We start from the raw sequence: 56482 nt of genomic DNA, 5'->3' as shown, positions 1-56482 counted from the left end.
TAAAAAATAAATATTTGTAACTTTGGTCTCGGTAACCAAATCAAATTTTAACACATTAAATTAAATTTATGAATTACATTCTTTTCGACGGTCCCGTCCGGAATGCTTTATTACCTTTTACTTTTACACGACCAGTTGCAGATATTTTAATCGGAATTATGACAATTCGTCAAAAGTGGGAGGCTCGTTTAGGTTCTACTATAACAACTATTACTGAAGACTATCTTTCTGCCAAATTCCCAATGGTAGAAATGGAAGAAAACGTAATGATAAACGCAGCGTATTTGCCAAATGATGCGCTTGCAGAATTAGTTTCTGATTTAAAAGAGAATCAGGCAATTTTTAAAGGCGATGATGTAATTGCTTTTTTTACAACCGAAAACCAGGAAGAAGTCGATTTTGATACGTACGAAATTATTCAGTACAATGAAGAATGTCTGACAGTTGAACATACATGGGACATTTTCTCAAAAAATGATGCTGCCATTCGTGCCGATTTTGCTTTTTTAACAGAAGACAGAAAATCACAGCCCATTCCTAAAAGTGTAAATGTTATTGCGCCAGAAAATGTATTTATTGAAGAAGGAGCAAAACTGGAGTTTGTAACTTTAAATGCATCTAATGGTCCTATATATATAGGTAAGAATACCGAAATTATGGAAGGAACCGTTATTCGCGGGCCTTTTGCTTTATGTGAAAATGCAATGGTAAAAATGTCGGCTAAGGTTTATGGAGCAACAACTGTTGGTCCAGGATCCAGAATAGGCGGTGAGGTTAAAAATTCAGTTCTTTTTGCGAATTCAAACAAAGGACACGAAGGATTTTTAGGAGATTCTGTTCTAGGCGAATGGTGTAATATTGGAGCTGATTCGAATAACTCAAACCTAAAAAACAATTACGAAGAAGTGAAATTATGGAGCTACGAAACAGAAGGTTTTGCTAAAACCGGACTTCAGTTTTGCGGTTTAATGATGGGAGATCATAGTAAATGCGGCATCAATACGATGTTTAATACAGGAACCGTAGTTGGTGTAAGCGCGAATATTTTTGGATCTGGTTTTCCTCGTAATTTTGTTCCGAGTTTTTCTTGGGGCGGTGCAGCGGGATTTACAACTTATGTAACCAAAAAAGCTTTTGAAACGGCAAGATTGGTTATGAGCCGAAGAAATATTGATTTCGACGAAACAGAAGCAGCAATCTTAGAGCATATTTTCGAAGAAACTAAAAAATGGAGAAAAGACTAATTAGATAATTAGTCAATTTGAAAATGAGATAATTTGACAACCCGACAGGTTTTTGTGACCTGTCGGGTTTTGTTATTTTAAGGTTTTAGAGAATTTTCTAATTTCCTAATTGACACATTTTCTAATTTTACTTATTTGTCAATCTTAATAAAATCCCCTTTTAAACTGAATTTTAATTCTAAACCATTCGTTAGTTTTGTTTCGTATCCCGAAGATTCAATTTCTATTTTGGTTACTTTTTCTTTCGGGAAGTTTTCTTTTATATAAGAAGCAACCTTCTTAGGGATAATAGATTTCGGAATTTTAGAATTTTTGCCGTCAACTTCTTTCCAGTTTCCTTTTTTGTCAAATTCAATTTCAATCTGGTTATCAAATTGAACTTTGTATTCTGTTGAAAGGATTTCTTTGTCTTCCAATATATAGCTCGGTTTTTTCGATCCAAAATGTGTTTTTAAAAATGTCTGCGCGTTTGCGGGTAAAGCTTCTTTTTTGATTACAGTTTTTTGCGCATTCGCAGAAAGTCCAAATAGTAATCCTGCAATTAAGGAAACAGCCAGTTTTAATTTCGTTTTCATATTTTGCTGATTTTTAAATTTATATACAAGGTAAGATTAAAATTTTAAAATTGAGAAATCTAAGTAGGTTTAACATCAATCATGCTTCTTTTTTTTGCCGCAGATTAAAAGATTAAAAAGATTTTTTAGAAGGAAGTTAAAAAAGAGAATCAGTGAAAATCCTTTTATCTGCGTCGAAAAAGATATTGTCTAATTGACACATTTTCAAAATTATCTAATTATCAAATTGGACATTGTCTAATTAAATCTATCTTTGCAGCACGAAAAAAATGGGTAGTCAGATAAACGATTAACCGATTAAACAAAATTCACAAACACAAATGATTACAGTTAACGATATTTCGGTTCAGTTTGGCGGAACTACACTTTTTAGCGATGTTTCTTTTGCTATTAATGAAAATGATAAAATTGCCCTTATGGGTAAAAATGGTGCGGGAAAATCGACACTTTTAAAAATAATTGCAGGTGTAAACAAACCTTCTACCGGAAGTATTTCTGCACCAAAAGAAGCTGTAATTGCTTACTTACCGCAGCATTTGCTTACTGAAGACGGCGCAACTGTTATGGAAGAAGCATCAAAAGCTTTCAGTGATATTTTTAAAATGAAAGCCGAAATTGATGAAATCAACGAACAGTTAACCGTTCGTACTGATTATGAAAGTGACGAATACATGAAATTAATCGAAAGAGTTTCTGACTTAAGCGAAAAATTTTATGCTATTGAAGAAATAAATTACGAAGCTGAAGTTGAGAAAATTTTAGTTGGTTTAGGATTCGAAAGAGAAGATTTTACACGTCAGACTTCAGAATTTTCAGGAGGATGGAGAATGCGTATCGAATTAGCTAAAATCCTTTTGCAAAAACCTGATTTGATTTTGCTGGATGAGCCTACTAACCACATGGATATCGAAAGTATTCAATGGTTAGAAGATTTCTTATTGAATCAGGCTAAAGCAGTTGTGGTGATTTCTCACGATAGAGCGTTTGTAGATAATATTACAAACCGTACTATCGAGGTTACAATGGGAAGAATCTACGATTACAAAGCAAAATACACCCATTATTTAGAGTTAAGAAAAGACCGTCGTATTCATCAGCAGAAAGCGTATGACGAACAGCAAAAAATGATTGCCGAAAACCGTGCTTTTATTGAGCGTTTCAAAGGAACATTCTCAAAAACAGATGCCGTTCAGTCTCGTGTAAAAATGCTTGAAAAGTTAGAAATCGTTCAGGTTGATGAAGTAGATACATCTGCATTACGTTTGAAATTCCCGCCGGCAGCACGTTCAGGTCAATATCCAGTTGTTGTAAAAGAAATGTCGAAATCGTATGGAGATCATGTGGTTTTTAAAGATGCAAACATCGTAATCGAACGCGGACAAAAAGTAGCTTTTGTTGGAAAAAATGGAGAAGGAAAATCGACCATGATTAAAGCAATTATGAAAGAAATCGGCGTTGATTCAGGAAGCGTTGAAATTGGACATAATGCACAAATTGGATATTTTGCTCAAAATCAGGCCGCTTTATTAGATGAAAATGCTACTATTTTTGAAACTATCGATAGTATTGCGGTTGGAGATATTAGAACGCAGATCAAGAATATTTTGGGAGCCTTCATGTTTCAGGGAGATGATATTACTAAAAAAGTAAAAGTGCTTTCCGGAGGAGAAAAAACGCGTTTGGCAATGATTAAATTGTTGTTAGAGCCAGTGAATTTATTAATTCTGGATGAGCCTTCGAATCACTTGGATATGAAGACAAAAGACATTATTAAAGATGCATTGCGTGATTTTGACGGAACATTAATTTTGGTTTCTCACGACCGTGATTTCCTAGACGGATTAGCAACTAAAGTTTTTGAATTCGGAAACAAAAGAGTAAAAGAACATTTTGAAGATGTTGCAGGTTTCCTTGCTCACAAGAAAATGGATTCTATGAGAGAAATAGAAAAATAGAGTCTAAATACATTATAGATCAAAAAGCACAAGTTCATTCTTGTGCTTTTTTTTATTTTAATAACATTATTTTAATGCAACTTTTTTTACAACAATTCTATTTTTTTTGTTATTTTAGTACTTCATTTCGTGTCGACTATAGATAGTTAACTTTTTGATCTTCAAAAAGAATAGTGCTGATTCTGAATTCAGTTATAAGAAACTAATATTTTTATTAATTTGAAGTCTATGAATAAAATTCTACTAGTTCCGATTATTATTCTCTTTTTTATAACTCCATTTTTTCTGCATGCTCAAGGCGATGTAAATGCTGGAGAAAAAACCGATAGCGAGATAAAATATCCTCAATATCAGCTAAAGGGACTTTTACAGGCAAGATATCTGGAAAGTTTTGGCGACAATGTTGATGTTCTAGGAGTACATCATTCTACTGGAGATGTTACCCAGCAGTCTTTTGATATTAAAAGAATGCGTGTTGGCTTGAATACCAGGTTAAGTGAAGCTACAGAAGTCGTAATTCTGGTAAACTTAGCCGATTTTAAATCAGATACCAAAGGCAAAGTTCTCGAAAACGCTTACGGAAAGTATACCTTCAATAAATATATTGCTTTGACCGGAGGACAGTTTCGTCCGGCATTTGGAATTGAAGAACTTGTTCCTGTAGATATTATCAAATCTTTTGACTTCTCAAATCAATATTATGAATTCGGAAAAAACGGCTGGACCAGTTTTCAAATTGGGGCTTCGGCAACCGGATCTTTTGATATTGGGAAAATTCCGGTTAGTTATGCTGTCTCAGTTTTGAACGGAAATGGAAAAAACGTAGAAATGGATAAAGACAACGGAAAACAATATTCTACAAGATGGGTTTTTGAATTGTCTAAAGAGCATAAAATAAATCTGGGTTTAAATGGTGGTATTGGAAAAGTATTTAAAGAAGATGTTTTTGCAGTTGGAGCTGATATAACCAGTGATTTTAAACTAACAGACCGATTTACTTTTGATCTTCAAATTGAATACAAACAAGGAACAAATCATAATTTATATTTTTCACTGCCAGCCGAAAGCAGAGTAGGTGATGTTTCCAATTATCAAATGCGCGGGATTTATTTTCTGCCAAATTTGAGGTATGTGGTAAATTATAAAAAACTAACGGCATTAGAATTATCATGTCGTTACGAAACTTTTAATCCTAGTTACAAGGTAAATTCCAATGTCAGACAAACTTATACACCTATGATTAGTCTTGAATTTGGAAAAAATTATACAGGAAGAATTGAAATGGGGTTTGAAATTGACCGATTTGATAAAAATATTCCGGATACATCAACCTATAATGATGAATTATTCCTGATTCAGTTACAACTCCGACTTTAGTTTTAATATAAATCTAAATTATTATGAAAGAAGTACAAATTCCTCAAACCCTGATTACGCTTGCTGTTGGAATTGCAATTTGGTTTATTCCTGCACCAAATGGAGTTGTTATTGAAGCCTGGCACTTGTTTGCAATTTTTGTGGCCACTATTTTGGGAATTATTCTAAAAGCGGCTCCAATGGGAACGATGTGTATGATTGCAATTGCTTTAACGGCTTTTACGCAGGTTCTGGCACCGGGCGATCCTGGAAAATCAATTACGCTGGCCTTAAAAGGATTTGGCGATAAAGTAATATGGCTTATCGGAATTTCGTTTTTTATAGCGAGAGGATTTATAAAAACTGGTTTAGGGAATAGAATTGCTTTTTTATTTATTAGAATCTTCGGAAAAAGCTCTCTTGGATTGGCTTACGGATTAGGTCTTGCTGATTTAGTTTTGGCTCCGGCTGTGCCAAGTAATACGGCAAGAGGAGGAGGAATTATTTATCCTATAATGAAATCCATGTCAATGAGTTTTGGCTCTGTGCCGGATCAGCCGGAAACACATAGAAAATTAGGTTCTTATTTAACATTGAATTGCTATAATATGAATTTAATAGCTTCATCAATGTTTCTGACCGGAACGGCAAGTAATCCAATGTGTCAGAAGTTTGCGCTTAATTTAGGGATTAAAATAACCTGGATGTCATGGGCAGCTGCAGCAATCGTTCCGGGATTGTGTGCCTTTTTTGTGATTCCCTTTGTGTTGTATAAGATATATCCGCCAGAACTAAAAAAGACTGGAGATGCACCGCAGATTGCCATGCAGAAATTAAAAGAAATGGGGCCGATTACCCGTAACGAATGGATGATGCTTTTAACGTTTTTTATTCTCTTGTTTCTTTGGATGACAGGCGATTTGTTTTCTATAGACGCTACGACAACGGCATTTATTGGTTTGGTAATTTTATTGCTTACTTCAGTTTTAACATGGGATGATGTAAAAGCCGAAAAAGGAGCGTGGGATACCATTGTGTGGTTTTCGGTTTTAGTAATGATGGCAAGTTCGCTTAACGAACTTGGATTTATCGGCTGGTTTAGTAATGTTGTAAAAGCAGAAATTGGAGGTTTGAGCTGGCAGATGGCATTTCCAATAATTATATTGGTCTACTTTTTCAGCCATTATCTTTTTGCAAGTGCAACGGCACACGTAGCGGCAATGTATGCGGCACTTTTGGGTGTTGGGGTTTCACTTGGTATTCCGGGATTGCTTTTGGCCTTTATGCTTGGTTTTATGGGATCAATCTACGGAACGTTGACGCATTACGGACATGGTCCGGCTCCCGTTTTTTTCGGAAGCGGATATGTCGATTTAAAAAGCTGGTGGGTCAAAGGTTTGGTAACCGGACTTGTAATGCTTTTTATTTATATGGGAATTGGCGGATTATGGCTTTGGGTAATAAATTATTTTTAAATTCTGATTCCCGGCGGCAATAATTCTTTGTACTTTGGATTTTTTTTGAAAAATGCTGCGATTTTTGGATGAATCGGCACAACTCTGAAATTTTTTTCTGTACTTAGTTCCATAATGTTTTTAAGTAAAGTGTCAATTACAGACTGGTTTTCGAAGTTTTCGGGTGTGTTGATTTTGGTTAAAAAGATTTTCTTTTCCTGAAAAGAATATTCAACGCTTAATAATCCCTCAGGGACTACGGTTTCAAATTGTCTGGCAAAGGTATTGTCTTTGATTTCCATAGTTTCAGCAGGTTCCATATTTGTCATGTTTTTGGGGTGGATAAAATATTAGAAAAAGAACGATAAAAAATAAACAAATAAAATCTTTGGAAAAGATATTTAAATGCGAGTAATTTGGATTGCAAAGTTAATCATTTGATTTTCAATATTGAAGTATTTTAAGTAAGATTTGGACTAGTTTTTGAAACTGCTCTGTTTTTGTAGTTTAATTTGTTTTAATATGTAAGAATGGTGTAAGATTTGCTGTGCATATCATTAAAAAAAGTAAAATTATTTTGAAATTAAAATTCGCAATTATAATCCCTTTTCATACAAATGAGTAAAATTCCAGTATATTTTATGCCCGGTTTGGCGGCAAGTCCGGCAATTTTTGAAAGAATTCAGTTAGATGAATCTGTTTTTGAAATGTGTTTATTAGAATGGGAGATTCCGCATCCAAAAGAAGCCTTGTCGGATTATGCGCTTAGAATTTCTAAAAAAATCAAACACGAAAATCCTGTTTTGGTTGGAGTTTCTTTTGGAGGGATTTTAGTTCAGGAAATCGCAAAACACATTCAGGCCCGAAAAGTTATTATTATTTCTAGTGTTAGAAGTAATATTGAATTCCCAAAAAGAATGAAAATCGGAAAAACTACAAAAGCCTACAAGCTGATTCCGATGAAGCTGATTTTAAATATCGAAAGTCTGGCAAAATATTCTTTTGGAGAAAAAGTAAATAAACGTATTAAGTTATACGAGAAGTTTTTAGCGGTTAGGGATCTTAACTATTTGCAGTGGGCTGTAGAATCAGTCATTTTATGGGATAGAAATAAGGTTGATGAAAACGTAATTCATATTCACGGCGACAAAGACGAAGTTTTTCCAATAAAATACATCAACAGCTGTATCGTGGTTAAAGGCGGTACACATATTATGATTCTCAATAAATATAAATGGCTTAATGAGAATCTGCCTTCTATTATATTAGAAGATTGAATTTTTTAAGTTTTCAGCCGCAGTTTTCAGTTTAAAGCTTTGTCAATGATGTGCAAAGATTTATGCGTAATCTTGTCATTTCGACGAAGGAGAAATCTTCGCAAGCAGCTCCTCAAAAGTATATTTTAAATCTTTGTAGAGTTTCGTGCGAAGATTTCTCCTTCGTCGAAATGACAAAACGGGACGTTTGCGGTATAAAAAAATCCCAAACTCCTTAGGAATTTGGGATTTAATATATTGAAAATTAAAAAAAAATTAGATTTTCTTCATTTGTTCTTTCATCATAGAAATCTGCTCTTTCAGCATTCCCTGCTTATCTAATTTCTTAGCTTCGTTTAATAAATTAGTTGCTTCAAGCTTTCTTCTGCGTGACATTGCAACTCCTGCAAGGTTTAATTTAGCTACTGCTAAATCCATATCCATAGATAATCCAAGCTCAATTGCTTTTTTGAAATGTTTTTCAGCCTGGTTAATGTTAGTCTGTGATAACATGATACCTTGTAAATAGTTTAAGTATCCTTGTTGTTTTCTAACTAATGCTCCTTCCGGATTTTTGATATATGATAACCATTTATTTGCACCTTCAAAGTCTTGTTTTCTTAATTTAAGGAAGGCTAAAAGGATAAATTCGTTTTTAAAATAAAGAAAAATTGGAATTGCAGTCAATAATATAAGAAAGATTCCATTTCCGATATTACTTTCTGTAAATTGCCAAATGCCCGCCACTACAAGAAGTCCGGCCAAAATAAGTTTAATATTTTTGTGAAACATAATTAATGTAAATTTGTGATTGCAAAGATAGTAAAAGGAATTAAAAATATTTTTATAAAACTGCTTGCCAGAAAAAAAAGTCTTTGTATATTTGCACTCGGTTTTTGAATAACGATATCCAAAACCAAATAACGAGTTAATAGATACCATTTTTAAAGATACAAAGCAATGAGCAAAAGAACATTTCAACCATCGAAAAGAAAAAGAAGAAATAAGCACGGATTTATGGACAGAATGGCTTCTGCGAATGGAAGAAAAGTTCTAGCGCGTAGAAGAGCAAAAGGAAGACATAAATTAACTGTTTCTAGCGAGCCTAGACACAAAAAATAATGTTTGTATAAACATACATAAGGCGATTACTTTTTTAGTATCGCCTTTTTTTATACCTTGTCGGTAAAAAATATCCCAACTTTCTAGTTTATAACGCACTAGATATGTTTTTTAAATCGTAAATAACTACACAATACATACAAAATGCCTAAAGACACATCAATAAAATCAGTTTTAATAATAGGGTCAGGACCTATTGTTATTGGCCAAGCTTGCGAATTCGATTATGCGGGATCTCAATCTGCACGCTCGATTCGTGAAGAAGGAATTGAGGTTATCTTGATTAACTCGAATCCAGCGACAATTATGACCGACCCATCTATGGCGGATCATATTTATTTGAAACCTTTAACGACAAAATCGATTATTGAAATTCTTAAGGAACATCCTCAAATTGATGCTGTTTTACCAACAATGGGAGGACAGACAGCTTTGAACTTGTGTTTAGAGGCTGAAGAAAAAGGAATCTGGCAGGATTTTGGGGTAAGATTAATTGGTGTTGATGTAAATGCAATTAATATTACAGAAGACAGAGAGCAGTTTAAACAGCTTTTAGAAAAAATTAAAGTGCCAACTGCACCTGCAAAAACAGCTACTTCTTACCTTGAAGGAAAAGAAATTGCTCAGGAATTTGGTTTCCCGCTTGTTATTCGTCCTTCGTTTACACTTGGAGGAACAGGAGCAGCAGTGGTTTACAAAAAAGAAGATTTTGATGAGCTTTTAACTAGAGGTCTTGAAGCCTCTCCAATTCACGAGGTTTTAATTGATAAAGCTTTAATGGGATGGAAAGAATACGAGTTAGAGCTTTTAAGAGATAAAAATGACAACGTTGTAATTATCTGTTCTATCGAAAACATGGATCCAATGGGAATCCATACTGGAGATTCGATTACAGTTGCGCCTGCAATGACATTATCTGATACAACTTTCCAAAAATTACGTGACTACGCTATCTTAATGATGAGAAGCATCGGAAACTTTGCGGGAGGATGTAACGTACAATTCGCAGTTTCTCCAGACGAAAAAGAAGATATCGTAGCAATCGAGATTAACCCTCGTGTGTCTCGTTCTTCTGCTTTAGCATCAAAAGCTACTGGATATCCAATTGCAAAAATTGCTTCTAAATTAGCTTTAGGATACAATTTAGATGAATTACAAAATCAAATTACAAAATCTACTTCGGCTCTTTTCGAACCAACTTTAGATTACGTAATCGTAAAAATACCACGTTGGAACTTCGATAAATTTGAAGGTTCAGACAGAACTCTAGGTCTTCAGATGAAATCTGTTGGTGAGGTTATGGGAATCGGACGTTCTTTCCAGGAAGCACTTCATAAAGCAACTCAATCTTTAGAGATTAAGAGAAACGGTTTAGGAGCAGACGGAAAAGGATATAAAGATTACGAATTAATTATCGATAAACTGACTCACGCAAGCTGGGATCGTGTTTTCGTAATTTATGATGCAATCGCAATGGGAATTCCGTTGAGCACCATTCATGAAATTACAAGAATCGATATGTGGTTCTTGAAACAATACGAAGAACTTTACACTTTAGAAAAAGAAATCTCAAACTACAAAGTTACAGATCTTCCTAAAGAGTTATTGCTTGAAGCGAAACAAAAAGGTTTTGCAGACAGACAATTAGCGCACATGATGAATTGTTTAGAAAGTGAAGTACACACTTTGCGTATGGAACAAAAAATCAACCGTGTGTTTAAACTGGTTGATACTTGTGCGGCTGAGTTTAAAGCGCTTACTCCTTATTACTACTCAACTTTTGAGGCTGAAATTGAAAAAGCAAACGGAGAGCGTTTTGTTGACAACGAAAGTATCGTAACAGATAAAAAGAAAGTAATCGTTTTAGGTTCCGGACCAAACAGAATTGGACAAGGAATTGAGTTTGATTACTCTTGTGTACACGGCGTTTTAGCAGCTAAAGAATGCGGTTACGAAACGATCATGATTAACTGTAATCCTGAAACGGTTTCTACTGACTTTGATACAGCGGATAAATTATATTTCGAACCAGTTTTCTGGGAGCATATTTATGACATCATCCAGCACGAAAAACCAGAAGGTGTAATTGTTCAGTTAGGAGGACAAACAGCTCTTAAATTAGCAGATAAACTTTCTAAATATGGTGTAAAAATTATCGGAACTAGTTTCGACGCACTAGATTTAGCAGAAGACAGAGGAAGATTCTCTGACTTATTAACTGAGTTAAATATTCCTTTCCCAAGATTTGGAATCGCTGAAACAGCTGACGAAGCTTCGAAATTAGCAGATACTTTAGATTTCCCACTTTTAATTCGTCCTTCTTATGTATTAGGAGGTCAGGGGATGAAAATTGTAATCAACAAAAAAGAGCTTGAAGAGCACGTTATCGATTTGTTGAAAGCAATTCCAGGAAACAAATTATTACTAGATCACTACTTAGCGGGAGCAATCGAAGCTGAGGCAGATGCAATTTGTGATGCTGATGGAAATGTGTATATCATCGGAATTATGGAGCACATTGAGCCTTGCGGTGTTCACTCTGGAGATAGTAATGCAACATTGCCTCCTTTTAACTTAGGAGAATTTGTAATGCAGCAAATTAAAGATCATACACATAAAATCGCCAGAGCTTTAAAAACGGTTGGTTTAATCAATATCCAGTTTGCGATTAAAGATGATACAGTTTACATTATCGAGGCAAACCCAAGAGCCTCTAGAACGGTTCCTTTTATTGCAAAAGCTTACGGAGAACCTTATGTAAATTACGCTACAAAAGTAATGTTAGGTCACAATAAAGTAACTGACTTTGATTTTAACCCGCAGTTAAACGGATATGCAATCAAACAACCAGTATTCTCTTTCAGTAAATTCCCGAATGTAAACAAAGCGTTAGGGCCAGAAATGAAATCAACAGGAGAAAGCATCTTGTTTATTGATGACTTAAAAGATGATCAATTCTATGAATTGTACTCTAGAAGAAAAATGTATTTGAGTAAATAATCTCAAATTCTATTATAAAAGAAAAGCTCCAATTTTTATTGGAGCTTTTTTATTTTAAATAGGTTTAAAACTTCTATTCGTTTTGACCAAAGCTCATATTGTCTCTGGTGTTTTTTTGCACAGAAATAGCACCAAACAATGCTAATAGAAATGCAAATGCATAAAAACCTTTTTCACTTGGTAAAATTGTTGCATTCCATAATCCAACAACTAAAAGAACGATTGATAATAAAGTTCCAAACCAGCAGATTCCGTAGTAAATATCAGTTACCGGAAGTTTTTCAAGTCGGTCTCTAACACTTTTTTGTAAAGAAACAACAGCAAAAAGTCCGAACATTAAAACAGTGAAATAATATCCTTTTTCGTTTAACAGCATTTCAGCTCTGGCAAGTCCAACAATAAAACCGATTGTTCCGGCTCCAAGAGCAACCCAAGATGCTGCGATAAAGGCATTTGATGTTTTTTGTATCATAATTTATTATTTTGGTAAGTTGCAAATATAATTAAATTGCATTCATATCAAAATAAATACTGATTGTTTTGTTCAGTAAAATCTTTCAAATATATATAAGAAAAAAGCTCCAGTTATGGAGCTTCAGTCGTTTATAAAGTAAGTAAAAGTCTATTGTTTAATTAATTGCTGCAATGGTTTTAACTGCTCCATGTCAATTTTTGATTCTTTTAAAACAGACATAAGCGTTATAATGTTATTCGGGTTCATATCTTTTCCTAATACACGAACTACAGCAAAACCATTTTCTTTTTTATTGGCAAAAACCACAAATTCTTTAATGTTTTCATCTGAGCCAACATAACTTATTGATGCTCCATCTTTTCCAGAACCAAATTTCATTAGTTCCTGGTATTTAGGATTTTTTAATATCGCCGTAACTTTTTTACGTTCCGTTTCAAATTCTGCCTGATTTTTATCTGTTGCTTTAAAAGCTAAGATGTTCATTTTATCAAATGAGTTTACAGCTTCTTTTTGCTCTGCCGAAAGTTTTGTTTTTTCTAAGTTTAAAATATCAGACGAAACATCAACAGAAATAAAATCTTTTTTATCTGTATTTTCAACAAAATATTTTTGCAGTGAAGGTTCAGAATTACAGCTTACTAAAGTTAGTAATGCTAAAATGGCTGTGGTGAAAACATTGACTTTCATGATTATTTTTTGTTTTTAGAAGCTTTCTTTAAGTCAGAACCGCCAGGAAGCTGCATTTTGTCTGTTAGTACAGAGATCTCGTTTAAATCAAAGTTTCCTGTAAGAGACAATAAAACAGTTTCGTCGTTTTTTGCTCCGTCAACAAACATTAGTAATTCTTTGATTTGAGTGTCGCTTGCTCCAGATTTTACCATTATTTTGACATTTTTACCGCTGTCGTTTACACGCATCAACTCTTCTAAACCTGCAGTTTTGATGTATTTATCTGCAGAAGCTTTCATATCGGCTTCGATTTTAGGATTTTTAGTTGTAAACACTTTTAGGTAATCTAATTTTTTAATCAGATTGATATATTGCTGTGTTTCTTTATCAGAAGCATCAACCTTTACCTTGCTCATTAAATCGAACATTTTTTTGTTTACAATTACTGATGTTACATCGTCCTGACCATCAAATTTGTCAAAAGCACCTTGTGCATAAAAAGCTTGGGTAACGAATGCGAAAACTAGTGTTATGATGAAATTTTTCATTTTTGTGTGTTTTAATTTACTGTTTAAAAATTCTGTTTTTTGATTGTTCATATTCGTTAATGTATTGTACACTTTCAATACCTACATTAACATTGCTCGATAATAGGGATAAAGCTTTTTGTGTTGCTTTTAAAGCTTCTTCCGGATCATCGTAGGTTCCTAATTCTGATTGGGCTGTAACCGAAGTTGTTTTTTCGCCAGTAAAATAATAGGTTCCAATTCCTAGTAAAACAACAATTGATGCTGCAATTGATAGCCACGCCACATTTCGTTTCTTAGTTTTTAGGGGTATTTCCTGCGTTGATTTTTGTTGTTTTACCTGAGAGAAATAACCAAAAATAGGTTTGTACTGCTCCAAATGCTGCGCAACATCTGATGAAGAAAAGTATTCTTTTAATTGATTTTCTTCGGCAATAGTAGTTTCTCCCTGAAAGTATTTTGCTAATATATTTTCTATTTTATCTAATTCCATAACTGTGTGCATTTACCATTGATTCTCTTATTTTTTTTCTTGCTCTCGAAAGTGCTACCCTGATTGCGGTTTCGTTCATGTTGACAATTTTCGCAATTTCTTCAAATTCATATTGTTCAACATCCCGCAGCTGAATTAATATTTGAAGCTGTTCCGGCAGCTGGCTTATAATTTTTCCTACCCATTCTAAACTATCTGCATCCTCCAGTTTTCGGTCTAATTGAGGCTCCCGATCTGTAAAATTGTTATGTACAATTTGAAGATTTCCTGCTCTTTTCGATTTTAACTGATCTAAACAATAATTTTTTGTCATGGTCATCGCCAAAGCTTCAACATTATTGTAAGCGTCAAGATTCTCTTTTTTGTTCCATAATTTTACCATTACTTCCTGAGTTGCGTCTTCAGCTTCTTCGGTACTGGTAAGCAATCTTTTTGCCAGACGAAACACTTTGTCTTTGAAAGGATTAACTAATTCTATAAACACATTCTGGTTCATAAATTAAAAGGTTATTCGTTAGCTTATATAGTCAAGACGAGGCACAATTATATTTGTTACAACATAAATGTAATTTTTTTTGCAAAAAAGAATAATACTTAAAACTAAAGGTAGTATTTTTACGTTAATACAATACCGAAACCTACTTTTATGAAACCAATTTTAAAATCGATACTGTTTTTGTGTCTGTTATCATTCTTTTTGCAATCTTGTGAGGATGAGGACGATGTGAGAACTCCTGCTCAATTGCAAGTGAATGATTTTGTGTGGAAAGGCTTAAACGAGCTTTATTTGTGGCAGGGTGATGTAGCTAATTTAGCAGATGATCGTTTCAGTTCTCAGGAAGAATTAAACTCTTATTTAGAAGGATATTCAAATCCTGAAGACTTATTTCAGGATTTATTAAATAAACCAGTAAGTAAATATCCAAGTAATGCGATTGATCGTTTCAGCTGGATCGTTTCAGATTATACCGTTTTAGAGCAGGAATTAGGCGGTATTACAAAAAATAACGGAGTTGATTTCAGGCTTACCAGAGTTGCAGAAGGTTCAAATGATGTTGTGGGATATGTTCGTTACATTATTCCCAATTCTGATGCATCTTCAAAAGCCATCAAAAGAGGAGATTTCTTTACGAGTGTAAACGGAACAAAATTGACGGTTTCAAATTATAAATCATTATTAGTTGACCCGGATAGTTATACTTTAGATTTTGCAGATTATAATGGAACTGCTTTTGTTTTAAATGGAAAATCAGTTGCCTTAACTAAAACTGTTTTAGAAGAAAATCCAATTTTAATAAACAAAGTAATCAATTCCGGAGGACATAAAATTGCTTATTTAATGTACAATGGATTTTATGCTGAGTATGACAGTAAATTAAATCAGGCTTTTCAGGGATTTAAAAATGAAGGGGCAACAGATTTGGTTTTAGATTTAAGATATAACGGGGGAGGTTCTGTACGTACTTCTACACGTTTGGCAAGTATGATTACAGGGCAGTTTGAAGGAAAAATATTTTCGAAAAGACAATATAATTTCAAACAAATGGCAGGCATGACTGCTGAGGATCTGGAAGTTTTAAACGAACGATTTGTAAAAGATATTGACGGCACTCCGGTAAACAGTTTAAATTTATCGACAGTTTATATTTTAACAACTTCTAGTACAGCATCGGCAAGTGAATTGATTATAAATGGACTAAAACCTTATATTAATGTAATTCAGATTGGAGAAACGACTACAGGTAAAAATGTTGGATCAGTTACACTTTATGATTCGCCAACTTTTACTAAAAGAAACGTGAATCCAAACCATAAATATGCCATGCAGCCTTTGGTATTTAAAATCTCGAATGCATCAGATTTTGGAGATTACACACAAGGTTTAGTTCCTACTTATGTTCAGTTAGAATATTTACGCAGTTATGGAGTTTTAGGAGATACCGCTGAACCGTTGTTAAATATGGCAATTTCTAAAATCACTGGAGCAGCAGCTAAAAAAGTACAGAATGATCACGGTTTAGTTTTACCTTATATAAGTGATTCTAAAAAAATCAACGGATTACGAAACGAAATGTATATAGACGGTAATGCCGGAGAGTTTATAAAAACTTTAAAATAAAAAAAAAAGGCTTTCAGAAATGAAAGCCTTTTTTTAAACCATAAATTCAAAAATGAATTAATCGTTAAAGTAAAAACCATTAGGAGATATTCCTACTGTAAATGATTTGTTTTTTGTTCCTGTAAGTGAATAAATGTATGCTTCTCCAGGATCTTGGTTATTTATAGCATCAGCCGCATAAATTTTATTGTCTTCTACTGCAAAACCGTAAAGATTTGTAACGTCAGAAGCTTTAAATAACGCTGTTGCTGGTAAAGATGTCGCATTAGCGGCCATAGAATAAATATTGTTTCCAATAGTATAATATACTTTGCTGTCTTCGATATCTAAGAATCCCGGATGTGTTATACCTGTAAAATCTAATGTTGATGATACAGTATTAGTACTTAAATTCACTTTTACAATTTTTCCCGCAGTTTCAACATCTGCATAGAATGGTTTTCCGTTACATAAAATATATAAAGTTCCGTTATCTTTTACTAAGTCGCTCGGCACATCTCCCACTACAAAATTTGTTACAACCGTATTTGTAGCAGAGTTAATAACTGTTAATGAATTTCCTTGTCCCCAGCCGCCTTTGTGTGCTACATAAAGTTTACCGTCATTTTCGATGATTTTTTCCGGACCTTCAACTACTGAAATTGAAGAAGTAACTGTATTAGTAGTAAGATCTAAAACTGCTACATAATCATCAGCAGGATCGCTTCCTTCTCCCCAGTTTGTTACATATCCTTTTCCGTTTGCAAATGCAATAAATCTTGGATTGTTTAAATTAGCTGTAACGGTAGCAATGCTTTTAAAAGTGTATCTGTTAACCACTTCAATTTTATTTGATCCGTTTACCACTATATAAGCTGCATCATCTTTAAAACCAATAAATAAAGGAGTATCTCCAGTAATTTTACCAGGATTAACTAAAGAGAAAACATTGTTTTCGATACTCAAATCATCTGATAAATAAGAAATAGTCCCATTGGTTTTTCCAAAATTACCTTCATTAACAATAAATATTCCATTCTCATAATCGCCGCGCGGCTCATCATTATTGTCATCATCGTTGCTGCAAGACACAAAAAATGCCGAGCTTATAAGGACTGTTAAAAATAGTTTGTTAAATTTTTTCATGAAATTTAAAAATTAAGGTTTATGTATATAGTATAATTTCTACCCGGCATTTGTCTACTTGTTACGGGTTGATAATTTTCGTTCCACAGGTTTAAAACCTGAAATCCAATTTTGTAACTGTTTTTTGCTCCAAAATCATAATCGACACCAATATTTCCAACATTATAATCTTTAATTTTTGATGCACGATTATTAAAAGGTGTAGTATAAACTTCTCCATTATAGAGGTATTGAAAGTAAGAAGACAGTTTTTTCCAGTTGTAAGCGACAGAGCCTGTTAATTTATGATAAGGAACATAAATTAACTGTTTATAGATTAATTCGTTTTTAATCAGCTGCTGGCTTTCTGAAACTGTATAAGCGTACGTACCGTTAATTGTGAAATTATTTTGCCCAAATTTTGGTTTCCATTCTACAAGAACTTCTGCTCCGTAGGCTCTCACTTTATCTGTGTTTTCAGGCGCCCATACATCACCGCCACCTTCACCCGGAACCCAGCGCAGTAAATCTTTAATAGAATTATAATAGGCAGTAATTGATAAAGTAAAGTTTTTTCTAAAGAATTCATTGCCAATTTCTGCCTGATAAGAAGTTTCGGGTTTTAAATTAGGGTTGCCGCTTCTTTCCCAAAACAAATCATTATAGGTAGGCATTCTAAAATTCTTTGAAGCATTGAATTTCAAACGATAAAAACTGGTGAAATCATATTTTGTTCCAAATGAAAAAAGAAAAGGATTACCGTAGTTGTCTGTAATTTCCTGACGAATACTGGCGTTATAATCCCATTTTTCAGTTAACAAATGATGCAAAAGCAGACTGGCAGTACCAACTTCTCTTTTTACATTATCAATACTCGAACCGTATCCTTTGTTTCTGCTGTAGTCTACAATTGAGTTTAATTTGATTTTATCATTTACATCAAAAGCTAAATCGTATTTTATGATAGAAGTTTCAACTTTTCCGTAAGTAAAATTATTGGAGGTAATACTTGGAAAATATTTATAAGATTCGCCAATATGTGCTGCTCGCAGTTTAGATGTAAAACGTCCCAGCTGACTTTCCCATTCTAATAAATTACGAGTATTAAAATCGTTGTATTTTGTTTTTGAAGCATTTGGCGATGTTAAAGAAAAGTGACGTTCTGAATCGTAAAACTGGCTGTAAGCTTTTAAAGTATTATTAGCATTGATTTTATAACCAAAAGTAGTATTCATACTCGTGTTATAATATTGGCCATTAATGTTTCTTTCGTCTGAATTGCCAGGATATTTAAAATCATTATCAGAACTGTTTCTTGAAATACTGACCTGTAAGCTGTATTTATCTGATGAAACTATAGTGCGGTAATTTGCGCTGTATGTATTATAACTTCCAGCGCTGAAAAAAACATGATTAGAAAATTCGTTTTTAAAACGTAAATCATTGTTCAGGTGAATGCTTCCGCCAATAGCGCTGCTTCCATACAAAACGCTTCCACCTCCGGCTTTTACAGTTATCGAATTAAAATCTCTCGTTCCAATAGTATTAAAATCGGCCTGACCTAAAAATTGTGAATTTATATTTATACCATTCCAGATAACAGCGGTCTGTGCGCCTGTTGTTCCTCTAAAAGATGGAGCAGAAGTCATTCCGAGCCCATTTTCTTTGAAATATATAACAGTATTAAAATTTAAAAGAGAGGTTAAAGAAGGCTGGTTTCTGTCGAGAATTGAATCGTTTAAAACCTGAACAGACTGCGAAGTAGAATATTTCTTAAGATTAGAATCTGAAACTACAACTTCTTTTAGTTTAATAGAATCGCTCTGCGCCCAAGTGAATTGGCACAACATCAAAAGAAAAAAAGCAAAACGTATTCTTAAAGTCATAATTTCTACACTCTTTTTCCCGAGAGCTCGATATTCGTTACAAAGGCAGGTCTCCTGGCTTGCGTCTTGTTGTTTACCTTCCCATTCGCGGGGGCGAGCAGTGGTTTTGCAGTTTACAACAAGCATTCTTTTTTAGAACTAAGCTTACAGTTGCGGGTACAGCTCAAGATTTTACTTGATTCCCTTTTTAATGTGTTAATCAAAACACAACCTTAATTTTGTGCAAATATAAAGTTAAAAATACTGATAATTCAAATATGTATTGTTTTTGTAATCAAATAATCAAACAAATAGCCAGATTATAGTTCAATTCTTATGACTTCCCCAAAATCGACTTTGTTTTGAAAAGCCTCTTTTAAAGGCAGTGAAGTTTGATGGCATAAAATGCTTCGTATAATACCCGCATGAGCTACAATGATTACAGGGTGTGTAAGGTCTGAAATCTGCTCAGCTAAAAAGCCGCCGACTCTTGAATGTAATTCTGTAAATGATTCTCCATTTGAAACGGGAATATTTACAAAATCTTCCATCCACGGATTTAACTCTTCTGGCGGAATCTCATCCCAGGGTTTTAATTCCCAGTCGCCAAAATTCATTTCTTTTAAGCGGTCATCTTCCTGATAAGAAATGGCGTTTGTATTTTTTTGAATATGTTTTGCCAGAATAGAACAACGTTTTAACGGGCTTGAAAAAATTACCGTTTGAGACGGCAATTCAGATATAATTCTGTTAAAGATTTCGTCAAAAGGCGCAGCAATATCTACATCCGATTGTCCGTAGCAAATTCCTTTTTCGCAGATCGTTTCGGTATGGCGAACTAGATAAATTTCCATATAAAAAGAATACTTAAATAATATACAACTTCACAAACCTGCTGCGTGGCGCCAAGACAATCACCCGTGTAGCCGTCAATCCATTTTTGAAAATAACGAGCCAGAAAATAGCGGGTAATAAAAATTGGAATTAAAGCCAAAAGAGTTTTATAATTGAAATAGGAGAGTGCCAATAACGGAATTAATCCGAAGAAAAATGAACCCAAAACTTCTCTCCAGCTGTGGTTTTTTGCTATTGGTTTACTTTTACTCGAAGCATCATCGCGAGAATATTCATGTGTAAAAATAATACTAATTGCAGCTAAACGACTTAAAGAATGTGCAGAAATAAATAAAAGAAAAACCAGAAAAATGCTGTGAGTAAAAAGTGAAATGGATTCTGAAAGCAGTTTAAATTTCACCAGAAAAAGCAAAACCAAACCAATTGCTCCATAAGCACCAATGGCGCTGTCTTTCATAATTGTAAGGATTTTTTCTTTAGTCCATCCTCCGCCAAATCCGTCGCAGACATCAGCAAATCCGTCTTCGTGAAAAGCACCGGTAGTTAAAACCGAAATAATAATTGAAAAAATCACTGCTGTTTCTGTTGAAAGAAATAACGAAAAAAGATAAAAAGCCAGAAATGAAATTGATCCGACAATCCAGCCAATAAAAGGAAAATATCGTGTGGCTTTATTTAAATAATCAGGATTATGATCGATGTTTTTTGGACATGGAATTCTGGTGTAGAACATTAAACAAGTAAAAAAAATATGTAGTTCTTTTTTCATTTAGATTATGATTGTTTGGCTAAAGCCTTTTTGACAGGCACTTATTTTGTTCCAACATCTAAAGATGTTGGCAATTGATTTTATTTATTGCCAATACTCTTTTTGACGGTAGAATATTCAAAAAATAAAAACTAATGTATAAAATTAATTGCCTCCAGATTTATCTGGAGGTAAAAAAGAATTAGCATTTTCTGGGCTTTAGCCAAATTTCTAAGGATGCTTAAAACCAAATTTCGTTATAAATTCATCATATTCTTCTTGAAATGTTTTCTTTTTATGATGATCCTCTTGATTTTTAATATAATTTCTAACCTTGTCAACTATAGATTCTGATACTGATACTGCAAAATATTCATCCTGCCATTCAAACTTTTCTTTAGTTAATTGATTTTTATTAATCCAATATGAAGATTCACCTTTTAATAATTGTATTGTTTTCTGAATGGTTTGATTATTTCCCAACGAAATTAAACAATGACAATGATCAGAATAACAACTAATATATTCAAGATATATTTCTTTTTTTAATGCATTTTCCTTTATATGATGCCAAACTTTTTGGCGAAGATCAGTCGAATTTAAAAATGGGAATCTATTTTTTGTACTCCAAACACAATGAATATAAACTTTAGTAAAAGGCATGTATATTTTTTAAAATAATTTCAACTTATTAATTCAAAGGTATAAACTCTGAATTAAAAATGGAGAGTTATTTCTTACTTATTCCCACGCTTTCAAAACTAGCCATTTCATTCAAAAAAGCTTCTGCCGATTTTAAAATAGGAAAAGCAACTGCACAGCCGGTTCCTTCTCCCAGGCGCAGATCTAAATTTAAAATGGGCTTTGCATCAAGATATTCCAGCAGTTTTAAATGTGCTTTTTCGGCAGAACAATGACAAAAAATGGCATTTTGTTTTATGTTGGGATTTATTTTAAAAGCAATTAAAAAAGCCACACTGCAAATAAAACCATCAACAAGAATCAGCATTTTGTTTTCAAAAGCTGTCAACATGCCGCCTGCCATCTGCATAATTTCAAAACCTCCAAAATAAGCAAGATGCTGTTTTAATTCGGTTTGACCGGAATAATTTTCCAATGCTTTTTTTAGAATATTTTGTTTGTCGAGCAGTTTTTGGTCATTAATTCCCGTTCCTTTTCCAACGCATTCTTCTATAGGCAAACCCGTTAAAAGACTCATTAAAACAGAAGCTGTAGAAGTATTTCCAATTCCCATTTCACCAAAACCAATACAGTTAGAACCCGTTTTGGCAATATTTTCTACAATAGATTTTCCTTTTTCAAAACACAATTGAAGTTCAGTTTCGCTCATTGCCGAAGCGTAAAGAAAAGATTGTGTGCCTTTGGCTATTTTGGCATTAATTAATTTAGCATTTGTTGGGAAATCATAATTTACGCCCGAATCTACAATCGATAATTCGATATTATTCTGCTTGCAGAAAACATTTATTGCAGCACCGCCATTTAGAAAATTATTCACCATTTGGCGCGTTACATCTTGCGGATAATCACTTACGCCGTGATTGGCAATTCCGTGATCAGCTGCAAAAACAACAACATTAGGGTTTATAATTTTCGGATTTAAAGTTTCAAAAACGGATGCCATTTGAAAAGCCAAAGTTTCTAATGTCCCCAGTGAACCAAGAGGTTTTGTTTTTGAATCTATTTTTTCTTGTAAAAGTGCAGCGAAATCAGTTTTAGGATCTGCTTTGGTTTCTTTTTTTAAATCGAAATCAGAAATATTGATTTGATGAATTTCATTGATTTCCTTACAATCTGCAGTTTCAGATTTTTGTTTCCAGTGTAATTGCTGTAACATGGGCTGATTGCCGTAATTTGTGGCAGGTTTTCCAATGCAGAAATAACCAAGCGGTTCTATATTTTCGGGTAAATCAAGAATTTTTTTGAATTGGAAATAATTTAAAATTGAAACCCAGCCCATTCCGTAACCTTGTTCTGTTAGTGAAAGCCAAATATTCTGGGCTGCACAAACCGAACTGAACTTCACAGCCTCATTACTGCCAATGGTTCCAATCGTAAACTGATTTAAAACTGAGCGATCGTAAGCAATTATAAGTCCAATTGGCGCTTCTTCTATTGCTTCCAGCTTTAGCGATTTGTAAAGTTCTTTCTGTTCCGGATTGTCAGTAAGTTCTTCCGCTTTTTTATTATAATCTAAAAACAGGTTTTTAATCGCACTTTTAACAGCATCCGATTTAATGATATAATAACGTGTCGCATCGGTCAGTCCAACAGATGGCGCCCAATGTCCGGCCTGTAAAGCTTTTTGAATGACTTCATCAGGAACCTCATCGGTAGTAAAATGTCGGGTATCGCGGCGTGATTTTAATATATCGTCTAAATGGCTCATAATTTTTCAATTTCAAAAATCAATATCAATGACAAAATTCAATTTCAAACTTCAATATCAATTTACTCTTTATGTAAAGATACTCCACGATATTGGAATTTGGAATTTAAAAGTTTAGAATTTGTTTTGTTGGTTCTTGAAATTGAAATTGATTTTTGCGATGGTTAACCTTTTATCTTAACTGGAATTCCGGAAACCATTAAAACTACTTCATCAGCTTTTGAAGCCAGAAACTGATTCATCCAGCCTTGCAGTTCTGTAAATTTTCTGCCAATTTCGGTAGCAGCGTGAACGCCCATTCCAATTTCGTTGGTCACAATAATCAAAGTTGCATTTTCTTGATTTGCTATTGATAGAAACTCTTTTTTTGCTTCTTCTAAACTTGATTCAACATTATTTTTATTGTCTACGAAGAAATTGGTAAGCCAAAGCGTTACACAGTCGATTAAAGTGACTTTATCTGAAAAATCAATTTCGCTTATATATTTTTCCTTTTCAATATTTGTCCAGCGTTCGTCTCTTTCCTGTTGATGACGATCGATTCGGTTTTGAAAATCTGAATCCCATTTTCTGGCCGTTGCCACATACATAGGAGAATCAGAAAGCTGTAATGCCAGATTTTGTGCATAAGTGCTTTTTCCTGATCGTTCGCCGCCGGTAATTAGGTAAATCATTTATAATGGTTAATTATTGATTGTTAATTATTAATTTATTGAAGAGGTTTCTTTTATTGATGAATTTTTAGAAGTTTTAAGAATACTCGTTATTAGTTTTAGAATTGAAATCGCATCATTGTTGATGTTTTCAAATTCTTTTTCATTCAAGTAATCGGTTGCTTTTAATAATTCTAACCAATAAACAGTTTCGTTAGCTTCCTTTTGAGCAATTGAAAATTTATGAATAAAGTCGCTTTTACTTTCTGCATGCTCAGCTTCTCTAATCATTGCACCAACGCTTGTTCCTGATCTTAAAAGTTGTTTAGAAAGTATAAATTCTTTTTTATCATTATTTAGATATTGATATAATCTGATAATTCTGACTGCAAAATCAAAACTTTTATTTTTAACAACATTGTTTTTCATAATTAACCACTAACAATTTATAATTAACAATCAATAAGGGCAATGTCTGCAATTGTTTCCACAGCAAGTACCGCGTTTTAGGTGATACCAGGTTTTAAAAACCATGTTGCCGTTTTCAATGTAATAGTCAATTCCCTCAATTAGTTTAGTTGTTTGGGGTAAAGATATGGCTTTATTTTTAAGGGCATTTTTAGGAGTAATAGTCTCGATATAAGCATCGATTTTGTCTTCACAGGCTTCTTTAAAACAAACAGGACATAAACAGTCCGCTCCCTCAGAAAGATTGAAAATAGGAGGATAGTCATTACACCAGCATTTACTTTCAACCGAAATATCTCCACAGCTGAATTCTGATTCGCAGCTTGAGCAAATTTTAATTTTTGTGGTATTCATAAATGTAAAGATACAATTTGTTGTTTTTGTAAGAATAAAGGTAAGTAAAAAAAATATAAAATGCTTTACCTTTGTTCCTTTCGAAAACGTAAAATATGAGACATTTATTCCCTAAATTGATTTTTATTTCTTCTTTTTTTATCCTCTTCGGATGTAAGAAGAACGAAACGAGCGAAGTAGCAAAAACTGATGCTGCAAAAAACAGTATCGAATATGCATCTGGACTTTCGATCGTAAAATATGACGATTATTCAGTAGTTACGGTTTCAAATCCCTGGCCTAATGCGAATAAGGATTTCAAATATGTTTTAAAAGAAAAAGAAGCAAAAGTTCCGGATAGTTTACAGGCTTATACTTCAATTCAGATTCCGTTAGAATCTGTTGTAGTAACTTCAACCACTAATATTCCTTTTTTAGAAATGCTGGAAGTAGAAAACAAGCTTGTTGGTTTTCCGCATACCGATTATATTTCGTCTGAAAAAACCAGAGCTTTAATTGATAAAGGTTCTGTGAAAAACGTTGGACAGAATGAAAAATTAAATATCGAACAGTTAATAGAATTATCACCAGATTTAATTGTGACTTTTGGTGTTGATAATAACAACCCAATGCTGGATAATTTAAAGAAAAGCGGATTGAATATTTTAATTCAGGGCGACTGGATGGAACAGTCACCGCTTGGAAAAGCAGAGTGGATAAAACTTTATGGAGCTTTGTTTGGTAAAGAAGAAAAAGCAAAAGAATTGTTTGATAAAATTGTTCAAAGTTACGAGCAGGCAAAAAAACTGGCGGCAGAAAAAGAAGTAAACTCTACCGTTTTATACGGATCTATGTATGAAGATGTTTGGTACGTTGCCAAAGGAAACAGCTGGGTTGCTGAGTTTATGAAAGATGCTCATGCCAATTATTTATGGGCAGATTTAAAAGGAACAGGAAGTGAAGGTTTATCTTTTGAAAAAGTTCTGGATAAAGCAAAAACGGCGAGTGTATGGATTGCTTCAGGTTCGTTTAAAAGTCTGGATGAACTGCAAAAGGCAAATCCGCATTATGGAGAATTTGATGCTTTTAAAAATAAAAATGTATATAGTTTTGAAGGAAAACTGGGAGCGACAGGAGGAACGGTTTATTATGAACTGGCACCAAGCCGTCCGGATTTAGTTTTAAAAGATTATATCAAAATTTTTCACCCTGATTTACTGCCAAGCTACGAATTTACTTTTGCATCAAAACTGAATTAAATTGGCTGACAAAAAACGAAATACTATTTTATTTGTCATCTTGACGTTAGGTCTTTTGCTGATGTTTTTTGCGAGCATTAGTTTAGGCTCCGTTACGATTCCGTTAAAAGATGTTTTTTCAAGTTTAACCGGGGGACACGCAGCAAAATCGACCTGGGAATATATCATTATAAATTATCGCCTGCCAAAAGCGATTACTGCAGTTTTGGTTGGAACCGGGCTGTCAATCAGCGGACTTTTAATGCAGACGCTTTTTAGAAATCCGCTTGCAGGTCCTTATGTTTTAGGATTGAGTTCCGGGGCAAGTTTAGGTGTTGCTTTTGTCATTTTAGGGGCTGGGTTTCTGCCTTCGTTTTTAAGTGTAATTGCTTTATCGTCATACGGAATTGTAATTGCATCGACATTTGGAAGCACGTTGGTTTTGTTATTGGTTTTAATAGTTTCTCAAAGACTGCGAGACACAATGGCAATTTTAATTGTGGGATTAATGTTTGGAAGTTTTACAACTGCAATTGTAAGTGTTCTAACGTATTTTAGTACGGCAGAACAATTGCAGAAGTTTACATTTTGGTCAATGGGAAGCTTGGGAAATCTTTCCTGGTCAACAATTGGAATCTTGACTTTTTGTGTTGGAATTGGTCTGCTTTTAAGTGCTAAAAGCATCAAGCCTTTAAATGCTTTGCTTTTAGGAGAAAACTATGCAAAAAGCATGGGATTAAATTTTAATCAGGCGAGATTGATTATAATATTTGCAACCAGTATTTTATCTGGAGCGATTACGGCTTTTGCAGGACCAATTGCTTTTATTGGTTTAGCAGTGCCGCATATTGCAAAACTGACTTTTCAAACGAGTAATCATACTATTTTGTTTTGGAGTACTTTATTTTTTGGATCAATTATAATGTTGTTTTGTGATATTGTTTCGCAAATGCCGGGATTTGATGTTACGCTTCCAATAAATGCCATAACGTCTATAATTGGTGCGCCGGTTGTAATTTGGCTTCTAGTACGGAAAATAAATTTTCAGTAAAAACTTACAAAATATTTATGTCTTTATTTTTTTAAACACATAGAAACATAGTTTTTATTTCAATTAAAGAATTAATGATTACTCAAAAATATTTAGATGAATTAACTTATGAAGTTTTAGGTGCTTCAATAGAAGTCCATAAAATAATTGGTAAAGGATTACTGGAAAATGTTTATCATCAATGTCTGAAAGAAGAACTCTCACAAAGAAAATTAAATTTTTTCACAGAGCTGAGAGTTCCAATAATATATAAGGATAAGGAATTAGTTACAGATTTTCGATGTGATTTGTTTGTTGAAAATTGTTTAGTAGTAGAATTAAAAACAGTTTCCGAAATAAATTCGATTCACCAAGCTCAACTGTTGACCTACATGAAACTTTTAAAAGCACCAAAAGGGATTATAATTAATTTTAATTGTTTTAATATTTTTAAAGAAGGCCAAAAAACACTTGTAAATGAATATTTCAGATTGCTGCCAAAACTTTAATCTCGGCTATGTTTGATTTACAAGTAAATCTTAGATTCCTTCTAATAAGACAAAGAAACCTATGTTTCTATGTGTTTAAATAAAAAATGCAATGAGGAATATTCTATCAGCTTCAAACTTAACTATTGGATATAAATCCAAGAAAGCAACTGTGATTATTGCTGAGAATTTGAATTTAAATTTAAAGTCAGGAAAACTAATCTCTTTAATTGGTGCAAATGGAATTGGGAAATCGACTTTACTGCGCACGATTACCGGAATTCAGCATCCGTTATCTGGAAATGTTTATTTGAATGATACAGCTGTTTCTGCTTATAAACCTTTGGATTTAGCGCAGAATTTAAGTTTGGTTTTAACTGAAAAACTGCCGCCGAGTAATCTTTCGGTTTTCGAATTAGTGGCGCTTGGCAGACAGCCTTATACCAATTGGGTTGGAACTTTGACCCAAACTGATATCGAAAAAGTTCAGGAAGCGATGGAGTTGACTCAAATAGAACATCTTTCTCATAAAAAACATTACGAAATAAGCGACGGACAATTGCAAAAGGTTTTAATCGCACGTGCTTTGGCACAAAATACACCGCTCATTATTCTGGACGAACCAACAACACATTTAGATTTACTGCACAAAGTTTCATTATTTAAATTGCTGAAGAAACTAACTCAGGAAACTCAAAAATGTATTTTATTTTCTACACACGATATTGATCTGGCAATTCAATTAAGCGATGAAATGATTGTCATGACTCCTGAAAATGTTGTACAGGACGAACCTTGTAATTTGATTTCAAACGGAAGTTTTGCAGCTTTGTTCAAAGATGAACATATAATTTTTGATGCCGAAAAAGGAAAGTTTATTGTGACTTAAATATTGTTTTCAAAACGGAGTCTGTAAACATGAAGTAAATTTTCTAATTCTTCAAATGTTATTGTCATCTCATTTATACTAATCATCTCATTATTAAATGCGAGATAATCTGTAGAGCTTCTTGCACCTGATTTTGTAAAAACACGGTCATTATATATTTCGTTCCAGGGAATTAATTTTCCGTCTTTTAATCTAATCCCTTTTTCATTAAGAGTTATCTGAGGACCATTATGTCTAAGATTTTTAATTCGATCTGCTATAATACAGATTCCTAATATTACAAAAAGTAATCCAAACCAATTTTTGTTTAAAATTAAATATAAACCTATGCCGGTAAAACCTATGGCGATTACTAAATTCAGTATTAAGGTAGATTTCGAATAAAAAATTAAGGTTTCTTTAGGGATCGAAATATCATCCTTAAAAATATCTTTTTCTAGGAATTTAGTCTCTAATCGTTTTAATTTTTGTATTTGATCATAATTTTTGAATACGCTTTTCTCAAACAAACTTCCTTTTTTCCAAATCAATTTTTGTTCAAAAGCTTTTCTTTGTAATGTGTGAACATTTCTAACATTTTCAAACGCCCATATTTTCCATTTATTGATATTATAACTCCATATTAACCATCCGGATAAAGGGCCGAGAATAAATCCTAAAGCAATAATCCAAGCGTCAAAAAACTTTAAATAAAATAGAAGAAAGCCTCCTATTATAAAGCTAAATGCAGCGATTATTGGAATGTATTTTAATTTTCGCCTTCCACTGCTTAATGCTTTTTCAACAGTTACTGTTTCTTTCATGTCAATTTAATCTTAGTAAAAAACTAACCTGCTTTTATTTTTTCAATCCAATCTGTCTTTTAGCTTCACCAACTACAAAAGCAACTGAATTTGCAATATTAAAAGAACGAATCAGCGGTGACATTGGGATTGTTAAATGATTTTCAAATCGAGCCATAAATGCTGCACTCAAACCAACGCTTTCTTTTCCAAAAACCAGCCAGTCGCCGTCCTGAAATTCATTTTCTAAATATGATTTTTCAGAATGTGAACTCATCAAAAATACTCTGGAGTGATCTGGAATTTGCTGGATCCATTCTTCAACATTCTGATATTCGGTTACATCAAGATGCACCCAATAATCCAAACCCGAACGTTTAAGGTTTTTATCATTAATTACAAATCCAAAAGGATGAATTAAATGAAGCCGGCTTTCTGTACCCACGCACAATCTTCCAATATTTCCGGTATTGTTTGGTATTTCTGGTTCTACAAGAACTACGTTTAGCATTATGTTTATTTGTTAATTCGTTTAATCGTTTATTTGGAAATCGTTTACTTCTAAAACTTCTCCTGCTTTTAAGTTTTGCAAATATACGTTTCCTATTCGAACACGAACGAGACGTAAAGTAGGAAAACCAACTGCTGCAGTCATTTTTCGAACCTGACGGAACTTTCCTTCGTTTACAGTAATAGAAGCCCAGGAAGTAGGGCCGTGACGCTCGTCTCTGATTTTTTTGGCTCTTGGTCCAAAATCAGGAATTTCGGTTACAATAAAAGCAGTGCAGGGTTTTGTTTTGTACTTACCGCCTTCAAAACCAATTTCTACTCCTTTTTGCAGTTTTTCAATGGCTTCAGGCGTAATTATACCGTCGACCTGAACGTAATATTCTTTGTCTACTTTTTTGCTTCTTATCTGTTCGCTTACTTTTCCATCAGTTGTTAATAACAATAGGCCTTCAGAATCTTCATCTAATCTTCCAATTGCCATTGTTCCTTCGGGAAAATCGTGCAGTTCGCCCAAAAGCTTTTTCTTTCTCTTCAATTCATAAATAAATTGACTTAAATAGCCGTAAGGTTTAAAAAGAATGAAGTGTCGATGCATGTTTAATTTTTTGCAAAGATAGTGTTGTTCTGCAAGTATTAAAGTAAATCAGGTAATCGATTATTCATTTTTTGTCTTCATTTTTTTCAGCCATTGAGATACAAACCAGATTGCTGTAATTGCAAATATAACCAGCAGTATGGTATAATAACTTTCGAAAAAATCATGAAAATAGCTTCCAATAAAAATATAGGCAGAAGCCATACACAATTTTATTAAAATAAATTCGGCATTAGACCAGCTGGTTTTGATTTTAAAAAAGTTCATTGGTTTTAGGGTTTAAAGGTTTGATAAAGAGAAGGGTTATAAGATTTTAATTAAAGTTATGAAATTGCTTTATAAACTAAAAGCAATGTTAAACCATTTCCTTTTAAAATTTAGAATTCGTAATATTAATATAGAAACTCAAAATAATAAGGATATGGAAACTAATAATTTAGGCTCTAAAAAGATAAATGGAGCGCAAAAAGATATAGATGAAACGAAAGGAAAAAATATTTCACATGACGGAAAAGCTGATGATGCCAATTTAAAAAAAGAGGTAGTAACAGATACTGAAGGAAATAAAGAAGTTGTGGAAAGAGCCCGAAATGAAAATGAAGATATTAAAAAAGTCAAAGATGATGTAAATCCGAATAACCCAAACGCAAACCGAGGTGTTTCATCTGATGAAGAAGCCGAAAAAACGGTAGAGAATAAAGACCGTAATTCTGACATTACACCAAATCGTTATCCAAACTCGCATCCGGATAATCATAAAGATCGGGGAAATATGAAATTAGATGAAGATAATTAAATAAGAAAAAATGAGCAGATTTATGTGATTTTAATGTGAAATAACATTTGATTGTGATAAAGTCTTAATCTTGTTTTAAACTCGGTTTTTCTCATGGTAAGCGCACGATATCTTCGTAAATTTAGAGTACAAATTTTTAAATATATAAAAAATGGCACTTTTAGAAAATAAAGTAGCTTTTGTATCTGGAGGCGGTTCAGGAATTGGACGCGCAGTAGCAGAAGCCTACGCTCGAGAAGGAGCAAAAGTTGTAGTTTCGGATATTAATGTTGAACACGGTGAAGAAACCGTAAAAGTTATAAAAGCCAGCGGCGGAGAAGCTTTTTTTGTAAAAGGAGATTCGTCGAGTGCAAGTGATAATAAACACATGGTTGAGGTGGCTGTTTCAAAATACGGCCGATTGGACATTGCCTGCAACAATGCCGGAATGGGCGGACCTGCAAAACCAACCGGAGAATACGAACCGGAAGCCTGGGATCGTGTAATTGCACTTAATTTAAGCGGTGTGTTTTATGCTTGTCGTTATCAGCTTGAGCAAATGGAAAAAAATGGCGGAGGTAGCATTGTTAACATAGCTTCTATTCACGGTCAGGTCGCGGCACCATTAAGTCCGGCTTATACGGCTTCGAAACATGGAGTAGTAGGTTTAACTAAAAATATTGCGGCAGAATATGCTCAGAAAAATATTCGATGCAACGCTGTTGGTCCGGGTTATATAGAAACGGCACTTCTAAAAGATAATTTGAATAATGATGCCATGAATGCCGTTGCAGCAAAAGCACCTATGAACCGTTTAGGAACTGCAGAAGAAATTGCCGAACTGGTAACTTTTTTAAGTTCTGAAAAATCGTCTTTCACAACAGGAAGCTATATTATTGCCGACGGTGGTTATACCGCAGTTTAATTCTTTTTGTGCTAAATAGTTTACGAAAAGCTGTCTCTTTTGAGGCAGCTTTTTTTGTTTTAGAAAATAATTTTTACACTTATAAAAAGTATTTTCTTGTTAAAATTAAATATTGTATGTAAAAAACTACTATAGCAGAAAAACTCCAGAAAACGCGTTATACTTAAGAATAATGAAATTTTAAAGCTAAAAAACTAATTTTTTCTGACAGATGTTTATAAATTACGTTACGATAACTTTATGTTTTTACAATATTCTCTTAACTTTAAACTAGATAAATTTGAATTCTAAAAACTCTATTATAAAAACGTATGAAAAACAATTACTCTTTTCGTCATTTGATGACATTTTTAGGTTTTTTTTATTGCTTTACGCTAAGTGCACAAACAATGCCGGCGGCACAGACTTTACCTGTTGAACAAAATTTTGAATCATGGCTGGCTGCAGATGCACAGTTTCCAGCTGGGTTTCAGGGTTGGACTCTTGGCGGTAATGACTCTGGAGTAACTCAATATCTAACTTCTCCAACTTTTACAGATTATAACACTATACTTACTGGTAAAGGTGCAAATACTAATTCAGGAGGATTTTATAATTATGTTGGTAAACTAGGATTTTTAAACACGGGGAGTGTTAATCTTAATATTGGTTTTGCTTTTTCAAGTGTTGGAACAACAAATGTTCAGGTTCAGTATGATGTTATGACTATTAGAAATCCTTCTGATGCGTCAAACACAAGAGTAAATGAAGTGATTTTGCAATATAGAGTTGGAACAACTGGAGATTTTATTTCGCTTTTAGGAACTGCATATCGAAATAATTCTATAACTCAAACAGGAACAAATGTCTATCTTCCACAAAATTCCCAACTAAGAAAAATCACTTTACCTGCAGAATGTGATAATCAGCCTGTAGTTCAAATCCGTTGGGCTTCAAGACAAGTTTCAGGGGGTGGAGGACGTCCATCTTTTGCAATTGATAATTTAGATATTCGAAAAGATACTTTTGCTCCAGCTAATGTTTCTGGTTACCCAAAAACAGCTAATGTTTTAGGAGAAAGTTTCGACTTTATTAATAAAATTGATGAGGTTGGAAAAACGTATTATGTTCTACTTCCAGGAGGCAGCGCAGAACCAACAGTTGCACAAATAAAAGCAGGTCAGGATTCAAATGGAACAGCAGCTTTACAAGCAGGAATTTTTGATATAACAAATCCTGCTCTGGAATATATAAAAAGTTTTACAGGATTACCGTTAAGTACAGCATATTCTATTTTTTCTATTTCAGAAGATATCCCTGGAAATATTCAGGCATCAGTTAATAAGATAGATGTAACAACACTAAGTGTGATGCCTCCTGCTATATCTACATCAGTTAGTGTATTGAATTTAGGTGGTACTGAACCAAATTTTGATGCTTTAACAAAAAGCTACCAAATAGGAGCTTCTGATCTTACTGCAAATGTAGTGCTTACTGCATCAGGAAGTTTTACTATTTCTAAAGATAATGTAACATTCACATCATCTTTAACTTTTGTTCCTGCTGATTTTGATTCTAATGCAACTCCCACTATTTATGTAAAATTTACTCCAGCTTCGGTTGGAAGTTTTACTGGTTCAATTACTCATGAAACAACAGGAGCAGTTACTAAAACAGTTTCAGTAACAGGAATAGGTATTAATCCTTATGTACAAGGATTTAATGATGCTAATGTTTTAACTAACAGCGGCTGGACACAATATAATGTTTCAGGACCAACAAACAAATGGGTATATACTAATACCGCCAGAAACGTAAATTCTGGAACTGGTGCGGTTTTAATGAATGGATACTCTGACAGCGGAGCAAGTCAAGACTGGTTGATTTCGCCAAAATTGCGTTTAAATACTTTTGGAGACTTTCCATTATTGTCTTTTTACTCTCGTAAGTTTTATGCAGGACCTGGTCTAAAATTAAAAGTTTCTACTGATTATGATGGTGTAAGTAACCCAAATACAGCAACATGGACAGATATTGATGGTAAATTTCCAACTAGCACAGGTAATTATGTACAATCGCAATATATTAAGTTAAATGCTTATAAAACAGATCATACTTATTTAGCATGGGTTTACGAAACTACTGCGGGTGGTACTAATAATGCTTCTGAATGGTCATTTGATGATTATGCTGTAACTGATGAAGCAGGTTATGTAGATTCAAATCCTGTTTTAGATTTTGGAGTTGTTGATCAGAATACCGTTTCTGCTTCACAGTCTTTCAATTTTAAAGCAGAAGGATATGGAGACATTACGATTACAGCTCCGGCTTCGTACCAAATATCTGCAGATAATATTTCATTTGGAACAACTGTAGTGGTTTCTGCTGCAGATGCTTTTGCAGGAAAAATACTTTATGCGAAATTTGCTCCAACAACAAAAGAATTAAAAATTTCTGGTACTTTAACAGTTACAGGAACTTCATTAAACAAACAAATTGGTTCTTTAACAGGTTCTTCTCTTCCAAAATCAGATACTTTTGATGTAGTTACATACAACATGGAGTTCTTTGGTGCGCCAACCTCTGCTTATGGTCCAGCTGATAAAGCTTTACAAATGCAAAATGCAGTTAAAGTAATAAACAAATTAGATGCTGATGTATATGTAGTTCAGGAAATTTCGAGCGATGCGGCTATTGATGATTTAATTACACAAATGAATGTAAATGGTAAATCATTTAATAAAGTAGTTTCTACATCTTGGTCATATTCATGGGAGACTAACCCTTCAGATCCTAACTATCCGCCTCAGAAATTAGTTGTAATTTATGATACAAAAACAACTACTCTTAAGAATACTCGTGTAATGTTTAAAGAATTCTACGATGAATTACGTGCAGGGACTAAATCGTTAACGAATTATCCGGGAACTAACAGTAATTTCTTTTCTTCGGGACGGCTGCCATATATGGTAACTTTAGAAACGAACCTTAACGGAGTGAAAAATGAAATCAAATTTGTAGACCTTCACGCGCGCGCTAACAGCGGAACAGATATCTCTAGATACAATATGCGTAAATATGATGTTGAGGTTCTTAAAGACAGTTTAGATACTCATTATGGAGATTCTAACATCATTCTTTTAGGAGATTATAATGACGATGTAAAAGCTTCAGTTATTGCTGGACAACCATCTTCTTATCAATCTTTTGTTACAGATACCAACAATTATAAAGCACTTACTTTAGAAATCAGCCAGGCAGGTGCTTACAGCTTTTTAAGTTCAGGAGGATTTTTAGATCATATTACAATTTCTAACGAGTTGTTCGATCAATACATTAATGAGTCAATTGCAGTTTACGATCCTCGTAATGATATTGCAAATTATACAACGACAACTTCAGATCACGGACCGGTAATTGCCCGTTTCAACCTGAAACAAGATGTACTTTCGACACCAGATTTTGGAACTAAAAACGGATTTTACGTAAAAGCATATCCAAACCCTACATCAGACGTAATTAATTTTACAGTTAAAACAAACGAAAGTAAAAATCTTAAATTAAGACTTTACGATTTAAACGGACGTGCTTTAGGAAACCCAATTGATATTCAAAGCAGCGAAGAAGTAAATACAACTGTAATGTCTTTACGTAATTTAAATGCAGGACTTTACATTTACACTTTATCAGAAAACAATAAAGTAGTATACAAAAACAAAATCTTAAAGAATTAATTAAGATTATATTAATTAAAAAAAGGCAGTTCAATTCGAACTGCCTTTTTTGTTTTTTTATTATTTTTTGTCAAGCAAATGTTTCGCACGATTTAAGTCTGTTTTGTCAGAAACAAACAAGAAATAGTCCAATTGCCATTGTTGTGTTTTTTGAGCCTGTTTGCTGGTTGTTTCATCCCAAGGCGGATAAACTCTCGTTGCCCTTATTCCTTCTTTAGTTTCTGAGGTAAAAACACCTTTTTTCAGTAAAATTTCTTTTGGAAAAATAAACTGTCCCAATAAATCCTCTTTTTGAACACTTACAATAACAAAATCGATTTCATCTTTATAATCAAAAGGTTCAATTATGCCGTTTATATTGCGTTTCCATAAAGTTACAAACTGACCCGTTTTTGTGGGCGTAATTTTGGCCGATCTAAATTTAATCTGGCTTTCGCCGATTTTAAAATCAAACGCATCATATTCCTGACTTTCCTTTTCGGGTTGAGGTTCAGAACATTCAAAACCGCAGATGTCATAAACTAATTCTTTGGCAGTAAGTAAATTTTTAGGAAGACTTAAGTTTTTCCAATTGTTTTTAAAAGTCATTTTAAGTGAAGTATTTTTCGAAATTACGAAAAAATAACCTCATTAAAAGTTAACATTCAAACCAAAATTTAATCCCCATTGAAACTGATTGAAAGACTGGCTGTTTAAAGGATTTGCATAATAATTTACAGCCGGCTCTACAAAGACATTTGTTTTCTTGTAAACGCGATACTGAATCGTACTGCTTAATGTAGAACCATACACGTAATCATTTGCGTTTATATTTTCGCCAATAGAAGTACCGTCTAAAGCCACATTATTCGAAATTAATTTACCAACAAAAGCCCCGGTATTTAAATTGATGCTAGTTTTCTTTCTGTTAAAAATCGAATACGAAACCTCCAAAGGCATTTCCAGATATCGTAAATTCTGGTCTAAATTACCAGTTTGAATATTACTGCTGTTTATGGCTTCTTTTGCATTATTTGAAACCAGTACATAATTAGCATCACTGGTAAATTGTGTTGGACCTGCACTTTGAGCAAAATAATCAACCGGTGTAAAAAGAGCACTGTTTTTGGCATTGTAATACGAAACATTGGCAACACTCTGCCCAAGCTCATTAATCTTAAATCCAGAAGCAACGGCCCATTTTTTATTGATTTTATACTGTGTTTTTACACCGTATGAATTACTTTGTTTAGAATCGTTTACGTTTCCTAAAGTTTTGTTTTTGCTGTAGTTTTCAGAATTTGCAACTCCGGCAAAAACTTGTAAAGCCCATTTATCAGCTTTAGAAAGCAGTTTGTCTTCTTTTTTCTTTTTCTCTTCTTCTGGAGTTACAATTCCTTTTTCCAGATTTTGAAGTTCAGCCAGCTGTGCAGAATCTTTTTTAGTTAAAACATTCACGTTTGTAAAAGCAGTATTTCCTTTCGAATTGTCTTTTTGAAGACTTGCAATGCTTTTATCAGTTGATGTTTTTTGAATGTTTTGTTTTTCTTTATTAGAATTTACAGCATTTTGATTTCCATTTAAACCAGAATTTGAACCTGTAAACGCAATAGTATTGTTGTTTTTTGAATTTGGAATATTTTCAAAAATTGAATTAGAGATTTGATTTTTCTGACCTGCATTAAATTTATTCTGTTTTCCTGCATTAAATGTTTTCTCCGCAAGAACCTTATCTGCGTTTCTTTTTTCAATGTCTGATAACTGACTTTTTGATGCCGAATTTAAACGATCAGCCTGATTAGGACTAAATGTTTTTTCGGCTAAAGCCTGATTTGTTTTCCCGGTTTTATTACCAGAAAATTGGTTGGTAGAAGCCGGATTAAATGCATTCTCTTTAGCAGGAGCGTATGTTTTTTCGGCTAAAGCCTGATTTGTTTTTCCGGTTTTATTACCAGAAAATTGGTTTGTAGAAGCCGCATTAAATACATTTTCTTTAGCAGGAACATAGGTTTTTTCTGCAACAGTCTGGTTAGACTGACCATTTTTACTGCCCGAAAACTGATTTTTAGAATCCAGATTGAATTTGTTTTCTTTTACAGGTGTTAATGATTTTTCAGCTACAGTTGCATTATTATTTAAACTATTTTTTGTCCCGTTTGATTTTGGTGCAAATGAATTGGTATTCAATTTTTTTTCAGAATCGGAGTCAACTGTTTCTGTTTGCTGTGTTTTGTTTAATTGATTTTTGGATTGATTTATTGTTTCTTCTGATGATGAAATTTGATTGTTGTTTTTTGATTGATTATTGATGTCGTTTTCTATAGAACGTTCAGTATTTTTATTTGTCTTTTCGGTATTGTTTTCTTTCTGATCAAGTACAATGTTGTTGTTTTCTAAAGTGTTATTTTGAATTGGGTTTGTCTGTTTATCACTAGAAGAAAAATGTAAAACAGACGGAAGCATTAAGCCTAATAATAAGCATGCAGCAGCCGACCACCAAAGAATAACTCTCTTCTTCTTTTTAGGCTTGTCTAGTTTTTCTTCAATCTGACTCCATAATTCAGGAGGCGGAACACTCGAAAAGTTTTCCATTGATGAAAAAATATCTTCTATTTTGTGCTTCTTCATGCCGTCTTAAAATTTTTTATGCTCAATATTTTTTTTTGCAAAATGTGCTTTGCCCGATTTAAATTTGATTTTGATGTTCCTTCTGAGATTTTTAATAAATCGGCTATTTCTTTGTGCTTCATTTTTTCAAAAACATACAGGTTAAAAACCGTTCGGTACTGATCTGGTAAATCCCGTATATATTCCAGTAATTTTTCTTGTTCTATTGGGAGTACTTCGAGTTCTTCTTCTTCAACAAAATCTGTATCCGGATCAAAAACATCCAAAAAGAAGCTTTCTTTTTTCTTCTTGTTTAAAGTCTCGATGAGTTTGTTTATAAAGATCCGTTTGAGCCATCCTTCAAAACTTCCCTCAAATTTATATTGGCTTATTTTCTGAAAAACAATCACAAAGGCTTCCTGAAAAACATCCTTTGCATCATCTTCATTCTTCATATATTTAAGGCATATACCATATAAAACAGGAGAGAACAACTGATAAATTTTCAGTTGTCCCTCTCTGTCATTTTTCATGCACAGCTTAATATATTTTTCTAAATTGTCTTTCAAGAAAATGGTTGCTTTTGGTTTTGCAAAAATAGTTTTTATAAGGTTATAAAACTACCTTTTGTAGATAGTTCGAACAGGATCAGTATTATTGCTTACAATTGTTAGGTTTTGATTATCAAGGTTTTCTATGATATATGTTTTCCCTTCAAAAGTAATTAAGTCGTGCTCTGCCTGATCTAAAAAACCAAGGCCTTTTTCTATTTGATAATTGCTTACTCTAATTTCAACATTGTTTTTATACGTAATAACTTTTCCTTCCGGAGTAAAAATTACCTTTTTTGTAAACCCAATAGTTTTAGGCGTTACCGTGTAAGGATTAGCCCCGCTTCCAATTGATTTTTCCCATATCCAGGTATTTACAATAGAACCTGCACCTTCAGTTGTAGATTCTAATGAATATGCCGAAGAAAAAAGAGTGATAACAATTAAAAATATAAAATGCTTTTTCATACTGCTGTTATTTTAAGCTTGTAATTTTATCCTGAATCGCTTTTTTAAATGCTTTTACCTCAGTGCTTTGATCTGCTGTGTCGGTATTGTCGATAAAAACTTTAGTAACATCAATTCCTTTGCGTAATTCAAAGTAGATACCTTGTGAATCAGGAGCACCATAAGTTTTAGTCTGGCCTTTTAAAGCAGTAATTTCAGCAGGAATGCTTTTTGAGAATAAAGTATATTCGCTTCTTTTTGCTTTTTGAGAATATTTATATTGGCTGAATTCATATTTACCAGTTACTACATTCTGAAAATTCAAAATATTATAATCATTGATCTGGAAGAAAGAATTAGTAGTGCCAAAACTTCCAATTATAATATTATCAGCACTTTCGTTAGTTCTGTTAAAATAAATAGGTTTACTAGTTTTTGGGATCAGGATAAAATCTGATGGATAAGTTGGAGCCTGAGTGATGTTTTCGCCTGCTAGAGGTGCTTTTTCAAAAAAGTTAATAGTAATCTGGCAGCTGTTTTCTACCATTGAAGTTATTTTTATGGCATAACCGCTGGTAGGTTTTGCACCTGCAAAAATTCCAACCAATAAATTTTTACTAAAATCAATGTTAGGATCGCTTGCTACAGAACAAGTATTTTCATGTTTTGTAAAATAAGTATCCATTTTTTCTTGTGACTCCAGTACATAAGCAGTCGGGTTATTTGGAAGTGATTTTACACTATAATTACATAAAAGGGGAAAACCTGTAAAAGATACATCCACATCGTTTCCACAGCTTACATTATAATCGTCGTTATTAAGCGAGCATCCATTCAATCCAAAAGCTATAAATAAGCTCAACATTAATTTTTTCATGATAAAATTTTAATAGGTTATATCATGTAGATGAACGTCTTATAAAAAGGTTGCGTCAAAAAATATTTTTTTAAGGATTTCCGTAAATCTTATTTAGATTGTTTGTTTAATTTCGAACTCATACTAATTCGTGAAATTTTAATTTTAAAATCACGAACTACGTATTATTGCGTACTTTTACTTAATAAAAACTTAGTTATGTTTGATTTTCTTCCATATTTAACAGCTTTTGTAGTGGCTTTGTTCTTAGGGATTTACTTAGGAAAAATATTGTTTTCGGCTAAATTTCAGTCAGAGAAAGTTTCTCTGGAAGAAAGACTCAATGCAAATGCCAATCAGTTACAGCAGCAAAAAGAGCAGTTTGATATTGAAAGAAACAATTTTCAGAAACAGTTTCAATTATCCAATTCTGAAAAAGAAAGCATCAGAACAGAAAAAGACAGCCTGGCAATTCAGCTTTCTAAAAAAGAAGTCGATTTTGAAAACTTATGGGAACGCCACAAAGAGCAAAAAGCTGAAATAAACGAACTACAGGAAAAATTTACCAAAGAGTTTGAAAATCTTGCGAATAAAATCCTTGAAGAAAAATCGGCGAAATTTACAGAGCAGAACAGCGAAAACATGAAAAATATTCTGTTACCGCTTCAGGATAAAATTCACGTATTTGAACAAAAGGTAGATCAGACTCATAAAGAAAGTATTGATTATCATGCCGCACTCCGCCAGCAGATTATTGGTTTAAGCGAGATGAACGCACAAATGAGTAAAGAAACCCTAAACTTAACCAAAGCATTAAAAGGCGACAGTAAAATGCAGGGTAATTGGGGCGAATTAGTTTTAGAACGCGTTCTCGAAAAATCAGGTTTAGAAAAAGGCCGTGAATACGAAGTACAGCAGAGTTTTGTAAATGCAGAAGGAAATCGTGTTATGCCTGATGTGATTATCAATTTGCCAGATGGAAAGAAAATGATTGTTGACTCTAAGGTTTCTCTTGTTGCGTATGAAAGATGGGTAAACGAAGAATCTGATTTATTGAAAATCGATTTGCTGAAAGAGCACGTTTTGTCTATAAAACGTCACGTAGAACAACTCGGAAACAAAAATTATCATGATTTATATAGAATGGAAAGCCCAGATTTTGTTTTGCTTTTTATTCCAATAGAACCTGCATTTGCCATTGCCTTAAACGAAGATTCGACATTATATACAAAAGCTTTCGACCGAAATATTGTAATCGTAACCCCAAGTACATTATTAGCTACTTTAAGAACAATTGACAGTATGTGGGCTAACCAGAAACAACAGGAAAACGCTTTTGAAATTGCCAGACAAGCCGGAGCTTTATACGATAAATTTGAAGGTTTTGTAACTGATTTGGTTCGAATAGGAAACAAAATAAAAGATACAAAAACAGAGTACGAAAACGCCATGAACAAATTGGTCGACGGAAAAGGAAACCTTATTACAAGCGTAGAAAAATTGAAAAAAATGGGAGCAAAAGCCAAAAAATCACTTCCTGAAAATATTATCAACAGAGCTTTAAATTCTGATGAAACCGAATTATTGAATTAAAAAACATTTAAACACATAGAAACATAGATTTTTTTATGTGAAAGAATTAATAAAGAAACTAGTTTCTAATATATAGTACCGAAGCTTCGGGATTGTTAATGCAAGTGAAACGCCTTTAACGACATTGAAAACTATGTTTATATGTGTTTAAAATAATAATTATAGAAATTTCCAAAAACAAAACAAACATGACTGCAGATTACAAACCCGTTTCATCATCAAAAATTAGTATATCAGAATTAATGCTGCCTTCGCACACCAATTTCAGCGGTAAAATACACGGAGGATATATTCTGCAATTGCTGGATCAAATTGCATTTGCTTCTGCATCAAAATTCAGCGGCAATTATTGTGTAACGGCTTCTGTAGATACGGTAAACTTTTTAAAACCAATAGAAGTTGGAGAATTAGTAACTATGAAAGCTTCTGTAAACTATGTAGGAAGAAGTTCCATGATTGTGGGTATTCGTGTAGAAGCAGAAAACATCCAGACCGGAGTCATAAAACACTGTAATTCATCTTACTTTACAATGGTAGCCAAAGATAAAGATGGAAAAAGTGTTCAGGTTCCCGGACTTATTTTATCTAATCTCGAAGAAGTACGACGTTTTAGAAAAGCAATCAAACATATTGAAGTTAGAAAGGAAATCGAAGAACACGAAAAAATTACGACCGTAAACTCAATCGAGGACTTAGCGAGTTTAGATAAATACAATGTGCTCTTAGAAATCAGCTAAATTTTCCTATCTTTATTTAAATACATTTTAAAAAATAGAAAACATGGTAAAATTTGGATATACAATTTTGTACGTTGAAGACGTAGAAAAATCAATAGAGTTTTATGAAAACGTATTTGAATTTGAGAGGAAATTTATAAGTCCCGATAATGATTACGGAGAATTAAACACAGGAGAAACCACAATTTCGTTTGCATCAAAAAAATTAGGGGCTCAAAACTTAGAAGATGGTTTTCTGGAAAGCAGTTTAGAAGACAAACCCTTTGCAATTGAGTTGGCTTTTATAACAGACGATGTTGGGCATTTGGTACAAAAAGCAACTTCATTTGGAGCCGTTTTAGTATCAGAACCAAAGAAAAAACCTTGGGGACAAGTTGTAGCGTATGTAAGAGATACGGATGGGTTTTTATTGGAAATTTGTACGCCGGTACATTCTTAAAACATAGAAAATATACATTTTATACATTATTATTTTCTGCCGATATACATATTCCGTTAGGAATTTAATATCGGTAGAAAAAATTTAAAATTACAGTCCATATTTTGTCCCGTAGGGACATTTCTTTTCACATCTCACAATAAGCATTTCACAAACAAAAACATTCACAAATATTTAGCATTAGTTCGGGAACTTTGCATATAGAAATTTCGTAACTTTAAGTGTAATCAATGTGTTACAGGATTTTTTTCACGGAGTATTGCCGTTCTGTTTTTTTAAAGGCCAGTTTTTTCTCTTCTTAAAATTAAATAGAATGACATAATTGTTTAACTGCTGACGATTATGAAAAGAACTACATTACTTATTTTACTTTTTACCGCATTTTCATTACTTGCTCAGGATAAATTTAAAACAACTGCAGCAATTGTAAATTTTGAAGCTTCTGTTCCTTTTTTTGAAGAAGTAAAAGCGGTAAATAAGCTCGGAACTATTGTTCTTGAACCTTCAACCAGTACTTTAATCTGTACGGTTGTTATCAAAGATTTTCGTTTTAAAATGGATTTAATGCAGGAACATTTTAATGAAAATTATATTGAAAGCCATCGTTATCCTAAATCTGTTTTTAAAGGGAAAATCGAAAAATTTGACTTAAAAGATATTGACGGTCTTGAAAAAGAATACGATGTAAAAGGGAAACTTTATCTTCATGGAAAATCGAAAATAATCGAAATGAAAGCTTTAATTAAGCGAGTTCCTGAAGGAATACAAATTTCTTGCAATTATCCTATTTCAGTTTCAGACTTTAATATCGCCATACCAAGTGTTGTTGCCAATAAAATTTCGAAAACAGCCAATACTAATTTAATTGGTGTTGTACAAAACGGAGAAGAAAAAAAATATCTGACATTAAAATAAAACTTTAATGAATACAGCTTATTAATGCTTTTTCTAAATCTGTAAATTGAAATTCAAAACCTGTTCTTTGTATTTTTTCGGATGACACTCTTTGACCTTCTAAAACAGCTTTGCTCATTTCGCCTAAAACAATTCTCAAAACAAAAGGAGGAACTTTGGGAAGCCATATTGCATATCCGTATAATGAAGCTAATAATCTGGAAAATCTAGCATTAGTTGTATTATCAGTAACAGCAGCATTGTACGGGCCATGCATTTGGTCATCTGTAATCGCTTTGCAATAAATCTGGCATAAATCTTCAATATGAATCCATGGCAGATATTGCTTTCCGGTTCCTAATGCAGCGCCAAAACCAGACTTAAAACTCGGATTCAGTTTTTTTAAAAAACCTTCATCTTTACCTAAAACAATCCCGGTTCTGATTTTTACAGTTCGAATTCCTAATTTTTCAATTTTTTCAGACGCATTTTCCCATATCTGACAAGTGGTTCCTAAAAAATCATCTGCAGGCGGTGTTTCTTCTGTACAAACTTTATGACTTGTTACTGCGCCATAAATTCCAATTGCCGAAGCTGATATAAAACCATTCAGCTTTTTATTGTTTTTTTCTAAAACAGAAAAAATTAAATCGATAGGTTTTACACGACTGTCTATAATCGCTTTTTTTCGTTTTTTTGTCCAGCGTTTTTCAACTATTCCTTCTCCGGCTAAATGAATTATAAAATCAGCATTAAGGACCGCTTCTTCTTCAATATAGTCCTTATCTAAATTCCATTTATAATAAGTAACTGTATCCGTGTTTTCTTTTTTGTTTCTACTCAAAATTGATACAGTAAATCCGGCTCCAATAAGAAGATTTGTGAGGTAACTTCCAATAAAACCGCTTCCGCCTGTTAGTAGAACATTTTGAGCCATAATAGTTTATAATATATTTAACAGTGTATATTGTTTAAGGATAAGTAAAGGTACTTAAACAATGTTTACCTTTATGGCAAATTCTAAATTTTAATAAAATGGCGGCTAAAAAAAAGGTAATTACCAAAGATGAAATCGTTTCACTATATATGGATCACGTTTTAGAAAAAGACCAAAAACCAAAATCGGTTTATCATTTTGCTAAAGAAAATGATTTTACCGAAGCCGATTTTTATTCCTTTTTTGGAACACTTGAAGGTTTAGAAAAAGAAATATTCCGACTGTTTTTTGAAAACACAGTCAATTTACTTCACACAAATGAAGAATATCAGCAGTATGATATGAAGAATAAAATGCTGAGTTTCTATTTTACTTTCTTCGAAGTTTTAACAGCAAACAGAAGTTATGTTTTGCAGACGCTTAAAGCAGACAGAAATCCGCTCAAAAATTTTGTACAGCTGACTACGCTTCGCGAAAGCTTTAAAAATTATGTTTCAGAAATCCTGACTGATGATTACAGACTGGAACAGGAAAAATTTCAGAAATTTCAGGAAAAAGCAGTTCAGGAATCGGCTTGGCTGCAATTAATGCTGACGATTAAATTCTGGATGGAAGACGAATCGGCCGGATTTGAAAAGACAGACATTTTTATCGAAAAATCAGTTAATGCTTCATTTGAATTAATGAATGTAGCGCCAATGAATCATTTAATAGATTTTGGAAAATTTCTATTTAAAGAAAAAATACACAGCAGACAATGAAAACGATCGATTATATTCCAACTTCAAAAATAGAAAGAGCCGGAAAACTGGTTCAAACCGGAGCAAAAATTGGAGTAAACTACATTAAGCATTATGCCGAAAAAGTAGTAAATCCAGATTTGACCCGAGATAAATTAAACGAAAATAACGCCGAAGATATTTACGACGGACTAAAAAGCTTAAAAGGAAGTGCACTTAAAGTCGCGCAGATGTTAAGTATGGACAAGAATTTTCTGCCTCAGGCTTATGTAGAGAAATTCTCTTTGTCGCAGTTTTCTGTTCCGCCGCTTTCTGCACCTTTGGTTTTAAAAACTTTTAAAAGCAATTTTGGAAAAACACCTTATGAAATTTTTGACGAATTCAATCCAAATTCGGTAAACGCAGCGAGTATTGGTCAGGTACATCTGGCTAAGAAAAATGATAAAAAACTAGCCGTTAAAATTCAATATCCAGGTGTTGCAAATAGTATTTCTTCAGATTTGGCTTTGGTAAAACCAATTGCAATTCGAATGTTTAACCTGCAGGGAAAAGATTCTGATAAATATTTTAAAGAAGTTGAAGACAAACTAATCGAAGAAACTAACTATTTGCTTGAATTAAAACAAAGTCAGGAAGTAGTTGATGCCTGCGGTAAAATAGAAAATATCATTTTCCCGAATTATTATCCAGAGTTTTCATCAGAGAAAATCATTACGATGGATTGGATGACAGGAATTCATCTTTCTGAATTTACAGCTAAAAATACAGATCAGGAAGTGGGCGATAAAATAGGGCAGGCGCTTTGGGATTTTTATATGTACCAAATTCATGTTCTTCGAAAAGTTCATGCCGATCCGCATCCGGGAAATTTCTTGGTTAACGATCAAAATCAGTTAATTGCTTTGGATTTTGGCTGTATGAAACAAATTCCGGAGGAGTTTTACACACCCTATTTTGAGTTAATCAACAAAAATGTGATTACAGATGAAATGCTGTTTAATAAAAAGTTATTCGAATTAGAAATACTTCGTCCAGACGATACGCCGGCAGAAGTAGAATATTTTACAGATATGTTTCATGATTTGTTGTCGCTTTTTACAAGACCTTTCCAAAACGAAACTTTCGATTTTGCCGATGAAACTTTTTTTAACGCTATCGCCGAATTAGGAAAACGTTTCTCGGAAGATACCAATCTGAAAAAAATGAACGGAAATCGTGGTTCTAAACATTTTATCTACATGAACCGCACTTTCTTCGGACTTTATAATTTAATGTTCGATTTGAAAGCTAAAATCGTGGTTGAGAATTATTTGAAGTATTAGTCATTGCGAGGAACGAAGCAATCTCATGAAGCATAATTTTGATATGTGGCTGCTTCGTTCCCCAAGATGGCAAAAATGAGTATAAATCTGCTCAATCTGCCAAATCTGCGTGAAACAAAAATTAAGCGTTCAGTAAAAACCGGAAACTTGAAACAAAACAAACCTATTTCAAAATCCCCGCTTTGTAAGTTGCAATCGTACGATCTCTTGCAAAAGCATGATCTACCATTGGTTCTGCGTAGCCAAAATCAAATTCTGGAATCCATTTGCGGATATATTCCCCTTTTTCGTCAAATTTCTTTTGTTGGATTTCGGGATTAAAAACTCTGAAATAAGGCGCAGCATCACAGCCAGTTCCTGCTGCCCACTGCCAGTTTCCTACGTTTGAAGCCAATTCAAAATCTAGTAATTTTTCGGCAAAATAAGCTTCGCCCCATTGCCAGTTAATTAATAAATGTTTGCATAAAAAACTCGCCACAACCATACGAACGCGATTGTGCATATAACCCGTTTCGTTAAGCTGACGCATTCCTGCATCGACCATTGGATACCCTGTGTTTCCAGAACACCAGCGTTTGAAATCTTCTTCGTTGTTTCGCCATTGAATTCCGTCATAAGCCGATTTAAAATTATGGTTTACGCAATTCGGAAAACTAAAAAGAATCTGAATAAAGAACTCTCTCCAGATTAGTTCACTTAAAAAAGTTTGATTTTTTCGATTTGCCCAGTTTACCAGTTTGCGAATGCTTACAGTACCAAAACGTAAATGCGGCGAAAGGTAAGAGGTACTGTCTAAAGCAGGAAAATCGCGTGTTTCTTTATAATTGGCAATTTGTGTTAAGTTGTGAGGCAGGACTTTTATAGTGCTTCTTTTAAAACCAATTTCCGTCAAATCAGGAAATGAGAATTTGGTTTTCGCAAAATTTGAATGCATCGAGCTTGAGTCACATTCAGGAACTGTTCCTAGAAAGTGATATTTTTCAAGCCATTTATTTTTATATGGAGTATAAACGGTGTAGGGACTTCCGTCGGCTTTTGTGATTTCTTTTTCTTCAAAGATTACATGATCTTTAAATGAAAAACATTCGACGTTATTTTCTTTTAAAAGAGAACAAATTGCCGTGTCGCGTTTAATTGCAAACGGTTCGTAATCTTTATTGAAGAATACGTTTTGAATGTCAAATTCAGAAAGAAGTGATTTCCAAACTGCTGTGGTTTTTCCTTTTTTAATTAAAATTGAAGATTCAAAAGTGTTTAATTCATTGTTTATTTTTTGAAGTGAATCATATATAAAGCTGACTCTTGCATCGTTTTTAGGCAGATTGTCCAGAATATCTTCATCAAAAATAAATAAAGGAATTACAGGAAGATCAGATTGTAAAGCATGAAATAATCCGGTATTGTCTTCTAAACGCAAATCACGTCTAAACCAGAAAAAAGAAACTTTTTGTTTTGTCATTGTGTAGTTTTCGCTTGACGAGTATTTTGTATTGTGAATAATTCTAAACACATAGAAACATAGATTTTATTTTTTCTTGCAGAAGAACAAAGAAACTGGTTTCTAACACATAGCTATGTGTATTTTTGATAAGTGAAACGCCTTTTTCTGCGCAATGAAAACTATGTCTCTATGTGTTTAAAAAATAAAAAATTATATACTTTTTTGCTCTGCGTTAATTTGAATAATCTTTGGCTGTGATTTTGAATTAAACAATTCTTCGATTTTGTTATGACGGAAATCGAAAATAGTTTTCAACTTATTTTTTACTACTAACAGATTCATTAATCTTCCCAAAATTCCAAGCGGAAGTGCGTAGTGTACTATGTCAGTCATTTTGGTGCCGCCATCGGCAGTTTTTTCAAAAAAGTGTTTGTGATGCCATAATTTGTACGGGCCAAAACGCTGTACATCGATAAAATATTCGTTTTCTTTACAAGCTGTAATTTCGGTAACCCAGGAAATTTTAATTCCTAAAAGCGGCCTTAAAGTATAGGTTATAATTTGTCCGTGATACATTCGTTTATCGTCAAAATCTTTAATTTCAAAATTCATGTTATCAAGCGTAATGGTCTGCAGGTTTTTTGGACTGGAGAAAAAATCCCAGCAGTCTTCAACGCTGGCATTTACATATTGAACGGTTGCTATTTTGTATAATTTCATAAATCAGTTGTTGTAAATGTTACTAATCAAGTTACATTTTATAATACTTAAATGGTACAAACAACATTCCGAAACATTCTCCTTTTTCTTTCCCTAAATGTTTATGGTGTATTTTATGAGCTTTTCTGAGTGCAATAAGGTATTTGTTTTTAGTGTTCTTAAACCATTTAAAACGCTGATGAATCAATACATCATGAATTAAAAAGTAACAGGCTCCGTAAAGCGTAACACCGCAGGCAATGAAAAACAAATAATTGAATCCGCCCTGAACACCAAAATAAAATAAGAGAATACTCGGAATGGCAAAAATGACAAAGAAAATGTCGTTGCGCTCAAAAGTATCCTCGTATTTCGGCTGATGGTGGTCAGAATGAAAATACCACATAAAACCGTGCATTACATATTTGTGTGTAAGCCAGGTAACACATTCCATAAACAGAAAAACGCCTATAAAAATTAAAAAAGAAATCATTTTATAAATGTTGTAAATTAAAATTATGACTTTATTTCCTTTGAGTTTAGCTTTAGATTATAAAAGATTGACTCTAATGAATATTTTTTTCAGTCCCCGATTTTCTCGTTTTGTCATCCTGAGCGAAGTCGAAGGATCGCAAGTAACTCCGTAACGATAATACAATCTTTGTCGAGCTTCTACCGATCCTTCGACTTCGCTCAGGATGACAAACTGTTGGCTGCTTAATATAAAATTAAACCAGTTTTAGCTTATAAGTAACAAACGACTGCGCCAAAAGTCCGGCTTTTGTATAATTAGAAACCCTGATTCTGGCATTTCCAATTTCATGCGACGGCGTATTTTTTAGTTTTTTGAGTAGTTTTTTATAATACACATAAGCTGTATAAACTCCAAACTTGGCTTCGATTGGCAGTTTTACAATTCCCTGATAGGCAATACGGAAATCTTCTTCAATTTCTTTGATAATCTGCTCTTTTGAATCTTCATTAAAATTGCTGAGGTTGATTCCAGGAAAATAGGCCCGGTTCAAAATCGTGCTGTCATCTTTTAAATCTCTCAAAAAATTGACTTTCTGAAAGGCAGATCCTAAACGCATGGCTTCTTCTTTTAACTGCTCGTATTTTTGTTCTTTTCCTGAAACAAAAACCTTCAGGCACATTAAACCCACAACATCCGCAGAGCCGTAAATATAATCAGCATATTCGGTTTGGGTATTGTACGTTGATTTAATCAAATCGAGTTTCATGCTTTTTAAAAACGCCTGAACCAAATCGTCGGTAATGTTATATTCTTTTACAGTATGCTGAAATGAGTTCAGGATAGGATTTAAGCTGATTCCTAATTCCATTGCTTTATAATATTCTTTTTCGAAATCATCAATCAGGTATTCTTTTTCATAATCATGAAAAGAATCTACGATTTCATCGGCAAAACGAACAAATCCGTAAATGCTGTAAATAGCGTCGCGAATGCTTGGTGACAGCATTTTTACGGCAATCGAGAAAGAAGAGCTGTAGTTTTTTGTAACCAGCTTACTGCATTTAAAAGAAACGGCGTCGAATAGTGATTTCATTTTTTTAAGATCTTAAAGATTTTTGAATTAATTCAGCGGCTAGTTTTCCAGAAATTAACGCAGGGGGAACACCTGGGCCGGGAACAGTTAATTGTCCTGTAAAATATAAGTTACGAACTTTTTTGCTTTTCAGTTTTGGCCGCAAAAAAGCCGTTTGTAATAAAGTATTGGCCATTCCGTAAGCATTTCCTTTGTACGCATTATAATCTTGTACAAAATCATTTTTACAGAATGATTCCTTAAAGATAATGTTATTTCTAATTTCTTGCTGGGTAAGTTGTTCAAAACGAGTGATTATCTTTTCGAAATATTCTTCTCTAAGTGATTGATTGTCTTCAATTCCGGGTGCAAGCGGAATTAAGAAAAAACCGGTTTCCATTCCGTCTGGCGCACAAGTCAAATCAGTTTTGGATGGAAAATTGGCATAAAATAACGGTTCTTTTGGCCATTTCGGTTTATCATAAATATCAATTGCATGCTGATCAAAATCGGTATCAAAAAATAGGGCGTGATGCGAAATGTTTTCGATTTTTTTATTGAAACCAATAAAAAACAGGAGCGAAGAAGGAGCGAAGATTCGGCTTTCCCAATAATTATCAGAATAAGCGCGATGTTCTTTTTCTAATAAAGTCTCGGTATGCTGATAATCGGCTCCACTTAAAATAATATCAGATTTTATGATTTCGCCGTTAATAACAATTCCTGTGGCGGTTTTGCCTTCAACGATTATTTTTTCGATTGGCGAATTGGTTTTAATGGTTACGCCAAGTTCTAAAGCTAATTTTTCGATGCCGCGAATAACATCAAACATTCCCGTTTTAGGATGCCAGGTTCCAAGACCGAAATCGGCATAATTCATAAAATTGTAAAAGGAAGGTGTTTTGGTTGGTTTGGCACCGAGAAACAAAACCGGAAATTCAAGAATTTGAATCAGTTTTTTGTTTTTGAATTTTTTACGAATATCAGCACTAACATTTCCTAAAAACTGATTGAGTTTAAGAGCGGTTTCTTTCGTAATCAGTTCAAGCGGAGAAACTCCGGGACGATATACCAAATCTTTTATGGCAATGTCATAATTGCTTTTGGCCTGATTGATAAAGGTTTCAAGTTTTTGACCGCTTCCTTTTTCAATTTCCTCAAATGTATTTTTGATTGCTGCAAGATTATCATAAATGCTGATAAAATCATTTATGCCAAAATAAACCCGATAAGCCGGATTGAGTTTTACAAGCTCGTAATAATCTGAAGGTTTTTTGTTGAAATCCTGAAAAAAACGTTCAAAAACATCAGGCATCCAATACCAGCTTGGTCCCATATCAAATGTAAAGCCGTCTTTTTTAAATTGTCGGGCACGGCCTCCAATTGTTGGATTTTTTTCATAAATAATCACTTTGTTCCCTTGTTGTGCCAAGTAACATGAAGCGGCTAACGAAGAAAAGCCTGATCCTATTATGGAGATTGTTTTTGTCATTTGTTTAACAAATATACAAAAACTTTAAACAAAGCAATTAAATTGTTTCCATTGTTTCTTCCATAGAATCGAAAATTCGGATTCTTTCGGGTAAATTTTTTCTGTCGATATGTTCAACCATTTTGCCCATAAGCCATACTTCATTGTTTTTTTGAAGTAGTTTTTGTCCCATCGATTTTACATATTGATTAATAACACTTCGATCCGGCTGTATAGTCATGAAAGAAACAAAAGTGATGTTTTCAAAATGTTTGGTTAAATCCTGTAAGTTTTCAATAGGCATGCTTTCGCCTAAATAAATAGTTTTGTATCCTTTTGATAAAATTTCATATTGAAGATATAGTAAGCCAATTTGGTGAATTTCATTTAACGGAAGAGAAAGCACAAAAATTCTGTCGGTTTTTGTTGGTTTCTGAATCTGAAGGCTTTCGGTATAAATTAAGATTTTCTGTTTGATCAAATGACTCATAAAATGTTCATTTGCAGGAGTTATGGTTTCAGACTGCCATAACAATCCTAATTCTTTTAATAAAGGTAAAAAATGCTCCTTAAAAACTTCTTTGAATGTTTTCTCAGAAATAAGCCAGTCAAAAGTGTTGAAAAATAATTCCTGGTCAAAATTCATCATCGCCATTTTAAAAGACGTGATGGCATAATTTTGAGAGTTTTTCTTTGATATGATTTCGCGGACTAATTGAGGGATTTTTTCCTCGGGATAAGTTGCGATTTTAGAAATTTTATAACCGTATTCGTGTAATAAAGTAATATTTAAAAGTTTCTGTAAATTCTGCAGGTTATAAAGCCTGATATTAGTATCGGTACGCATTGGTTCAAGAATGTTGTATCTCTTTTCCCAAATACGAATTGTGTGTGCTTTAATTCCGGATAAATTCTCAAGATCTTTTATACTGAAAACAGTTTTTATATTGTTTATCATTTTTTTTGGTTAAGTGAACAAAAGTAAAATAAAATCTCAAAAAACCCTTGCAACTTGTTAAAAATCATAGATTACTAGGGGGTTACGTCGTTTTTAGCTTTAAAATTATTTACGAATAAAATGATTTGAAAGATTTTTTAGCACATAAAAAAAGCAATCTGTAAATAAAATTTTACAGATTGCTTTTACTTGTTTTTTGCGTTTGGTTATTTACAAAATGAGTTTCTGTTTTTTATGGCGCTTTGGCTTCCTAATTCGATTGCTTTTGAAAAATCTTTGCATGAATTTTTCTTGTCTCCAATGTTGTTATAAGCCAAACCTCTTAAGTTATAGGCAACATAGTCTCTTGGGTTTAAATCAAGACAAGAGGTGCAGTCACTAATTGCTTCTTTAAAATTTGATAGTTTAAAGTTTACATTGGCACGGCCAGTAAAAGCATCGGCATTCATATTGTCTAATTCGATTGTTTTGTTAAAATCAGACATGGCGCCTTTTAAATCGTTTAGTTTGAATTTTGCAACGCCTCGATTTTGATAAGCTTCAACAAATTTAGAATCCTTGCTGATGGCTTTTGTGTAATCGGCGATTGCACTTTTGTAATTTCCGGCTGCAGCTTTATTAAAAGCTTTGTTAAAATAAATCGCTGCGGTTTGCGACCACGACGAAAAGCTTATCATAATAAATGATAGTACTAGTAGGTTTTTCATAAGACTAATTTGGGATTAGTGGTTTAATTATTTCTAAAACGAAAATAAGAAAGTTTTTTTTGTAAGAGGATTTTTGGATCTGAATTTTTTCATCTGATTTTCACAATAGAAGTGTGAGTGATAAAATCAAAAAAAAGTACGAAAGGAAAAGTAGTAAATAAAAAAAAAGGCCAAGTAAAAAATACTTGACCTTTTGTGACCCGACTGGGGCTCGAACCCAGGACCCCATCATTAAAAGTGATGTGCTCTACCGACTGAGCTATCGAGTCTGTTGTTTTCTCGAATGAGGGTGCAAATATAAGTACTTTATTTAGTTTATGAAGCCTTTTTTTGCAATGATTTTTGTGATAAATTAGATTGTAGTTGTAAAAGCTTATTATGCAGTAGGATATGTTTTTTAAAATGTCATAGTGCAGTGTTCAAAGTCCTAATTTTCTGAATTATTTATTTGATTAGTTTCTCAAGTCTTTGCATCATCTCGTCTTTTTCCTTCAACATTCTCTCATACAAAGCAATTTTTTCTTCATGAAGTTGAATTATTTTGTCGATTGGATTGGTATTAAATGTAGGGCTGTAACCTGTATTTAAAAAAGCTCCATTATCAAAAGTATTAGAAATAATATTGATCGCTTGTTCTTCGTTAAAATTCTGAAAAGCTTCCATCGGAATTTTTAATATTGCAGAAATTTGTTTTAGAAGGTTATCCTCAATTACATCTTTCTGCTCCAATAAAGAAATTTTCTTTTGACTCCAATCTTCTCCTAAATCATACGCTAAAGCTTCCTGTTTTATGTTAAGCATTTCTCTAAAACGTTTTACGTTTCTTCCTTGATGTATTTTCTGTTCCATAATGAGTATATATTTTCTAAAGGCTCAAAATTAAAAGCCGTCCAGATTGAAAAAAATCTGATTTTCAAAGATAAAAAAATATCCTGCAAAATATCTTTTTGTCAGATATTATATCTGCTTTGTGGTATTTTGTTTCTTTTTAAATCTAATTTCTGAAGGTTGTTTTGCTGTTCGAAATTTTCAGGAAATATAAAGAGAGAATCTTAAAGGCAAAAAAAAACGGGACAAAGCAGATTTTCTGCTTTGTCCCGTCAAGTGACCATGGAGGGATTTGAACCCTCACGCCCTTGCGAGCACCACCCCCTCAAGATGGCGAGTCTACCGTTTCTCCACATGGCCGATAAAGAAAAAAGGTCGAGTAAAATAAATTACCCGACCTTTTGTGACCCGACTGGGGCTCGAACCCAGGACCCCATCATTAAAAGTGATGTGCTCTACCGACTGAGCTATCGAGTCATTGCTTTCAAGAAATTTAATTTGTTAATCACAAAATTTGTGACCCGACTGGGGCTCGAACCCAGGACCCCATCATTAAAAGTGATGTGCTCTACCGACTGAGCTATCGAGTCATTTAATTCCTTGAATGCGGGTGCAAATATAAGGAGTTTTTTTTGAAGTTTCCAAGCAATTTTATCATAAATTTGTCTTTTTTTTGGAAAAGTTTCCAATCGCTTAGTTTATAAGGTTTTATTAATATGGAAAAAATTGTATTGTTAGGTTACATGGGCTGCGGAAAGTCTACAATTGCCCAAAATTTGTCAAAAATCACCCAAATTCCGTTTTTAGATTTGGATATCTGTATCGAAAAAAGAGCAAATTTGTCGATAAAAGAGATTTTTGAACAGCACGGAGAGATCTATTTTAGAAAATTAGAGCACGAAATGTTTCTTGAATTACTTCAATCTTCAGAAAATGCTATTATAGGTTTGGGTGGAGGAACTCCATGTTACGCTAATAATCATTTATTACTGCAGCGAGACGATATTGTTTCGGTTTATTTAAAAGCTTCTATTGATACTTTATATAATAGATTGGTACATAATAAAAGTAAACGTCCTTTAATTGCTAATATGGACGAAGAAGAAATGAAAGAATTTATCGCAAAGCATTTATTCGACAGAAGTTTTTATTACAACCACGCACAGCATAAAGTGGCAGTTGATAATAGAACAATTGACGAAACGGTTCAGGATATTTTGGATATTTTAGCTTAGAAAAGCATAATTGTCTCCGTTTTCATCAAAAACAACCTGAACGTGTTCTAATAAAGAAGTTGATAAAGAGATTCCTTTAAAATCTGCTTTTACAGGGTATTTTTTATGATTTCTGTCAACAAGTACTGCTGTTTTGAATTTCTTAAGCGGAACGTCAAGGAAATGGCGGACAGCATAAATTAAAGTAGTTCCTGAGTTTAATACATCATCAACCAGCACAAGTCCTTTATTTTTATAATCTTCTTTGCTTAAAGAAGTCTGAATAGGGGACTGTGGGTTTTGTTTGTCAATTTTGACTTCGCAAAGAGAAACTTTTAATGTTGAAATTGTGCGTAAAGATTCTGCTAGTTTTTGAGCAAAAACAGAACCATTAGATGCGATTCCTGCAATTACAACTTCTTCTTCGTCAACAAAGGTTTCGTAGATTTGATAAGCGATACGTTTTATTTTGTGTTCGATTTCCTGATTTGTTAAGATGATGTTTTTGCTCATGATTATTTTTTTTGCTAAAATACAATTACAATTTTAGATTTTAGATTGTAGAATTCAGATTTTTGAATTGAAATTTAAATTTCATCTTCGTTTTCTTCGTCAATAAAATCATTTCCGTAATCGTCGATATCTCTTCTGTCTTTTTTAGTTGGTCTTCCTGTTCCGCTTTTACGGTAATGTTCTTTAGAAAGTTTCAACAGTTCTAAATGTTCGTAAGCTTCCGGCGGTGTTTCGTTTTTTCGGTATATATCAACAAGTTTTGCACCTACACGGCTTTCAGGGATATCTAATACCGTTATAATTTGTGTAATTTGATCTTTTCTAAAGGTAATTCTGTCAGTAGGGAAAACCTCTTTTGATGGTTTTGCAACTAGCC

59 protein-coding genes, 4 tRNA genes and 1 riboswitch (1 of these 64 running past the window's edge) are annotated in these 56482 nt (G+C 33.3%); of the genes, 22 read left to right on the top strand and 41 right to left on the bottom strand.

Going from position 1 to position 56482, the window contains the following annotated elements:
* Positions 1 to 68 precede the first annotated feature (68 nt).
* The gene (locus FJOH_RS00610) at positions 69 to 1244 is read left to right on the top strand and encodes a GlmU family protein (protein WP_011921625.1); all 1176 of its coding nucleotides are present in this window, start codon (positions 69 to 71) and stop codon (positions 1242 to 1244) included.
* Between the two features lie 131 nt (positions 1245 to 1375).
* On the opposite strand, the gene FJOH_RS00605 is transcribed toward FJOH_RS00610, so the two are convergent.
* The gene (locus FJOH_RS00605) at positions 1376 to 1819 is read right to left on the bottom strand and encodes a PepSY-like domain-containing protein (protein WP_011921624.1); all 444 of its coding nucleotides are present in this window, start codon (positions 1817 to 1819) and stop codon (positions 1376 to 1378) included.
* Between the two features lie 320 nt (positions 1820 to 2139).
* Between FJOH_RS00605 and FJOH_RS00600 the strand changes: the two genes are divergently transcribed.
* From FJOH_RS00600 to FJOH_RS00590, 3 genes are all read left to right on the top strand, one after another.
* A complete protein-coding gene (locus FJOH_RS00600) occupies positions 2140 to 3774 on the top strand; it encodes an ABC-F family ATP-binding cassette domain-containing protein (RefSeq protein ID WP_011921623.1) in 1635 nt (544 codons plus the stop codon).
* Positions 3775 to 4002: 228 nt separating this feature from the next.
* On the top strand, positions 4003 to 5151 hold the full coding sequence (locus FJOH_RS00595; RefSeq protein ID WP_011921622.1) for a porin: 1149 nt from the start codon (positions 4003 to 4005) through the stop codon (positions 5149 to 5151).
* Between the two features lie 23 nt (positions 5152 to 5174).
* Positions 5175 to 6605, top strand: coding sequence for an anion permease (locus FJOH_RS00590; protein ID WP_011921621.1), 1431 nt, complete (start codon positions 5175 to 5177; stop codon positions 6603 to 6605).
* Here FJOH_RS00590 and FJOH_RS00585 read toward each other — a convergent pair.
* On the bottom strand, positions 6602 to 6913 hold the full coding sequence (locus tag FJOH_RS00585; protein ID WP_011921620.1) for a GNAT family N-acetyltransferase: 312 nt from the start codon (positions 6911 to 6913) through the stop codon (positions 6602 to 6604). The genes FJOH_RS00590 and FJOH_RS00585 overlap by 4 nt on opposite strands.
* A gap of 288 nt (positions 6914 to 7201) precedes the next feature.
* Between FJOH_RS00585 and FJOH_RS00580 the strand changes: the two genes are divergently transcribed.
* Positions 7202 to 7861, top strand: a complete 660-nt coding sequence (locus FJOH_RS00580) for an alpha/beta hydrolase family protein (RefSeq protein ID WP_011921619.1) — start codon at positions 7202 to 7204, stop codon at positions 7859 to 7861.
* A gap of 255 nt (positions 7862 to 8116) precedes the next feature.
* On the opposite strand, the gene FJOH_RS00575 is transcribed toward FJOH_RS00580, so the two are convergent.
* Positions 8117 to 8632 (bottom strand): hypothetical protein, encoded by a 516-nt coding sequence (locus FJOH_RS00575; RefSeq protein WP_011921618.1) that lies wholly within the window; start codon positions 8630 to 8632, stop codon positions 8117 to 8119.
* Positions 8633 to 8800: 168 nt separating this feature from the next.
* On the opposite strand from FJOH_RS00575, the gene rpmH reads away from it, so the two are divergent.
* The gene (rpmH, locus tag FJOH_RS00570; RefSeq protein WP_008464848.1) at positions 8801 to 8962 is read left to right on the top strand and encodes a 50S ribosomal protein L34; all 162 of its coding nucleotides are present in this window, start codon (positions 8801 to 8803) and stop codon (positions 8960 to 8962) included.
* A gap of 144 nt (positions 8963 to 9106) precedes the next feature.
* The gene (gene carB / locus FJOH_RS00565) at positions 9107 to 11962 is read left to right on the top strand and encodes a carbamoyl-phosphate synthase large subunit (protein WP_011921617.1); all 2856 of its coding nucleotides are present in this window, start codon (positions 9107 to 9109) and stop codon (positions 11960 to 11962) included.
* Between the two features lie 73 nt (positions 11963 to 12035).
* Here carB and yiaA read toward each other — a convergent pair whose 3' ends face one another.
* The 5 genes from yiaA to FJOH_RS00540 all read right to left on the bottom strand — a co-directional run bounded on the left by yiaA (position 12036) and on the right by FJOH_RS00540 (position 14622).
* A complete protein-coding gene (gene yiaA, locus FJOH_RS00560) occupies positions 12036 to 12434 on the bottom strand; it encodes an inner membrane protein YiaA (protein ID WP_011921616.1) in 399 nt (132 codons plus the stop codon).
* Between the two features lie 150 nt (positions 12435 to 12584).
* On the bottom strand, positions 12585 to 13124 hold the full coding sequence (locus tag FJOH_RS00555) for a DUF4252 domain-containing protein (RefSeq protein WP_011921615.1): 540 nt from the start codon (positions 13122 to 13124) through the stop codon (positions 12585 to 12587).
* Positions 13125 to 13126: 2 nt separating this feature from the next.
* Positions 13127 to 13654, bottom strand: coding sequence for a DUF4252 domain-containing protein (locus FJOH_RS00550; RefSeq protein ID WP_011921614.1), 528 nt, complete (start codon positions 13652 to 13654; stop codon positions 13127 to 13129).
* Between the two features lie 16 nt (positions 13655 to 13670).
* A complete protein-coding gene (locus tag FJOH_RS00545) occupies positions 13671 to 14126 on the bottom strand; it encodes a hypothetical protein (RefSeq protein WP_011921613.1) in 456 nt (151 codons plus the stop codon).
* A complete protein-coding gene (locus FJOH_RS00540) occupies positions 14113 to 14622 on the bottom strand; it encodes an RNA polymerase sigma factor (RefSeq protein ID WP_011921612.1) in 510 nt (169 codons plus the stop codon). The genes FJOH_RS00545 and FJOH_RS00540 overlap by 14 nt, the downstream gene beginning before the upstream one ends.
* A gap of 150 nt (positions 14623 to 14772) precedes the next feature.
* Here FJOH_RS00540 and FJOH_RS00535 point away from each other — a divergent pair, with 150 nt between their 5' ends.
* Positions 14773 to 16245, top strand: a complete 1473-nt coding sequence (locus FJOH_RS00535; RefSeq protein ID WP_011921611.1) for a S41 family peptidase — start codon at positions 14773 to 14775, stop codon at positions 16243 to 16245.
* 57 nt (positions 16246 to 16302) lie between these two features.
* On the opposite strand, the gene FJOH_RS00530 is transcribed toward FJOH_RS00535, so the two are convergent.
* The 9 genes from FJOH_RS00530 to FJOH_RS00490 form a co-directional block, all read right to left on the bottom strand.
* Positions 16303 to 17370, bottom strand: coding sequence for a YncE family protein (locus FJOH_RS00530; protein WP_011921610.1), 1068 nt, complete (start codon positions 17368 to 17370; stop codon positions 16303 to 16305).
* A 5-nt stretch (positions 17371 to 17375) separates the two neighbouring features.
* The gene (locus FJOH_RS00525; protein WP_044048185.1) at positions 17376 to 19235 is read right to left on the bottom strand and encodes a TonB-dependent receptor plug domain-containing protein; all 1860 of its coding nucleotides are present in this window, start codon (positions 19233 to 19235) and stop codon (positions 17376 to 17378) included.
* A gap of 27 nt (positions 19236 to 19262) precedes the next feature.
* A riboswitch (cobalamin riboswitch) is annotated at positions 19263 to 19465 on the bottom strand.
* A 69-nt stretch (positions 19466 to 19534) separates the two neighbouring features.
* On the bottom strand, positions 19535 to 20068 hold the full coding sequence (gene cobC, locus FJOH_RS00520; protein ID WP_011921608.1) for an alpha-ribazole phosphatase: 534 nt from the start codon (positions 20066 to 20068) through the stop codon (positions 19535 to 19537).
* Positions 20053 to 20838: an adenosylcobinamide-GDP ribazoletransferase gene (locus FJOH_RS00515; RefSeq protein WP_011921607.1), complete on the bottom strand. Its 786-nt coding sequence runs from the start codon at positions 20836 to 20838 to the stop codon at positions 20053 to 20055. Before FJOH_RS00515 ends, cobC begins: the two co-directional genes overlap by 16 nt.
* Before the next feature lie 210 nt (positions 20839 to 21048).
* Positions 21049 to 21480 carry an IS200/IS605 family transposase gene (gene tnpA, locus FJOH_RS00510; RefSeq protein ID WP_011921606.1) on the bottom strand — a complete coding sequence of 144 codons (432 nt, stop codon included), beginning with the start codon at positions 21478 to 21480 and terminating at the stop codon, positions 21049 to 21051.
* A 67-nt stretch (positions 21481 to 21547) separates the two neighbouring features.
* Positions 21548 to 23227, bottom strand: a complete 1680-nt coding sequence (gene cobT / locus FJOH_RS00505) for a nicotinate-nucleotide--dimethylbenzimidazole phosphoribosyltransferase (RefSeq protein ID WP_011921605.1) — start codon at positions 23225 to 23227, stop codon at positions 21548 to 21550.
* A gap of 164 nt (positions 23228 to 23391) precedes the next feature.
* Positions 23392 to 23901 carry a bifunctional adenosylcobinamide kinase/adenosylcobinamide-phosphate guanylyltransferase gene (gene cobU, locus FJOH_RS00500; RefSeq protein WP_011921604.1) on the bottom strand — a complete coding sequence of 170 codons (510 nt, stop codon included), beginning with the start codon at positions 23899 to 23901 and terminating at the stop codon, positions 23392 to 23394.
* Between the two features lie 30 nt (positions 23902 to 23931).
* A complete protein-coding gene (locus tag FJOH_RS00495) occupies positions 23932 to 24309 on the bottom strand; it encodes a four helix bundle protein (RefSeq protein ID WP_011921603.1) in 378 nt (125 codons plus the stop codon).
* A gap of 30 nt (positions 24310 to 24339) precedes the next feature.
* Positions 24340 to 24702: a DUF5522 domain-containing protein gene (locus FJOH_RS00490; RefSeq protein WP_011921602.1), complete on the bottom strand. Its 363-nt coding sequence runs from the start codon at positions 24700 to 24702 to the stop codon at positions 24340 to 24342.
* Positions 24703 to 24797: 95 nt separating this feature from the next.
* Between FJOH_RS00490 and FJOH_RS00485 the strand changes: the two genes are divergently transcribed.
* From FJOH_RS00485 to FJOH_RS00470, 4 genes are all read left to right on the top strand, one after another.
* Positions 24798 to 25940: an ABC transporter substrate-binding protein gene (locus FJOH_RS00485; RefSeq protein WP_011921601.1), complete on the top strand. Its 1143-nt coding sequence runs from the start codon at positions 24798 to 24800 to the stop codon at positions 25938 to 25940.
* A 1-nt stretch (position 25941) separates the two neighbouring features.
* Positions 25942 to 26970 (top strand): FecCD family ABC transporter permease, encoded by a 1029-nt coding sequence (locus FJOH_RS00480; RefSeq protein ID WP_044047362.1) that lies wholly within the window; start codon positions 25942 to 25944, stop codon positions 26968 to 26970.
* Between the two features lie 74 nt (positions 26971 to 27044).
* Positions 27045 to 27458, top strand: coding sequence for a GxxExxY protein (locus tag FJOH_RS00475; RefSeq protein ID WP_011921599.1), 414 nt, complete (start codon positions 27045 to 27047; stop codon positions 27456 to 27458).
* A gap of 91 nt (positions 27459 to 27549) precedes the next feature.
* Positions 27550 to 28326 (top strand): ABC transporter ATP-binding protein, encoded by a 777-nt coding sequence (locus FJOH_RS00470; RefSeq protein WP_011921598.1) that lies wholly within the window; start codon positions 27550 to 27552, stop codon positions 28324 to 28326.
* Here the strand turns inward: FJOH_RS00470 and FJOH_RS00465 are convergent.
* From FJOH_RS00465 to FJOH_RS00450, 4 genes are read right to left on the bottom strand one after another with little or no spacing between them, the layout of a single operon-like run.
* Entirely contained in the window at positions 28323 to 29129 is an 807-nt protein-coding gene (locus FJOH_RS00465) for a hypothetical protein (RefSeq protein WP_011921597.1), read from the bottom strand. The two genes, FJOH_RS00470 and FJOH_RS00465, sit on opposite strands and share 4 nt — an antisense overlap.
* A gap of 34 nt (positions 29130 to 29163) precedes the next feature.
* Positions 29164 to 29619, bottom strand: a complete 456-nt coding sequence (locus tag FJOH_RS00460; RefSeq protein WP_011921596.1) for a tRNA (cytidine(34)-2'-O)-methyltransferase — start codon at positions 29617 to 29619, stop codon at positions 29164 to 29166.
* A gap of 21 nt (positions 29620 to 29640) precedes the next feature.
* Positions 29641 to 30213 (bottom strand): pseudouridine synthase, encoded by a 573-nt coding sequence (locus tag FJOH_RS00455; RefSeq protein WP_011921595.1) that lies wholly within the window; start codon positions 30211 to 30213, stop codon positions 29641 to 29643.
* Between the two features lie 60 nt (positions 30214 to 30273).
* Positions 30274 to 30480, bottom strand: a complete 207-nt coding sequence (locus FJOH_RS00450) for a hypothetical protein (RefSeq protein WP_044047359.1) — start codon at positions 30478 to 30480, stop codon at positions 30274 to 30276.
* Between the two features lie 154 nt (positions 30481 to 30634).
* Between FJOH_RS00450 and FJOH_RS00445 the strand changes: the two genes are divergently transcribed.
* From FJOH_RS00445 to FJOH_RS00435, 3 genes are all read left to right on the top strand, one after another.
* Positions 30635 to 31009 carry a hypothetical protein gene (locus FJOH_RS00445; protein ID WP_044048184.1) on the top strand — a complete coding sequence of 125 codons (375 nt, stop codon included), beginning with the start codon at positions 30635 to 30637 and terminating at the stop codon, positions 31007 to 31009.
* A 151-nt stretch (positions 31010 to 31160) separates the two neighbouring features.
* Entirely contained in the window at positions 31161 to 31913 is a 753-nt protein-coding gene (locus FJOH_RS00440) for an SDR family NAD(P)-dependent oxidoreductase (RefSeq protein WP_011921593.1), read from the top strand.
* A gap of 311 nt (positions 31914 to 32224) precedes the next feature.
* Positions 32225 to 35626: a T9SS-dependent choice-of-anchor J family protein gene (locus FJOH_RS00435; RefSeq protein ID WP_011921592.1), complete on the top strand. Its 3402-nt coding sequence runs from the start codon at positions 32225 to 32227 to the stop codon at positions 35624 to 35626.
* Positions 35627 to 35686: 60 nt separating this feature from the next.
* On the opposite strand, the gene FJOH_RS00430 is transcribed toward FJOH_RS00435, so the two are convergent.
* The 5 genes from FJOH_RS00430 to FJOH_RS00410 form a co-directional block, all read right to left on the bottom strand.
* On the bottom strand, positions 35687 to 36214 hold the full coding sequence (locus tag FJOH_RS00430) for a MepB family protein (RefSeq protein ID WP_011921591.1): 528 nt from the start codon (positions 36212 to 36214) through the stop codon (positions 35687 to 35689).
* Between the two features lie 42 nt (positions 36215 to 36256).
* The gene (locus tag FJOH_RS00425; protein ID WP_011921590.1) at positions 36257 to 38233 is read right to left on the bottom strand and encodes a hypothetical protein; all 1977 of its coding nucleotides are present in this window, start codon (positions 38231 to 38233) and stop codon (positions 36257 to 36259) included.
* Complete coding sequence (locus tag FJOH_RS00420) at positions 38230 to 38667, bottom strand: RNA polymerase sigma factor (protein WP_235023090.1); 438 nt, start codon at positions 38665 to 38667, stop codon at positions 38230 to 38232. The genes FJOH_RS00425 and FJOH_RS00420 overlap by 4 nt, the downstream gene beginning before the upstream one ends.
* Before the next feature lie 165 nt (positions 38668 to 38832).
* Positions 38833 to 39231 carry a hypothetical protein gene (locus tag FJOH_RS00415; RefSeq protein WP_011921588.1) on the bottom strand — a complete coding sequence of 133 codons (399 nt, stop codon included), beginning with the start codon at positions 39229 to 39231 and terminating at the stop codon, positions 38833 to 38835.
* 7 nt (positions 39232 to 39238) lie between these two features.
* Positions 39239 to 40087, bottom strand: coding sequence for a protease complex subunit PrcB family protein (locus FJOH_RS00410; RefSeq protein WP_011921587.1), 849 nt, complete (start codon positions 40085 to 40087; stop codon positions 39239 to 39241).
* 198 nt (positions 40088 to 40285) lie between these two features.
* Here FJOH_RS00410 and rmuC point away from each other — a divergent pair, with 198 nt between their 5' ends.
* The 4 genes from rmuC (at position 40286) to FJOH_RS00390 (ending at position 43750) form a co-directional block, all read left to right on the top strand.
* Positions 40286 to 41659 carry a DNA recombination protein RmuC gene (gene rmuC / locus FJOH_RS00405; RefSeq protein ID WP_011921586.1) on the top strand — a complete coding sequence of 458 codons (1374 nt, stop codon included), beginning with the start codon at positions 40286 to 40288 and terminating at the stop codon, positions 41657 to 41659.
* Between the two features lie 188 nt (positions 41660 to 41847).
* The gene (locus tag FJOH_RS00400) at positions 41848 to 42396 is read left to right on the top strand and encodes an acyl-CoA thioesterase (RefSeq protein WP_011921585.1); all 549 of its coding nucleotides are present in this window, start codon (positions 41848 to 41850) and stop codon (positions 42394 to 42396) included.
* Between the two features lie 43 nt (positions 42397 to 42439).
* Positions 42440 to 42835 carry a VOC family protein gene (locus FJOH_RS00395; protein ID WP_011921584.1) on the top strand — a complete coding sequence of 132 codons (396 nt, stop codon included), beginning with the start codon at positions 42440 to 42442 and terminating at the stop codon, positions 42833 to 42835.
* A 342-nt stretch (positions 42836 to 43177) separates the two neighbouring features.
* Positions 43178 to 43750: a YceI family protein gene (locus tag FJOH_RS00390; protein ID WP_011921583.1), complete on the top strand. Its 573-nt coding sequence runs from the start codon at positions 43178 to 43180 to the stop codon at positions 43748 to 43750.
* Between the two features lie 4 nt (positions 43751 to 43754).
* Here FJOH_RS00390 and FJOH_RS00385 read toward each other — a convergent pair whose 3' ends face one another.
* Complete coding sequence (locus FJOH_RS00385) at positions 43755 to 44666, bottom strand: TIGR01777 family oxidoreductase (protein ID WP_011921582.1); 912 nt, start codon at positions 44664 to 44666, stop codon at positions 43755 to 43757.
* Positions 44667 to 44764: 98 nt separating this feature from the next.
* Between FJOH_RS00385 and FJOH_RS00380 the strand changes: the two genes are divergently transcribed.
* Positions 44765 to 45427, top strand: a complete 663-nt coding sequence (locus FJOH_RS00380; RefSeq protein ID WP_011921581.1) for a TetR family transcriptional regulator C-terminal domain-containing protein — start codon at positions 44765 to 44767, stop codon at positions 45425 to 45427.
* On the top strand, positions 45424 to 46728 hold the full coding sequence (locus FJOH_RS00375; protein WP_011921580.1) for an ABC1 kinase family protein: 1305 nt from the start codon (positions 45424 to 45426) through the stop codon (positions 46726 to 46728). Before FJOH_RS00380 ends, FJOH_RS00375 begins: the two co-directional genes overlap by 4 nt.
* A gap of 163 nt (positions 46729 to 46891) precedes the next feature.
* Here the strand turns inward: FJOH_RS00375 and FJOH_RS00370 are convergent, their stop codons facing one another.
* The 12 genes from FJOH_RS00370 to FJOH_RS00315 form a co-directional block, all read right to left on the bottom strand.
* Complete coding sequence (locus tag FJOH_RS00370) at positions 46892 to 48187, bottom strand: cryptochrome/photolyase family protein (RefSeq protein WP_011921579.1); 1296 nt, start codon at positions 48185 to 48187, stop codon at positions 46892 to 46894.
* A 192-nt stretch (positions 48188 to 48379) separates the two neighbouring features.
* A complete protein-coding gene (locus tag FJOH_RS00365) occupies positions 48380 to 48889 on the bottom strand; it encodes an SRPBCC family protein (protein WP_011921578.1) in 510 nt (169 codons plus the stop codon).
* A 31-nt stretch (positions 48890 to 48920) separates the two neighbouring features.
* A complete protein-coding gene (locus tag FJOH_RS00360; RefSeq protein WP_011921577.1) occupies positions 48921 to 49361 on the bottom strand; it encodes a sterol desaturase family protein in 441 nt (146 codons plus the stop codon).
* A 235-nt stretch (positions 49362 to 49596) separates the two neighbouring features.
* On the bottom strand, positions 49597 to 50436 hold the full coding sequence (locus FJOH_RS00355; protein ID WP_011921576.1) for a phytoene/squalene synthase family protein: 840 nt from the start codon (positions 50434 to 50436) through the stop codon (positions 49597 to 49599).
* Positions 50437 to 50440: 4 nt separating this feature from the next.
* Positions 50441 to 51907, bottom strand: coding sequence for a phytoene desaturase family protein (locus FJOH_RS00350; protein ID WP_011921575.1), 1467 nt, complete (start codon positions 51905 to 51907; stop codon positions 50441 to 50443).
* A 37-nt stretch (positions 51908 to 51944) separates the two neighbouring features.
* On the bottom strand, positions 51945 to 52844 hold the full coding sequence (locus tag FJOH_RS00345) for a MerR family transcriptional regulator (protein WP_011921574.1): 900 nt from the start codon (positions 52842 to 52844) through the stop codon (positions 51945 to 51947).
* 206 nt (positions 52845 to 53050) lie between these two features.
* Positions 53051 to 53551, bottom strand: a complete 501-nt coding sequence (locus FJOH_RS00340) for a tetratricopeptide repeat protein (protein WP_011921573.1) — start codon at positions 53549 to 53551, stop codon at positions 53051 to 53053.
* Between the two features lie 196 nt (positions 53552 to 53747).
* A tRNA-Lys gene (locus FJOH_RS00335) sits at positions 53748 to 53820 on the bottom strand.
* 175 nt (positions 53821 to 53995) lie between these two features.
* Positions 53996 to 54400, bottom strand: coding sequence for a helix-turn-helix domain-containing protein (locus tag FJOH_RS00330; protein WP_011921572.1), 405 nt, complete (start codon positions 54398 to 54400; stop codon positions 53996 to 53998).
* Positions 54401 to 54656: 256 nt separating this feature from the next.
* A tRNA-Leu gene (locus FJOH_RS00325) sits at positions 54657 to 54739 on the bottom strand.
* Positions 54740 to 54783: 44 nt separating this feature from the next.
* Positions 54784 to 54856, bottom strand: a tRNA-Lys gene (locus FJOH_RS00320).
* A gap of 40 nt (positions 54857 to 54896) precedes the next feature.
* Positions 54897 to 54969: transfer RNA gene (locus tag FJOH_RS00315), tRNA-Lys, on the bottom strand.
* 126 nt (positions 54970 to 55095) lie between these two features.
* Here FJOH_RS00315 and FJOH_RS00310 point away from each other — a divergent pair.
* Positions 55096 to 55614: a shikimate kinase gene (locus FJOH_RS00310; RefSeq protein ID WP_011921571.1), complete on the top strand. Its 519-nt coding sequence runs from the start codon at positions 55096 to 55098 to the stop codon at positions 55612 to 55614.
* Here FJOH_RS00310 and FJOH_RS00305 read toward each other — a convergent pair.
* Positions 55606 to 56106: a phosphoribosyltransferase domain-containing protein gene (locus tag FJOH_RS00305; RefSeq protein ID WP_011921570.1), complete on the bottom strand. Its 501-nt coding sequence runs from the start codon at positions 56104 to 56106 to the stop codon at positions 55606 to 55608. The genes FJOH_RS00310 and FJOH_RS00305 overlap by 9 nt on opposite strands.
* Before the next feature lie 74 nt (positions 56107 to 56180).
* Positions 56181 to 56482, bottom strand: partial view of an RNA-binding S4 domain-containing protein gene (locus FJOH_RS00300; RefSeq protein ID WP_011921569.1) — the 3' portion only. The gene runs 94 nt beyond the window's last position; only the last 302 of its 396 coding nucleotides appear in the window; the start codon falls outside the window, past its right edge; the stop codon is at positions 56181 to 56183.

The sequence above is a fragment of the Flavobacterium johnsoniae UW101 genome, from assembly GCF_000016645.1.
Classification (GTDB): Bacteria; Bacteroidota; Bacteroidia; order Flavobacteriales; family Flavobacteriaceae; genus Flavobacterium; species Flavobacterium johnsoniae.
Note: the sequence above shows the minus strand (reverse complement) of the source record. Positions and strands in the feature narration are given on the sequence as shown.

What these genes read in the sequence shown, in the direction of transcription:
- FJOH_RS00495 (WP_011921603.1), bottom strand. Translation starts at nt 24,309, where the DNA reads ATGAAAAACAATGTTGTTAAAAATAAAAGTTTTGATTTTGCAGTCAGA.
- FJOH_RS00535 (WP_011921611.1), top strand. Translation starts at nt 14,773, where the DNA reads ATGAAACCAATTTTAAAATCGATACTGTTTTTGTGTCTGTTATCATTC.
- FJOH_RS00430 (WP_011921591.1), bottom strand. Translation starts at nt 36,214, where the DNA reads ATGACTTTTAAAAACAATTGGAAAAACTTAAGTCTTCCTAAAAATTTA.
- FJOH_RS00455 (WP_011921595.1), bottom strand. Translation starts at nt 30,213, where the DNA reads ATGCATCGACACTTCATTCTTTTTAAACCTTACGGCTATTTAAGTCAA.
- FJOH_RS00575 (WP_011921618.1), bottom strand. Translation starts at nt 8,632, where the DNA reads ATGTTTCACAAAAATATTAAACTTATTTTGGCCGGACTTCTTGTAGTG.
- FJOH_RS00365 (WP_011921578.1), bottom strand. Translation starts at nt 48,889, where the DNA reads ATGAAATTATACAAAATAGCAACCGTTCAATATGTAAATGCCAGCGTT.
- FJOH_RS00465 (WP_011921597.1), bottom strand. Translation starts at nt 29,129, where the DNA reads ATGAAAGAAACAGTAACTGTTGAAAAAGCATTAAGCAGTGGAAGGCGA.
- FJOH_RS00555 (WP_011921615.1), bottom strand. Translation starts at nt 13,124, where the DNA reads ATGAAAGTCAATGTTTTCACCACAGCCATTTTAGCATTACTAACTTTA.
- rpmH (WP_008464848.1), top strand. Translation starts at nt 8,801, where the DNA reads ATGAGCAAAAGAACATTTCAACCATCGAAAAGAAAAAGAAGAAATAAG.
- FJOH_RS00400 (WP_011921585.1), top strand. Translation starts at nt 41,848, where the DNA reads ATGACTGCAGATTACAAACCCGTTTCATCATCAAAAATTAGTATATCA.
- FJOH_RS00605 (WP_011921624.1), bottom strand. Translation starts at nt 1,819, where the DNA reads ATGAAAACGAAATTAAAACTGGCTGTTTCCTTAATTGCAGGATTACTA.
- FJOH_RS00490 (WP_011921602.1), bottom strand. Translation starts at nt 24,702, where the DNA reads ATGAATACCACAAAAATTAAAATTTGCTCAAGCTGCGAATCAGAATTC.
- FJOH_RS00515 (WP_011921607.1), bottom strand. Translation starts at nt 20,838, where the DNA reads ATGAAAAAAGAACTACATATTTTTTTTACTTGTTTAATGTTCTACACC.
- FJOH_RS00355 (WP_011921576.1), bottom strand. Translation starts at nt 50,436, where the DNA reads ATGAAATCACTATTCGACGCCGTTTCTTTTAAATGCAGTAAGCTGGTT.
- FJOH_RS00330 (WP_011921572.1), bottom strand. Translation starts at nt 54,400, where the DNA reads ATGGAACAGAAAATACATCAAGGAAGAAACGTAAAACGTTTTAGAGAA.
- FJOH_RS00595 (WP_011921622.1), top strand. Translation starts at nt 4,003, where the DNA reads ATGAATAAAATTCTACTAGTTCCGATTATTATTCTCTTTTTTATAACT.
- carB (WP_011921617.1), top strand. Translation starts at nt 9,107, where the DNA reads ATGCCTAAAGACACATCAATAAAATCAGTTTTAATAATAGGGTCAGGA.
- FJOH_RS00370 (WP_011921579.1), bottom strand. Translation starts at nt 48,187, where the DNA reads ATGACAAAACAAAAAGTTTCTTTTTTCTGGTTTAGACGTGATTTGCGT.
- yiaA (WP_011921616.1), bottom strand. Translation starts at nt 12,434, where the DNA reads ATGATACAAAAAACATCAAATGCCTTTATCGCAGCATCTTGGGTTGCT.
- FJOH_RS00540 (WP_011921612.1), bottom strand. Translation starts at nt 14,622, where the DNA reads ATGAACCAGAATGTGTTTATAGAATTAGTTAATCCTTTCAAAGACAAA.
- FJOH_RS00545 (WP_011921613.1), bottom strand. Translation starts at nt 14,126, where the DNA reads ATGGAATTAGATAAAATAGAAAATATATTAGCAAAATACTTTCAGGGA.
- FJOH_RS00470 (WP_011921598.1), top strand. Translation starts at nt 27,550, where the DNA reads ATGAGGAATATTCTATCAGCTTCAAACTTAACTATTGGATATAAATCC.
- FJOH_RS00440 (WP_011921593.1), top strand. Translation starts at nt 31,161, where the DNA reads ATGGCACTTTTAGAAAATAAAGTAGCTTTTGTATCTGGAGGCGGTTCA.
- cobT (WP_011921605.1), bottom strand. Translation starts at nt 23,227, where the DNA reads ATGAGCCATTTAGACGATATATTAAAATCACGCCGCGATACCCGACAT.
- FJOH_RS00395 (WP_011921584.1), top strand. Translation starts at nt 42,440, where the DNA reads ATGGTAAAATTTGGATATACAATTTTGTACGTTGAAGACGTAGAAAAA.
- FJOH_RS00590 (WP_011921621.1), top strand. Translation starts at nt 5,175, where the DNA reads ATGAAAGAAGTACAAATTCCTCAAACCCTGATTACGCTTGCTGTTGGA.
- FJOH_RS00485 (WP_011921601.1), top strand. Translation starts at nt 24,798, where the DNA reads ATGAGACATTTATTCCCTAAATTGATTTTTATTTCTTCTTTTTTTATC.
- FJOH_RS00375 (WP_011921580.1), top strand. Translation starts at nt 45,424, where the DNA reads ATGAAAACGATCGATTATATTCCAACTTCAAAAATAGAAAGAGCCGGA.
- FJOH_RS00305 (WP_011921570.1), bottom strand. Translation starts at nt 56,106, where the DNA reads ATGAGCAAAAACATCATCTTAACAAATCAGGAAATCGAACACAAAATA.
- FJOH_RS00385 (WP_011921582.1), bottom strand. Translation starts at nt 44,666, where the DNA reads ATGGCTCAAAATGTTCTACTAACAGGCGGAAGCGGTTTTATTGGAAGT.
- rmuC (WP_011921586.1), top strand. Translation starts at nt 40,286, where the DNA reads ATGTTTGATTTTCTTCCATATTTAACAGCTTTTGTAGTGGCTTTGTTC.
- FJOH_RS00585 (WP_011921620.1), bottom strand. Translation starts at nt 6,913, where the DNA reads ATGACAAATATGGAACCTGCTGAAACTATGGAAATCAAAGACAATACC.
- FJOH_RS00410 (WP_011921587.1), bottom strand. Translation starts at nt 40,087, where the DNA reads ATGAAAAAATTAATGTTGAGCTTATTTATAGCTTTTGGATTGAATGGA.
- tnpA (WP_011921606.1), bottom strand. Translation starts at nt 21,480, where the DNA reads ATGCCTTTTACTAAAGTTTATATTCATTGTGTTTGGAGTACAAAAAAT.
- FJOH_RS00530 (WP_011921610.1), bottom strand. Translation starts at nt 17,370, where the DNA reads ATGAAAAAATTTAACAAACTATTTTTAACAGTCCTTATAAGCTCGGCA.
- FJOH_RS00525 (WP_044048185.1), bottom strand. Translation starts at nt 19,235, where the DNA reads ATGACTTTAAGAATACGTTTTGCTTTTTTTCTTTTGATGTTGTGCCAA.
- FJOH_RS00420 (WP_235023090.1), bottom strand. Translation starts at nt 38,667, where the DNA reads ATGAAGAATGAAGATGATGCAAAGGATGTTTTTCAGGAAGCCTTTGTG.
- FJOH_RS00475 (WP_011921599.1), top strand. Translation starts at nt 27,045, where the DNA reads ATGATTACTCAAAAATATTTAGATGAATTAACTTATGAAGTTTTAGGT.
- FJOH_RS00460 (WP_011921596.1), bottom strand. Translation starts at nt 29,619, where the DNA reads ATGCTAAACGTAGTTCTTGTAGAACCAGAAATACCAAACAATACCGGA.
- cobC (WP_011921608.1), bottom strand. Translation starts at nt 20,068, where the DNA reads ATGGAAATTTATCTAGTTCGCCATACCGAAACGATCTGCGAAAAAGGA.
- FJOH_RS00580 (WP_011921619.1), top strand. Translation starts at nt 7,202, where the DNA reads ATGAGTAAAATTCCAGTATATTTTATGCCCGGTTTGGCGGCAAGTCCG.
- FJOH_RS00340 (WP_011921573.1), bottom strand. Translation starts at nt 53,551, where the DNA reads ATGAAAAACCTACTAGTACTATCATTTATTATGATAAGCTTTTCGTCG.
- FJOH_RS00450 (WP_044047359.1), bottom strand. Translation starts at nt 30,480, where the DNA reads ATGAACTTTTTTAAAATCAAAACCAGCTGGTCTAATGCCGAATTTATT.
- FJOH_RS00550 (WP_011921614.1), bottom strand. Translation starts at nt 13,654, where the DNA reads ATGAAAAATTTCATCATAACACTAGTTTTCGCATTCGTTACCCAAGCT.
- FJOH_RS00610 (WP_011921625.1), top strand. Translation starts at nt 69, where the DNA reads ATGAATTACATTCTTTTCGACGGTCCCGTCCGGAATGCTTTATTACCT.
- FJOH_RS00435 (WP_011921592.1), top strand. Translation starts at nt 32,225, where the DNA reads ATGAAAAACAATTACTCTTTTCGTCATTTGATGACATTTTTAGGTTTT.
- FJOH_RS00310 (WP_011921571.1), top strand. Translation starts at nt 55,096, where the DNA reads ATGGAAAAAATTGTATTGTTAGGTTACATGGGCTGCGGAAAGTCTACA.
- FJOH_RS00350 (WP_011921575.1), bottom strand. Translation starts at nt 51,907, where the DNA reads ATGACAAAAACAATCTCCATAATAGGATCAGGCTTTTCTTCGTTAGCC.
- FJOH_RS00380 (WP_011921581.1), top strand. Translation starts at nt 44,765, where the DNA reads ATGGCGGCTAAAAAAAAGGTAATTACCAAAGATGAAATCGTTTCACTA.
- cobU (WP_011921604.1), bottom strand. Translation starts at nt 23,901, where the DNA reads ATGATTTACCTAATTACCGGCGGCGAACGATCAGGAAAAAGCACTTAT.
- FJOH_RS00445 (WP_044048184.1), top strand. Translation starts at nt 30,635, where the DNA reads ATGGAAACTAATAATTTAGGCTCTAAAAAGATAAATGGAGCGCAAAAA.
- FJOH_RS00600 (WP_011921623.1), top strand. Translation starts at nt 2,140, where the DNA reads ATGATTACAGTTAACGATATTTCGGTTCAGTTTGGCGGAACTACACTT.
- FJOH_RS00360 (WP_011921577.1), bottom strand. Translation starts at nt 49,361, where the DNA reads ATGATTTCTTTTTTAATTTTTATAGGCGTTTTTCTGTTTATGGAATGT.
- FJOH_RS00415 (WP_011921588.1), bottom strand. Translation starts at nt 39,231, where the DNA reads ATGAAAAAGCATTTTATATTTTTAATTGTTATCACTCTTTTTTCTTCG.
- FJOH_RS00345 (WP_011921574.1), bottom strand. Translation starts at nt 52,844, where the DNA reads ATGATAAACAATATAAAAACTGTTTTCAGTATAAAAGATCTTGAGAAT.
- FJOH_RS00390 (WP_011921583.1), top strand. Translation starts at nt 43,178, where the DNA reads ATGAAAAGAACTACATTACTTATTTTACTTTTTACCGCATTTTCATTA.
- FJOH_RS00425 (WP_011921590.1), bottom strand. Translation starts at nt 38,233, where the DNA reads ATGAAGAAGCACAAAATAGAAGATATTTTTTCATCAATGGAAAACTTT.